We start from the raw sequence: 44,408 nt of genomic DNA on the forward strand, positions 1-44,408 counted from the left end.
CCATTTAGCACATTATTATCATAGGTATGGAGAATTTTAGGACGCCCAAAATAAGTCCAATATTTCGCCTGCCCTTGCTTTTTACCTTCAACATACGTCACTTCACTGAGCTTATTGGTGCTTTTCTCTTTTGTTTCATTGTCATGGTAATACTGAATCACGGTTCCTGAGTAAGGTTCTGAATGCCCTTTTTCATACGCTAGCCCTTCTTTGCCTTTAAATTCCAATAAAGTGCTTTGCGCGGTTAATGGCACCAAACACAAACCCAGTAACGCACCGGCCAGAAAACGAGGTAGCTTCTGAGCAGATACAAAAGAATAACCTTGCCTGATCATAATTAAATCCCCATCTCTTTTTCTGAATACAAAGTACCGTCGTCGAGCCATGTTCGGCGTATACCCACAGCCTGACCATCACGGTATGTCATTTCTATCATGATTTGCCCATTGCTGTACCACTGGGTTTCTTTGCCGTCTTTCACTGTGTTATAGTGATTGGGTATCGCAGAATAATGGATCTGACTTTTCAACTGACCATTCTTATACCAAGCTTGATGAAGGCCAATCTTACCTTTTTCGGTTAAATAACCTTCCGTTTTCAACTGCCCGTTTGCGTACCACTGACGCTCTAAATGTGCGTCGCTTTTGCCTTCATCACTGATCTCATGTTCTTTTCGGCCATTTTGATGCCACTCAGTCACAAGAGGGGTTATCTCCCCAAGGTGGTAAAACCTGACTTTTTTCGGGTTGCCTGAAGGGAACCAGTAAAATTGCCAAGCTTCTGAAATACCCCGAATCCGATTGATTTCAGACTCACGAATATTCGTATTTCTATAAAAACGAACCCGCTTTCCCGTTTCCTTAAGCAGATTCAACTCGGTCAACACCCCTTTACTGCTGTACTTGTGCTGTAAACCATAAGGTGAGTCATTACGATAACTGGTTTCTCGCCGCAGTACGCCATCACCATACTGTAACTCTAAGCCTTGTTGCTCATCATCTTGATAAAATTGAACATATTCAGGTTGTAAGCTTTGTGCTTCATCCAATTCAAACTCAAGCCATAATCCTTCTCTGTTGCCTACTGTATAGTAGCCTTCTTCTTTCGTTTGCTGATCAGAAAAAAACTCCCGCATGAGGCCCGTTTTTTTCGCGTTTAAATACGGCTCTTCTTGCCTAAGATAACTTTGTCCATTTTTGTCGGTTTCCCAACGTAGCTCACTGCCATTCAAACGGCCGTTGACAAAACTAGACTCAACATAACGTCGCCCGCGATTCCACATTTCCGATTCGCCATTAAGCTTACCAAACTGAAATTCTTGGCGCTTTTTAGGGTAATATACCGCGTTGCCATCAGCGTCTTTTTTATGTTTCTCCTGAGCCCACTCTTGATGAATCCCTTGCTTTTTCCCATTCAACCAATGCGCCTCACTTTTTAAGCGGCCATCTTCAAACCAACGAAAGCTAGGTCCGTGATTTTTACCATCAAGATAATAGGCTTCTGAACGTTTGTTACCATTATCATAATAAGAAACCGCCACCCCAGTATAAGGTTGTTTATCCTTTGCTAATAACGCAAGCCTTTCACGCCCTTTTTGAGCGAACATCAAATCCGAGAATTCAATCGCAGAAGACAAACTTGAATACAATAAGCACTGGCTTAATAGCGCAATATTCAAACCCATTGCTGCCTTTTTCTTACCACGCAGTGTGTGAACATATAAACGCATCAGCTCGCCTCCTCCTTTTCGCACAACTCTGGACTTCGTTTACAAATCGTCGCCTTCATATTTAAATCAAAATCATGATTTTTGATCATTAACTTCAACCAAGGGTACACCTCACTGTCCATCTCTTTAGGCTCTCCATAATAGGTTTGAAGTAAAATATTAAGGGCACTGGGCGACTCATGGGCAACACGCTTTAAATACTCTCGACCACGTTGCATGTCTTTCTCGACGACCATACCCATGATGTACATATAACCTAAATTAAAATATGCACATGAAGCGCCTTTAGCTTCTGCTTCTTCAAATAATTTCAGCCCTTTAGGCCCATAACTGTCGTCTTTATGTTTAAGTTGCACGTAATCCACTGCCGCAGCGCACATAGCATCGGTATTTCCTTGCTTGGCACCTAGTCGCCTTGTGTCACGTGCAAGCTCCAAGCGGTTGTCATTTTCAGTGTCTTCGAAGTAATAGCCCGCCAATAATAAGCTAGCTTCACCGTCTCCCAACTCCGAAGCTTCTTTTAATAATGGGAACGCTTCCTCATCACGCTTGATGTCCATTAACTGTTTCGCTTTTGTCACCAAACGTTGAGATGGGCTTAATTGACTCACATCTTCTTCAGGAGCAGTTTCAGGACAATGGTTCATCACACGTGTCAGCATTTCTGCAACGCCCCCTACAGACAGCGCCCCTGTGTGATTCTTTTCAGTGGTGCTTAACCGACCCGTCGCCTTAATTTCAACTTCAACAGTTTGAGTGTGTTTTAATGCATTAATGAATGCAGCACTCGGACGGAAAAATAATTTGTCTTTTCCTAACTCAGGAAAATAAAGCTTCTCATTTTCTGTAATGGTCGGCTCGTAGTAGAAACGCTGATCATTATCTAACGTAAATAAAAACTGGCTATAAGTGTCTCTAAAATTCACATAACCAGTGTTAACACCTAATTTAATTTGCTTGCCATCACAAAATGCATAAAAACCATCATTCACTTGCCAATCAAATTCAGGGTGGCCGTAATAATTAGCCCCTTCGACTTGTAACTCACCATCATCATCCATGAATACTGTCGATGCATAATACATTTCAACATCGGGATGGAAGCCATGGGTGATCACCCCTTTAAGATCCACTGACACACGGTTTTCTTTTACTTCGGTATAAGGCGATTGGGTGTCAGCATAACCATAAGGACTAACACTGGCGAGTAACCCCAATAAAGGCAGTAATTTAACGTTCAAACCTGACTCCGGAACTTATTGACAACAATGTAACTAAACTGTGATAAACCAATTGGTTACAACCTGATATTTCGCGATAATATATCACTTTATTATTTTTTATTAATACACTAAATTACAAAATTGCTACTTAGCAAACAGTATATTTTTGCGAAGATAGTCGTCACAATTTTCACTCAGCAGGCAAAATTAAAAAATGAATAAAAATTAGTTGATAATAGAAATTCTCATTAAAACCTGAATGAAATATCAATTAAAAAGAATAGATAAACAAAGCGTATACCAGTAGAGGAAACCTCATGTTTACAGAATCAGAATTAAAAGCTGCACGCCAAATAATAAAAACAACTAAAGATAGCGGCCGACTAAGCAGTAAATTAAGATCAGAATTTGATGATCGAGCGGGTAATATAATTTGGTTATTGAACCATGATCACACATTAGATTTATCCGAGCATCCACAATTATGGATATTAGCATCGGGGGCGACTTCCTCTTACAGCGCTCAAGACGTTATTAATATTTTAATTAAAACAAGTCAAAACCAAACCATACTGGAAGAATGTAAATCACGACGTCGCAATAAATTCTATTCTGGCAATTTTGTCGCTCAATTAAGCGATGGTCTTGAGCTTTTTGTTGATAATTTGCCTAAGTTTGACCCTACCATTGCATCAGAAATACGCTATGAATTAGCGGCCAAAGGGCTGCAAAGGGCAGAAGATTTAGATAAAGGGATACTCGGCATAAAAGTCCAAGACCTTTTATCTGATTACTACGATCACAAACTAGAAAAAATGCTCGCCATCTTGCCTGAAGAGAAGGTTGCGCGTGCTTTAAACATGGTCGCTAGCCGCCCTGGATATAAACTGAAAGAAGCTGACTTTGTAACAATGTCGGCAAAATACGCCACCCCAGAACAGATTGCTCATATGGCCTTCAACGCTGAACGCCGTTCTTCGGTTAGAACAATACTAGAAGTCATGGATCAATACCCGCAAGATCTGGCCATGCACATTCGTGATATTTATCCAACCAAAGCCAATCAATCACTGAACCGGGGCATAATTGCGGCTATCGGTTGGCTGATCCAGTATGAAGCGAAAAACAACGGTGACGTTGACCGTAAGATGGCTCAATTCTTTTTAAAGCACACCTCACCAGGGTACTTTTTAAGATACCCTGAAACCTTCGACTTATTACCTAAAGAGCTTTGTGAAGCCTACATATTAAACGATTTATCCTACTGCAGCGATTTATTGCATCATTTTTGTACCGAAAAGGTAGCAAAAGCCATGGTAGAGGAAGTGCTCAATCCAAGTCGTTACTATTCCTCATTTGACCCAATGGGCATGGCCGCCATTGGAAAAAAACACCCGGATTTTTTGATAGAGGCGTTAGAAGATAAAAAGAACCCACAACGTGAAGTTCTCGTCGAGGCGCTGTCCGCTTCTGACGATCCGCAAGCCATCCCAACACTGATTGAATTTATCGGTGACACGACCGAAGGCGTACGAGAAGCGGCACAAAAAGGGCTTAAAAAACAGGGTTCAGCGGCCATTAGCTCGTTACTGAATGCTCTCGATTCACGTAAGAAAAATGTTCGTATTATCGCGAGCCATGTACTGTCAAAACTGCCTGAAAAAGAGCGTTCTACCCCAGAAATTGCAGAAAAAGCCGCCGCCAGATTGAAAAAAGAAAAAGTCGACGAGGTGATCGAGTGTCTTGAATTATTAGCTGGCGATCAAGCGGAAGCCTCTGCCACATCGAAAAAAACAAAAAGTAAATCGGTAGAGCTCACCATTGTTGATACAACGGATGCAGAATACGACATATTCAGCCAACACTATGCAGTTTGGAATAATTCTCGCCGCCGAATATGGCACGAGTGGAAATCTGAAGAGGATATGGGGCCATACGAAGTGTTTGCTGACAATATGCAAAAATCCCTTGGCGATCGCGCCACGGTTGTCACATTCCAGCGTTTAGCTGAAAAAAACGACATGATTGATATGTATTATTATTTAGTAAATGCCATTGTTGCACGCTCTGAAAAAAATGCCGTTAATGCCCATCTTGCCCTTGTGGATTGGTGCCGCTGGTGGAAAGAAGAAGAAAATGAAAGGGATCAACCACGACTGGAGTCTTTATACGAATTCTTTGAAGAGCAAATTCAGCTCTACTTGGAAACCTATGGAGAATACTTCATACAGGCCATGGAAACCGCGCTATCGAATGGCAAACTGCCTTGCCTAGATAAGCTGTGGGCTCATTATGTATCCCTTGACAGTGCCAATAAAGAAGATGTTTTTGTTGCCTTTAGTCCTATTGCTTCCGCCGAATCTTTGCAACTGGCGTTCACCAACCTACCTGAGGTAACGCTGACGCAACTTATTTCCCTGCTGAGCTCAAAAAAGGTAGGAACAAGAGTTAATGCTGCCACTGTGCTCACACAGAACCCAAGTACTACCGCATTACCCGCATTAGAAGCCGCCTTCGATAAAGAAAAAAATGCCAAAGCAAAAGTGGCGCTGGCTAATGCTGTGTTTGCTGCTGCCAGCGAGCAACAACAATTGGCAGAACAACTTACACCACGCCGCCCCCTTACGGCTGCCGCACACAGCAAGCTTGACGCCTTACTCAGCCGTTATGCTGGCACTCTTCCTAAAAAAGTAACGTTAGAGACCCTTCCACGATTGCAGTGGTCATCAGGAAAAGCACTCTCTGATGGTGCCATGCAGTGGGTTATGGCCCGCCTTGAGCAACAAGGTCCTAAAAATCAAGACAGCTATTTAACCGCGCTGACTGCCCAATGGCAACCAGAGCAGTTCCAACCATTGTATGAAGCTCTCCGTGCCCTATATGGTACAGATAAAGTCACCCGCTTGGGCTGGGTATTGTTTGCCGCTGAAGTCTTTGCCAATGATGAGACTTTTAACGAGTTTGGCCGTAATCTCGACGATGAAGTGCGAAGTGGTGCCTCTACCGCTGCCTTTTACAAAGTCAATATGATGGCTCGCAAAGGCAATACCCTAACACTGACCTGGCTGGATCATTGGACGCGTAAAGCAAAAAGCCAAGCCTTAAAACAACGAGCAATAGACGCACTTGATGATGCCGCCGCACTTCGTAACATCAGCCGTGATGAAATTGTGGATATGCTCGTCGTCGATCTGGGTTTTGATGCCAAAGGCCAGCAAGACTTTGCTTTTGGCGATCGTACTCTAACCTTAACCTTACAGGCAGAAGGTATTCTGGCGTTAAGCCTTAACGGAAAAACACTGAAAAACGCACCAAGCACCCGTAAAGATGACGATGCTGATGAACTAAAAGCCCGTCGTGCTGAGCTCAGCGCTTATCGAAAACAGATCAAACAGATCTTTACCAATGCTCAAGATCGTCTAGAGCAAGCCATGGTGACTGGACGTACGTTCACTCAAGATCTCTTTAACAAAACATGGGGCGGTAATGCACTCCTTGCTTTCCTTGCGCGCCGTGTTGTGTGGTGTTTAACCACAGAAGATCAACCTACATACGTACGCTTAGATGAAACAAACCAATTTGTTGATATTGATGACGAACCTGTTGCTTGGCCTGAAGGAGCCTTACTCAGTGTGTTACACCCGCAAAAAAGTGGCCAGGACATTTGTGCTGAGTGGCAAGAAGTGTTCGATGACTACGAAATTGATATGCCATTTTTACAGCTATCACGCCCAGTATTTACACTACCAGCGGAAGAAGCGGAATTACGTTATATAACCCGCTATGAAAAAACAAGCTTTCCAACCCCACGCCTGCGAACACAAATGGAACGCCGTGGCTGGGCCAATGGGCAACCTCAAGATGGAGGTTATGTTCAATGGTTATACAAATACTTTGCGGGTGCCGATATCACGGTATCTGTACACGTGAGCAACGGTTTTGGTGTAGGTTTTTCCGACTATGAGGAAGACCAAGAGATCCACAGTATTCAATTTATTACCGGACGATTTGACCGCTATTTAGACTATTATGATACAGATTTGCTAAAGCTGTCTGAAGTTAACGCGATTGTGTACAGCGAAACCATCGCCGATCTGGAATCTGTTTTGCAACGCTAATTGTTATCCTGCGCAATTCAGGTTGAAAACGAGCCACTGATAAAAAGCAGTGGCTCTATTTAGGCGATGTCTCGTAATTACTCTTAAAGGCATAGCCTCATATCGTTTTGAATAAGCATAAGGACTCAATGCTATTTTATGACTCAGCTCAACGTTATAAAAACTGATTATTTTTAAAATACTCAAGTAATAAAAATATAACCATTCTATTTTATTACCCTGTTCAATAAATAGAACAAATAAACGAATAGTTATCTATAACAAACCGTGTTTAACATCGACAACTTACCAATTAAGGGATTATTTTGCGTTTTACATTAACAGCTATCACTGCGGCTTATTTATTTTCATTACCAGCCCATTCAAATACAGAACCAAAAGCGTTATTGGCCGAAGCCATACAGCTTAACTCCACCATCACGGAGAATATGACCACCAAACAAAAGTTAGACACTTATGAAACCATCGTGAATAACGTCAACATTATTACCAATGAACACGCTGGCTCTAACGAATCCATACAATTACTTAGCCAGCAAACCATCGGTAATTTTGATATAAAAAACATCAAGAAAGACTATATCCAAGAGCTGACTGGCTATCACGACAAAGTGTGTGAAGCCTCACCGAGTTTCACCTGCCTCGGTTTCGTGTCTTTAAAGTTTGGTAACGCACAATGTGAATCCGCCAGAAACCTAAATCAATTGGCCGAAGCGCATTCTTCTTTGAAAAACGCCATTAATGTTTTTATGGAAAATGATAAAAACGCAAGTCATGCGAACCTAGCCGTAGACAGCTACCAGAGCTGTGCCGATCGCTCTCGCGTTCGCCTAAGTCAGTGGGGGCAAGATTACTTCACATCGGAATTGTTGCCTTCATTGTTAGATCTCGACAAAGTCGACTTGGCCAAAGCGGCCATCGAGAATATGGAAACGCCCTACTTTAAGTTCGATGGCGTACTTAAGTTACAGAGTTATTCAAAAAAACCCGTCAACCGCGCCTATGTTGAACGTTTGTATAAATACATCGAAGAAAAATTACCAAAAAATTCCACCGATGCTTTTTACGCCAGTATTCGCCTAGGTAGCTTTGCCCTCGACCATGCAGATGAAATCAAAGACAATAATTACCTAAATTATTCATTTACAAGGCAATTCCAGTTTATTAGTAAACCTTGGCCGAGATACCAACCTTCCTGCGAAGATGGTTCTGCCGCCAAGCATTTATACGGCTTAATGACGGACTATCAGTTATCCTTATACCGCTACAACCAAACAGCAAAAAAACTGACGCCACCGCAGCTCAAAATAGTGATGAAAGACACCTCGGGAATGGAGCACACCATTTTTGAAAACGGCAAAGATAAAACGGTGAAACCAAGCAGCGTGGCCAATGGGTTAGATGCTTGTGAAACCAACGAAGGTTCCAATAAATATTCACTTATGACGTTAGTACACGGCTATTTACTGGCCGATAAAGGCGAAAAGGTCGCTGAAGATTTCTGGCAGTTAACCCAGAATAAAGATCTGACCCAAGAAGAAATCTATCAATTCTATGTGGATACTATTTCGGATTCAGAGCAAGCGCTAACCGATATTGTGAACCACCACGATGACTTCGACATTAACTTGTTATACCAATCCGACTCGACTTACCCGGTTTACAAAAAATACGTCGACTTCGGCAATGTGTGTATTGCATCGAATATGCTTTTCCAGCAATTAAAAGGCACAGAACAATACAACACCGCCATCAAATACATGCTCACTAGCCCAAGCATTAACCCAAATAACCAATACTCTTGTGGCGACGAAGATCTTGAGCTGCTATTAAACTAATTAGGTTACCGACATGAAACTAAACATCCGAAAATATTACCGCATAATAATATGCTTTCTCTTGCTGCTTCCTTTTGGTGCCCACAGTGCGCCCGATGCGAAAGCGCAATTTGAGCATGCGAAACAGGTTTTAAATTCCTTAGATTACCCAAGCTTGGCCTCAGGAGAGCACACGTTCGACGAACCTTGGCAGTTTTCTACTTATACTAAAGCCATTGAAACTTTGCATAAGTTAGAAGAAGGCAATAACCAAGCCAAACGCTACCTACAAAGCCGCCAGAAAGACATCAACATGAAGCAAAAGGCGGAGCAAGGTGATGCTGAAGCACAGTATGAGCTTGCCCAAAAATACCGCTCCAGAAGCCCGAAAAACCATAAATACTGGTTAATCAAATCTGAACGTTCGGGAAACTACAAAGCCTATTGTGTGCTGAGTACCATGAGTGATGCCAGCACCACCCAATCGACAAATAACTCGGCGTTTGCAACCGCAGAAGCAAGCGATGGGTTTGTTTGTAAAATCAATAATGTACTGCCTTGGTATAAAGACGCCAGAAATGACGCGACTTTCCACCAGCTAGATACGTTTACTCGTTTTTACACAAAAGCAAAAGAAAACAGAAAAGACCCACAGCCTGCTTTCATGATTGCCCGTATGTATTCACGAGGCGACACGGTTAAACAAGACTATGAAAAAGCAGCGAAATGGTACAAAAAAGCGGCGGACCTTGGTCATTATGAGGCCGACTCTTCCCTCGATATTCTGTATGCTGAAGGCTACGCGAAAGCACCGTATAACTATGTTCCCAACATACCGACTCGGGACTTACATAATGCCGCCGTCAACTTTTATCAAAATGGCGAAGACAAGAAGGCGATGAATTACATGGAAAAAGCCGCTAAACGTGGTTATGCCCTGTCACAATATTCATTAGGTTTAATGTACCTTCAAGGCCGTGGCAGTGCCAAAAACTACGAGCTCGGCAGAAAATGGCTTGATCTTGCTGCCGAACAAGGTAATGAAGACGCAAAATCGTTAATTATCGAAGTATTCGGCGAGTAATGATTACCTTCTGATTTAACGAACAGGCAGCTAAATAGAGTCACTTAGCTGCCTGAGTCATTCCTATGTTGTTTATTACGCTCTGCTACTTACTACGAGCTGCTTTCTATGGCATCACGCACTTTACGGGATGGATCATCCGCAAACAAAGACAACAACGCCTCGGCATCTGGCTGTCTTGCAAAAATCTCCACCAGCTGTGCTCGACGCTCCGCATAAAGAGTTGGAAGAACCTTAACCAATTCACCACTGCGGGCCTCTTCTAATAAATATTGCTGCAAAGGCGGTGTTAGTTTTTTCGCACAATAAAGCGCCAAATGATCTTTGCGAACGCCGAGTTTCGACAGCCATTCAATCACAAGAGCATGAACGTGCTCACTAATGTCCTCTTCTTTACAAGGATTATAAGATAAGCGCTTTTCCACTAACATGGTTCCATTTCGAACCTGAAGATCCAGATAGTGCTCTTCTGCACTGTTTTCAATCACTTTAAAGCCTCTGAAAGAGTGATTAAATAGCAAAAGCGCCAGCCGATCTCGTCGAGACTCATCAATCATCCAAAAGAAGTGTTCCAATTCATACATACCGTATTCATTCGGCCCCGCAGATAATTCCTCTTTATGGATATACAAATCAAAACACTCGGCAGCTGTCTGATACGGCAACTCACCCGCTAAGTATTGCAAGAGAGTATTAACCACATGATCCACTCGTTCCGATACGGAGGTCACCTCATTCACAGCTTGTTGGATCATTTCAACGGACACAGTCTTATCAAAAATCACCATATCACCAGAAGGGATTGCTTCTTGGTAACGCTCGACTGGGAAACCTTTATCGTGCATTAACAACGCATTATGATCTTCTCGATACTGCATCAAAGTGATTTCAGAATATTCACAGTGATCTTTATGGCATGTCCTATCAGAAATAACGCGTGCATCTGGCTTAATGGCTAAACGTAAATGCTCTGGGGTGTCTTTCCCCCAGCCAGCATACAAACACGCTTCTCCAAATTGACTTGCAATGGTTTCATGCCATGATTTTAAGTTTAGCTGCACAAAGATATTAAGACAGCGCTGAAAATCGGCTTCTTGATCAAACGTAAACCTCGGATGGCGCAGTGAAAGCTCTTGATAAAACTGAATACGGTACCTTTCAATAATATAATGTAGCCCTTCACGCATGGATTCCGCTTGTTTTTTTTCAATACGCCCAAACATAGAGTCATCAGAGCTATCAATATTGGCATAATGATCAAGCCAATGAACACGCTCTAGGCCACCAGAATAAGTCCTGAATGTTTGGCTAACCCGATAAGACGACAAAAGCCCAGATGAAATGCCTGCTTTTTCCAACGTTTCATAAAACTCTGCTTCAGCTAATGGGGCTTCTGGGCCAGAAAATGTACCTTCAACGGTACGATGTAAATAACGCACAACTCTTATAGGCGCTAATGCCAACAACAAAGACCAAATTCGCGTAGCCTGTACAGAGCAAGGCAATGGTAATTGTTTTAGCCAAAAACAAATCAACACGACACGTTGGTAATCATCGTCTCTGTCCTCCAAAAACTGATAACCAATTTGACGTTCACTGAACTGGTTAAACTTCAAAGGGCCACGGTGACACTCACTTCGCATTAAATGGCATTGAAGTAAATCTAAAATATCAGATTCTGTTGCTTTGGGCGCATGGGCCGTAAAGTATTCCTTAATCAAGGTGATCTGCTCTGGGGTTAACCCCGAAGTCCCCCCGATATTTTTTTCTCCTTCGATGTAGGCACCGCGTAATAACAAATCAGCCGCTTGCTTCCATACATCGTCGCTTTGAAAACACTCAGCCCAAACTTGAGCCAAATTGTCTTTTTCTTGGCTTTCGTATTCCTTATAAAGCAAGTACGCAAATAACGAATAAGTGCCTAAATTTCCGCAAAAATGCTGTGGATGGAGAATCTCGCGCCCTTCCGACAAAACTTGATCGGCTAAGGCTAAAGTTTCTTGTTCTATCTTCTCTTCACAGTCGTCAAAAGCCCAGCTTAACGCTTCGATTTTCTTTATTAAAAATGCCGAGAACTCGCTGCCTTCTGGCAGGTTACTGTAACGCTCGTAGTAGTCGCGCTCATTAATCACCGCGTCACTTTCTGGTTTAACCAATAAGTCAAACACAGCGTAAGAAAGATCTTCTTTGCCTAATAAACGGAAGAACACATCAAAAATGCGCAACAACTGCTCATTCCGTTGTGCTTTGAGCGTGCTATTACTCACAGCACCAATTGGCTGATGAGAAAATAAATCGTTAGCAATGATGCTTTCATGATATGGAGAGTCAGACCTTAGATCCTGAACAACATCTTCTAAAATATCGTCAAGGCCGTCGGTTAACGCCGACTCCTCATGGAAAAAACAGGCTTCTTTCATTTTCTCATGACACAGCGGCGCGTTGTCACGAGCGAGGGGCCATAACGCCGTTTGCTGGATATTGTCTAATATCTGTTTGGGTTCACCCGTTTCAATGTACTGCCATATTAAGCTGCCCTCTTCCAACGCCAAGATTAAGGGTTTAATGGCTGCTAAACCACTGCCAGGGAGATAAGGTTGCTCTCTCCTTTCTTGCTGAGCTTGTTCCGCGGCTTGCTCGGCCAACTGAGCTTCTGCGTAACACACTAAAGGACCGGTAACGTCTCGACTGATCTGTGCTTGTAAGTCCATGGCTTCATTTTCTAGCGTGTTGTCAATAAAGTCACTTTGCAAGGCCGCTTCTCGCTTTTCTGCGCTCTCCCATTCCGGTGGCAACGGAAATAATGTTTCGTACAGCTCCAGCACCGGATCACGTTCATTCAGGCTTTCTTCTTTGCTGTACATCAAAAAGGGAGCGGCATTAAGGCGTTCGATCACCATTTTCTTAAAAACCAAATATTCCTCTGGATTAGCTTTCAGGTAGTCACCCAGCGGTTGATAAAACGCCGCCTCCTTCCAACTGTCCCAATACATTTTCTGACGAAACTCACTGTGATCACACCAAATGTACCCTTTGATCACCTCGCGGTGCCAGCCATAACGCTTAACAAAATCACTGAAAAAAGCATCATAGCCACAAACATGTTCATCATCCCAGTAAGGAACATAAAATTGCGCCAGCAGAAATACATACTGTAAATCTTCGCAAGCCAGCATATATAAAGATTCAATCCCGAAGATACGAACATCATCAATCCACATGCTGTCGGTATCATTAGCACGTCGAGCATAAGACACGATGGCCTCCGCCGTTCTCACCACTTCTTCACGCAGCTCTGGGTACTGTAACGCAATGGCAAAAATCAATGGTTCAGAAATATAAAGTTCATCCTCATCGCCAATATTATCTGGATAAAGGTACTCTCCACCTTCTTGTCCTAGATTCAATGCCTGCTTTAACAAGCTAGGATCGTTAACATCACCGACTTGTAATCGACGGCTCCCTTGCTCTGTCGCTGCCATAAATTCCACATCCAAGTGCGACATCATCCCATCGCAGTTAAACGCGTCATTACTATTTAAGAGCTGTTGATACGAACGAAGCGCCGATGCAATGCTTGCCGTATCATCTAGCTCAACGACAAGATGCTTGGTTTTATCAAATTGATTCATGATTTATACGAACCCTTAATATTGTTATTTGATTCTTTATATGCGAAGAAATGGATCTAACGTCTTTGGTTGAGTTAGCGACCCTATAATGTATTTTATCTTTAATGTCTCTCACCGAGAAGATCTATATTTACATAAAAAGTGGCTTATATTTAGTTATCACCATTAGCACAAGTGTAATTACCAAAATGAGAGATTACTTCCAAAATATAAACACGCCATGAATCGTCTTTATTTTCCGACCTTCACTTATAAATATATTTATAGAGATAGTGAGCACCTTATTCCTTCTCTTTTTCTCTCTGATTATAAAATGCAGTTCAACACCACATTTCTTTTATGAGATAATGCCAAATAGAATATGAAGTCATACACTTTAATATTTGATAAATTCTGATTCATGTTTATGAATGCATTTTGACTTAAAAAGGAAATTTCGTGTCCAATACCACTGCCCAACGCCTTCCTGCCGAACAACGTTACCAAGACGAACTCCAACATTTAATCACACACGATCAAGGCCAAAAACCTAAAGGGTGGCAACTTAGCCCACGCATGGTGCGCACATTTATCTTAGGGAGTGAAGGTAAAGAAATCGAAGGTAAAGAAATCACCAGAAAAATCTACGGTAATGACGATGTTGTTGAGCGTGCGATTGTTACGTTAATTGGTGAGCGTGGCTTAATACTGGTGGGTGAGCCTGGTACAGCAAAATCCGTTCTATCCGAATTACTCAGCGCGGCCATCTCAGGCAATAGTACCCATACCATTCAAGGCAGCGCTGGTATTTTTGAAGAAAACATTCGATACAGTTGGAACTATGCCCTGCTATTAAAAGATGGCCCTAGCCTAGATGCTTTAGTACCCGGCCCGCTCTACGATGCCATGCACAAAGGTGAACTTATGCGCTTTGAAGAACTCACCCGCTGTCCAACTGAAGTGCAAGATAACTTAATTCCAATTATGTCAGATCGAATTCTGCACATTCCTGAAATTAAAGATAACCAAAATAGCTACCTACTCTCGACGCCGGGTTTTAATATTATTGCCACTGCGAACTTAAAAGATCGCGGGGTCAATGAAATGTCGTCGGCCTTGAAACGTCGTTTTAATTTCGAAACCATGAAACCCCTGTCTAACCAAAAAGATCAAACTCAGCTGATCTGTGATTCCGTCAATAAACAGTTACGCGATAGCCACATTCCTATTTCACTGGATCTGGATATTGCAGAAGTGCTGGCAACGGCTTTCCACGACATGCGTAATGGCAAAGTGGAAGGTGTCGCCATTGAAAGCCCAACCACGGTGCTCTCTACTGCTGAAGCCATCAGCATCGCGTTCAACGCCGCGGCTCAATGCCATTATTTTGGCGAATCAAAAGTTCAACCTAAGCACTTGTCTGAGCACTTTCTTGGTACCGTTATCAAAGACAATGATGACGACATCAAGCGCTTTAAAGACTACTTGCGTGTAGTGAAACGAAAGCGAAAAGAACACAGCTTATGGCAAAACTTTGTTGAAAATACCCAGCTCGAAGCCGAATAAGTAGGCCACTTCGCATGAACACTCACTTTTCTGTTGAAATTAATCAAGCGCTGTCCGACATTCAATCGGCACCGAATATCGTGTGGGCTCCAATACGGCATCATAGCCCACAGTGTAGCAGGCAGCTTCAACAACTTATCCAACAACATCAGCCAGACATCATTCTCGTCGAAGGGCCGAGTGAAGCTCAGCACTTATTGCCGTTTATGCTCGACAATGAGGCCAAGCCACCACTGGCCATTTATAACTATGTCATCGACAATGATGACCAAGAAAAAACCAATACAGAATCAAACAACGATGTCACTTCATTATCTGCGGCCGAGCACTACCGTTGTTATGTGCCTTTTAGCGAAATGTCGCCAGAATGGGTGGCGATTCAAGCGGCGAAAGAGCACGGTATCGAATGCGAATTTATTGATCTTCCTTACGTAAACCGCCTTTATTTAAGTGATAACAATCAAGATTATTGCGGTGACAATGAAGCTCAAATTTATCATGACAAGTTTCTAAGCCAAAACCACTACATTGACTCACTGCTTGAACAAAGTCAGAGCCCGGATTTTGATACGTGGTGGGAGCGTCATTTTGAATCTAACGTCAGTAAAAATACCAAAAGTGCCGACGAATTTTTTCAGCGCTTGCTTACCTTATGTTTGTTGATCAGAAACTCACAAGAAACCATTCAAGGGCTGGATAATGAAACTCTCGCCCGAGAGCAGTTTATGGCGCACAAACTTCGCCAACACATCGAAGCGGGAAAACGCTGCTTGGTGGTGTGTGGCGGCTTTCATTGCTTGGGTATCTTTCAATTTCTCAGCAGCCTACAGGATAAGAAAATACCACCAGCAAAGAGCGCCCCACACACCAAGAAAAAGGCGTCGATAAAAACGGGCACCCATCTCATCGCCTATTCTCTTGAAAGAATGAATAAAGCGGCTGATTACTCCGCAGGCATGCCAGATACTGGCTACTACCACGCGGTATGGCAAGATCTGCAAGGTGCTTCAAATGCGAACATAAACGCAGCCAATAGGGAGCAAACACCCCAACAACAAGCCCTTCATTCACGGCTTTGTGCGGCGCTTGTGGATCGCCTAAGAGAAGCTAACCAACTGGTCAGCCTACCCGATGCCATCGAAGCCAATGTAATGATGGAACGTTTAGCCCAATTGCGTGGTCATGCTGCTGGGCGAAAAGAGTTTAGAGAAGCCATTACTGCGTGCTTTTTAAAGCAGGCGCAAGATGGTTCGGAAAAATACTTTACTCAGCTGGTGGACCATTTTTTAGCGGGCGATCAATTTGGCCAATTGCCGGGAGGTTTGCCTTTATCTCCCTTAATCCAAGACTTCCATGCCCAATGCCATCAGTTTGATTTACCATTAATCGCTCAAAAAACGCTGCCTTATCGCCAAAATAAAGAGAGCATAAAAACGCTACAGATTTACCGTAAGCACAAACACCGCCAAATTTCTCAACTACTTCATCAACTGGCGTTTTTAAACTCAGGTTATGCTCATAAAAGAAAAGGGCCTGACTTTATTCAAGGCACCGATCTTAATCTAGTCAGAGAGATCTGGCAGGTTGAATGGCAGCCCGAAGTTGAAGCCCATATTCTGGAGTGCAGCCATTATGGTAATACACTTCGTGAAGCAGCATTAAACAAACTTTTACTCACGTTTAATATCCAAAATAGCACCAACCACCGCTGCGTGATCGCCTTACTCCACGCCTTGTGTATGGGGCTACACCAAATCATCAAGCCTATCGCCGACGAGATCGCAATCTGGCTGCAGCAAGAAAGTGATCCCTGTGAATTAGCCAATGCTTTTTATTATTTGAGCATGTGTTTCCAACATAAACACAGCTTAACAACGGGTAACATCGCCCTATTGCACCAATTATTATCCACTGGCTACCAACGTTTTTGTGTCCGTATGCCGTGGTTAGCCATCTCGGATCAGAAGCAATCGGATACCTTGGTTGATCAAATGAACATGATGGCAAATACCATAAACAGCCAACCCACATGGCATTGTGATCCTGTCCTGTTTTATGATGCGCTGCATGAGCTGGTCAACGTAAATCCGCACCCAACAATTAAAGGCGTCAGCTTAGGGATATTGTGTCGAGATCAACAAATCCCCACTCACAAAGTACACCAACATGTGGCCGATGCCTTTACACAAGCGGTATTAACGGTTGAGTATTGTGGTGACTTTTTACGGGGCTTTTTCTTAGCCGCACGTGCTATTTTCCTAGAATCTCCTGAGCTGATTGAAACAGTGAACAAGCACGTTTTAACTCTGGATGAACAAGCGTTTCTTGCCGCTTTGCCTTCTCTTCGCCTGGCTTTTACTTCCCTTTCACCTCGGGAGGTATTTCAGTTTAGCCAAGTGTTGAGTCACAAGATCGATACTAATAAGGCGTCTCCTATCACCGTTGGGGAAAGCTGTCCACAAAGCAGTCTTGATAACGCGTACACACTAAGACAACAGTTCGCACCGTTATATGCATTATGGGGAGGCAAACAATGACACAAAATGAAATGAACGAATATCAACGTCGTTGGCGTCTCATCCTTGGCAAAAACAGCATGGATGCATTACCGAATCCATTGGATAATGCGGATGCCTCTCGCGATTCAAGCCTTGATTACCTCTACCAACGAGAATATGAACAAAGAGGTGCAGGCTTAGGGGAAACTCAGCTAACGGCCATCGATTGGTTGCAGAAAGTGCGCCAAGTGTTTCCTAAAAGCACCGTAGAAATATTACAAAAACAAGCCATCGATCGCTATCAACTTACCGAGCTATTAACCGATGTCTCCGTGCTACAACAAGCCAAACCAAATTTAGCTTTGGTACAAACCCTGCTAAGTTTCAGAAACCATTTACCCCAAGAGGTCATGGACGAAGTACGCCGGATCATAAATCGAGTGTGTCAGGAGCTGGAGGCCGTGCTCGCACAAAAAGTACAATCTCAATTTTCTTTCACAAAACAGAGGCACTTACATGGGGGCAGAAAACAACTCAGCAATCTAGATTGGCATCGCAGTATTCGGAATAACCTAAAGCATTACAACCACGAAGCCGACTGTTTACTGCTCGAAAAAATGATGTTTTATAAAAGCCAGCAAGATCGCCTGCCTTGGGATTTGTATATTGTCATCGACCAAAGTGGTTCCATGCTGGATTCACTGATCCATTCAGCCGTATTGGCTGCGATTTTCTGTCGATTGTCCGCCTTAAAAACCCATCTGATCTTATTTGATACAAGCATTGTGGATCTAACCGATAAAGTTGACGATCCCGTTGAGAGTTTACTCTCTGTACAGCTCGGTGGCGGAACCAATATCGGCAAAGCCTTAAGTTATGTCAATGACAGTATCGTTCAGCCACAGCGTTCTATCGTAGTGTTGATCAGCGATTTTTACGAAGGGGCTGATGTCACAACGCTGCTCCAGCAAACAAAAAGTATGCATTCAGCTGGCGTAAAACTGCTTGGTTTGGCTGCCTTAAACGATGGCGGTAACCCGGAGTTTAATCGAGGTATTGCCAATCAACTGACCAATTTAGGCATGGATGTTTCCGCCATGACTCCCGATCATTTAGCGGCTTGGGTCGCCAACACCATGAAAAAGTAGAGCACTAGTACCATGATGATTAGCTGGATCCATGACATTAACGATGATTACCTTGTGCACTGGGCAAATAAAGGCTTATTACGACGAGGAAAAAAGCAACTTGATAAATGCCTCGCCGATGAGGCAACATTCAAAACCGACTGGAGCATAACCGACACTGGCGCAAAAGCGCAGATTGATGGCCATGAACAACATCTTACCGACGCAGGCTTTGAGCATCTATCTTGCAACTGTGCCGCCAATGGCCCTTGCTTTCACCTCGTTTGCTTTTTATTGGGCTTAAAACACCTAGCCAGCCAGCAAGTGACCGATAACAGCACTCACGACACGCAGCAACCCCAAGTATGCGATCAGCCAGAGCGAACAAGCAAGCAGCCAACACAAGCAAACAAGCTATTACACGATGAGAAGAGCTGCGCACCAATCACGTTACAGGAAGAACACACACACCCCAAAAAAATCGGCCCATTGCCTTGGCAGTTTGACAGCTACGAAGAGATAGAAAAGCACTTTACCAAAGCAGCCTTTAACAAAGCGCAACGCTACCTGCTTCAGTCTATGCCTGTAAGCTGGCAAGAAACAGAATCCGCATTAACTGGCCAAGTACAGCTAAAACAAGTTTACAACGTCCACATTCCTAAAAACGGTGGTTTGAAACTCTCTCTGTGCAGTTGTGAAAAGCCCCAATGTGAGCACCGAGCATTACTGGTGTTATCTTGGTGTATTGAACAACAACGCATCTTGCCACCAACCCGAAATGAAGCTCTGCTTCCTTGGCAAAGAACCGTATTACATGATCTTGGACGTTGGCTGAATCAAATCGTGCAATATGGCATTTCATCGGTAACCAAATTACAAATTGAACAAGGTGAGCGCCTTGCAATTGAATTAAAACAGGCAGATCTGCCAAGGCCCGCCTTTCTTCTCAGTCGGGTAACAACATTGCTCACTTTAGAGTGGCAGCACCAACTCATTAGCTCCCCAGACAGGCTCCGTGCTGCTCTGGCGCAACTCCATGCCTACAGAAAAGCGCTGCTCGTTTCACCGTTACCTCAGCCGCTTAATCAGCTAGCCGGAGAGCACAAACGGCGTTTTGTTGCAAACACGGGGCTCGATTTAATCGGCATTGCCGCTGAAGAGTTGCGCAGAGTGAAGAAAGACGATGAAGCGCTCATCAACACACAACCAAGCTTTAAAGTGCATTTCTTTTCTCCCACTCAGCAGCGTTTTTACTCTGTGATCTTTCAAGGGCTCAACGGAAATAGCTTTCGTAATGCCCTGCTTGGTAATGGTCAGGTACAACGCTTATTACACGCTTCTTTTATTCTTAATAAAGGGTGGTGCAGCGCCGACGGAGGGATTTCAACAAAAGAAGACACTCACATAAAACGGATCACTCCAACTCCTCTGGTCGACATGTTGGCACAGCTCCCATCGGTTAATACACAAATTACACAGATAGTGAACAAGATACGTGCAAACCCATACGATGATCATGCGCCACTCTTTGGCATCATTCGCAGTGACGCATTTAATGCATTGGAATTAAATGAAGTCCACCAGCAATGGCAGACACAATGCGAAGACAACGAAGGACGCAATATAAACATTGTTATTGATGCGATAGAGCAAAACACTTCAGCCTTTGATACATGGCAAACGCACAATAAAAATGCTGTCGCCATCTTTGGTCGCTGGCATTATGATATGCAACACTTGCAATTCACCCCTATTGCTATGTACGGGCAAGATTGGGCGGAGTACCTATACCTAAACTATTCATTTTCTGAAAACACGAAGGGACAACAGAATGGAATCCTATGATCCAATACTTGAAAAGTGGCTATCGCTGGGCGCTAAGTGGCTCAACAGCCTGCTTAGCCAAGGGGTCATTCACATCTCTAACAGCACCCAAGATGAGATAGAGCGATGGGCACAACACGCACATACACTGGGCTTTGCACAGCAAGCTGACCTAGCGAAGTCCATGCTTGATCCTGAGATCACTCCTAACAATAAATCAGAAGCATTTCACGAGCTGCTTTTTCAACAAGATTTATACCAAAAGCTGTATTACGCGGAGCAATTAGAAAAGTTATATGTATTACCTGATCAGCAAGAGTAGCTTTGCAAGCACTTAAGCGGGAATCAAGAATGAAAGTACTGGCGATAGGCTCCTATCGCCAGCATACATTTAAGAATTAATTGTTACTCAGAACCGATTCTAAATCAGCAATGGTTTCACTATACACAATCGCATCTACATCACGTAATGTGATTCTTTCCGCTTGATAAGGAATATCACGGCCGTATCGTTTCCCATGGAAATCAATCGCTGGGATTTTTTGCTCCGGCTCAAAATCATCATGACCCATACAGAACCCTTCGCTCATGTGGATCGCCACCGTAATGTTGGCACTAGCAAAATATTTGTATAACCAATTCACATTACCTGCATCTTGCGGCTCACCATTTGCCCAGCCTCGGCGCTCCATCTTAGTACGAAGACGAGAAGTAGAGAACGTCGTTTTCTTATAACGCTTAACCGAACGTAGGCTCTTTTCATCATCAGGGACAGTGAACACCAGCCTCGCTAACTGAGGGAAAGGAGGTTCGATTTCATAATCATCAAAGATCTCTTGCCACTGCTGACAAATTTCAGACGTCGAGTTCAGTGGATGCATTACCGTCAGCGTTGCTCCTTCCGGCCAAACCACCTCGTCATCATTAATGTCCACAAACTGATTACTTTCATCTAAGCGAACATAAATGTCTTCACTTTCTGTGCTAAAACACCAAACAACGCGGCGCGCAAGGTAAGCCAACAAGGCATTGCTTCCCCACGTTTGCGAAAAAATACGTTGGTTAAAAATACGGCCTGTGATCATGGCCTGCTCTAGTCGAGCTTGGGCGTTAGCAAAGGCTTGTTTGATCTGTTTTCGATAAGCAGACAGCTCAGAGCGACGCTGTTTTAACTCATCGGCGTCGTCGCTTTTTCGAGTCGCTGGCGCACTTTTTAGCGTTTTTCCATCAAGGCTTAACGTAATCGCGCCGTCATCTTGCAGAGTTAATAATAAAGTGCGCTCACCAAAAGCAAAATTTTGCTGGCCTTGATCATTAAAACCAAGATCAGACGCCACTGAGTCTGCAATTTCATCACGGCTAATGCCTTTTTCTGCCGCAATATCATCTAACGCATTAATCGTGCGGTGTTTTAGCCCCTGACTTTTTGCTTTTCTCGTCCAGTGATCTAACCAGCTCAGAGCAGATTGAGAACCATGTCGAGCCAAAATTTGAACCTTATAGAACGCGGCCGCCGAAGCCCCACTTCTGGCTTCATCATCCAGATTTTTACCCAGTTCAGACATCACCTCATCGTCACCAAGTAACGCGGCAGAAAAGAGCACCCAGCCTAATCGCGCTTCTTTTTCACCAGCGTAGATGGACAACAAGCTTTGCCATAAAGGCTTAAGCTCATCACGATGTAATTGAGCCACAAAGTTCACTAAGATAGGATCATGCTGTTTTGCGCTCTCTTCCGCCAATCGCGATATGAACCACTGCATGGCCCCATCAGATAGCTGCTTACCTGATGCCCACAGCAGACGTGGCAAGGCCGTTAACTCTACTTTTTTAGGAAGTGGGATAACAAAACGCTCTAAAAATGCATCCAACTCGGTATGCTCTGCAGCCGTCAATGCATGCTTAGACGCCAGCTTCTCCGATAGGCCAAACTCCAAATTTGCCACAGAAAAAGTAGCATAAGCCAATAAACCCTTAACTTTTGCGTTTTTCTCTTTCGATAATGCCGTTTCCAATGCGGGTAACGCATCTAAGGTCGGGCACTCCATAAACACCTGAGCCGCATTAGAACGACTCGCTACTTTTTTTGCTTTTAATAAATCAAGTAAGACAGGCAGTGCCGTAGCTGGAAACGCTTTCATTCCAGACAGTAATGATTCTGCTGAAGCCACTTTGCTAAATGAAAGAAAAACGTCTTCCACATCATCTCTATTTAGCTGCATATAACGTTCCCACACAGCATCAAGTACGGGATGCTTGGCTTCTATTAACATACTGCGCATGGCTTGGTGCAGGTTACTGCCATAAAACTCACACAAGTTAGCAAACAGATAGTTTACACTGCTTCGGATACTGTCCCCATACTCCCTATTACGTGGCGCGGATATCACTTTTAATTTCTCACACCAATAGATCAAGCAAGCGTGGGCATTAACTTCATTGTTGGCATTATCGCCGGCCAGCGTCGCTAGCATTTGACATTGAACAGAAGCAGTATAATTCGTTTCCCCCAAGCCTTTTGCCGCCACAATCACAGCGCGATCACCACATGTTTTAGACATCAACTGGCTAAAATCTTGATAAGCACGTTTATCGTTCTCATCATGAGAGTCATACCAATATTCTCGGTGCAGCTTCTGCCACTTTTTGGTCGCCTCCATCAAGCTTTTATGCTCTTGCTGAGAAACGGCCGCCAGAGCCACGTTTGCTTGACTATTGGCATCGGCACCAGCAGTGTCTTCAACACCTCCCAACTGAGTGAGTAAAAGACGAATCTCTTCTACTTTCTCTTTTTTGGCTTTTTCAGCGGCTTTTTCAACAATCCGTGGATCCGATTTTGTTGTTTCATCAAGCGTCATCAAAATTTCACAAACATGCAAACGAACCGTTTTCTTACGGGAATCTAATGCCGATAACAACGCATCAATGGCATTCATGCCGTGCTTTTTTAGCCCTTTTACGGCTTCAGTTCGTACCGTCTCTACGGTATCTTCTAGGTACGTGATTAACGTTGGAATCGCGATGGGATCGACCGAAGCGGCAAGACCTTCCACTAATAAAGCACGCTGAGGGATCTTTTTAGTCTCTAGCGCCGCTATCAATGTTTCTGGGTATTTTTTACCAATAGCCTCAATCGCTGAAACTTTAAAGTAATGCTCTCCACGCCCACAATCACACACGCGCTCCACCATGGCAACCGCTACTGGCTTATTACAGAAATAGCGGAGAAAACTCGAACGGAAGAGGTTGTCTAACACGAACTTTTCACTTAAATCTTCAGGAAGAATCGATAAAAGTTGAGGAAGCTTTTCGATATCACTGCATGAGGCACTCGCCATCATGTGATCCGCTAATGCATAATCAAGGGACTCCCCTTTTTCCCTAAGCTGTAAAGCCAACCAACCAAGGGTTGCGACCAAACCTGTTGACTCCGTACAATTAGGCGCTGTTTTTATAATAAGTTCAGCCAACCCTTCCGGTCGCTGATTCATGTATTTATGTATGTCTTTAATATCAGAAGAGTAATAAGTATTAAATGCAATGTTAACCAGCTGCTCTGGAGTAATAAAAGCCAGCGTTTTATCCAGAAAATCAAAGTCATTAAGTTTTGCCCCTAGCTTTGAAGCCACACGGTTAATGCTCTTACACACTTCTTCTTCAGACCAAACGGCCAACATATCATCTAGTACCGAATGATAATGATAACGTCGATTTTCTACGACTTCCTCGGCCTTTGACAGCAATAATGCTTCATCTAAATCTTTAACATCAATCGCCCCTCGTACCGCAAGTTGAAATTTCATCTCAGACTTAAAAGACTCATGCAGCTTAGGAAGTGCCTCTACCAAAGGTTGTAAATCACCAGACACGTTTTCCACAAAACAAGCGGGTTCAGGTTGTCGCCAACTTTCAAATAATTGATCGTTTTGACTGCTTTTCGTCAAAATTTGGACGACATCATTAGCATCATAATCAGACGATGCCTCTGCGGCGCTATGCCAAAAGTAAGGTATTTGAGACAAGTCGATAATATTCTCGCGATGCAAATACCAATAAAGGTGCTTTTTTCTACTTTCAAATTCATCATCAAATTCGTCATCCATCTCATAATGACTGTCATTTTCAAGAAGAATACTACGAACAATTTCCAATTCAGATTCGGTAAACATAGACTGTCTCTAAAATAATAATGATATTTTTCTTATCATACCGAAAATAACTTATTTTTAGTTTACTAATGTCACAGTTATTTAATTTTAAAGTCGATAAAAACAGGTGAGTCATAAACCCATAATCAAGAATAATGTATCCGTTTATTAAGGTAGTTTTAATCACTATAAATAATGCATTTTGACTGCCAAAATAAACATAATGACAAGTTAGTAATTAAAACAGCCATAATATGACTTCGGCTAGGCTGTATAACTCTATTTTTAGGGCGAGTTTCAGAAAAGGGAAAGCCTAAAAATCGCTATCATTACCTTTGCTCTTAAGATGCTTGCGATCCTAAAATAAACGCTGAGAGACGGTACGATGTGAGATAAAGGTAGCGTCAAAATTAACTATTGACGCCATAGTGGCTGGTTAGGTTTTTTTTACGTTAGTAATAAATTTATCTACTTCCGTATAAAACGTAGACGGACCATTTTGCACCCAGTGGTTGGCTCCTTCAAACGACACATTATTTAATGTCGAAATAAATTTTATTGCTCGCTCACAACCTCTTAGACTTTGTGTCCCCCAGAAGTAAACTTTAGGAATGGACAAGTTTTCATATATTTGTCCCCAGCTCACTACACCTCGACGATCTTGAGTGGCATGTTGAGCGTAGATTTCACGAGCAGTACTACCTAAAACGACGGGTTCACAACGCCGTACTGACGAAAGGTACTTAATACCAGCGCCGTGGTTCCAAGACATAGCAAAACGTTTTGAAAAGCCTTCTCCTTTCACCCATTTGGAGAACTCATCGCCGCCTAATTCAGAATATGTTTCAGCAATAATCTGAGATAAAATGATATTTTCTTCGTGCACCCCGCCTTCGGCATTAATAAAACCACGTACGATGCCTGTCTCGTCGTATTTGCAAACTAAGGTCGACGTATCGCCTCCCCAAGAGTGCCCAAGAAGAAAACAATCTTGAATATTCAGTTGCTCAAGAGCTTTTAATATGCGCTTTGCTTGAGTTTCTGTGGAGTGAGACACAACTGAAGCTGGAGAATAACCATAGCCACAAAGATCAAACATGATTAGGTTGTAGTTTTGCAGCCAATCAAATGCATCCGCAAAACAGAGGTGCGATTCACCTAGGCCATGAATTAACACTAACGTTTCTTGAAACTCTTTGAATTCAGTAGACAGGCAATAAAGCTGGTCTCCATCAATGTCTAACCACTTTTCGACTAACACATTACCCTCGCATTTCTAACAACTTAGTAAGGTTTATCATAACCAATTCAGCACGAGACGAAAGATAGCACTAATAAAAAAGGGAATGCCAGCTATAAACAGTGCACTTCCGAACCAACAAAGTGCAGCGAACCCCTACCCAAAACCGCCGAGATAGTAGGCGAAGATTAGCAAAGAAGGATCGCAAGCCTACTATTTTTCGTCTCTGTGTCATTAATTTGTTCGCTTTGAGTTTTAGGAACAATCCCAGTTATACCAAACCCTCGAAAAATCATTTCTTTTAAGAGCTTCTTTTTCAATAAAAAAGTTTGCTACTCCAACATCTCCCCATAAAATTTCATCGCCGCTATCAAAGAACTCTGAATCCATTTGAAACAAAAGAACCCAATCATCATGCTCTCCAGCTACACGCGGATCTTCTTGTGTGAAATTAGCATACCCACCAAGCTTACTGCCATCTGAAGAAAAATTATCATAAATATATTCAGCAAGCTCTTCTTCATAATTAAAAGGATCTTGAGCATACTTTTCAAAACGGTAATCTGTTGGTGAAGGGATTTCGCTGCTAAGTTTAGCTTCCAGTCGGAACTCTCTCGTAATCGGTAGATAGCTATCTTTATTTGCTTCAGGAAACTCAACCTCAAGAAGCTTAATGTTATTTTCTACAGTTTGATGATAAATAACCCTGTAACCACTAGGTGACTTAATAAGCTCTTCTAATGACTTATCAAAGTCCATTCCGTAAAGATCATCATCTTCTATAAAAAATTGTAAAATGCCTTCCCGAGGAAAGCCTGGAAGGTTAGGTAATTCTGTTAAGTTAAGTTGGGCAAGAAGAATTAATTTTGTACCAGTGTCAGATTCTGGATATTTCATTTCTTTAGGCCAGTATGGTTTACCACCGAATTTACTGCTCCAAGGTGTCTTTGCATCTTTTGGCTCAGGCTGTAGTTTTATTATCGGTAATGAAAACTTTTCCAACTCGGAACGCAGTTTCTGAGCTTCTAATTCAATACTCAATTTTTTCTCCAATTAAATAAAAGTTGGCTCGATATGTTGTTTGAAAGTTCATGATGCACTTTTATATTCCTATTGGGTAATTTGTTATAACGCAATTTCTAGTGAACTCATAGTTTCAATTGACCTCAACGAACCCTGAGAATAGTCCAAGATGCTCACCGCAGGTTGATCCATTGGCATGGAGAAAATACATCGACCATCGGTTCCAAATAACCGACTACCACCTAATCCCCGAATATCATGATCATTAAGTGCGTATTGCCAGTTGCACTGTATAACAAGTGCATCGAGTTCCTTAGCTATTTCAGAAGCCGATAAAAAATAACCCGTTAAGTCTTTGTCATTGCTACTTTGGTGAATATAACTAGGCCAAACTACGATTTCCGGAGAGTAAGAACGAACTTGAGCAAGAAACCAGTCAACATCTTCGACTTCTCTACAAATTAGTGTGGTGCAGCGAGTACCATCAAGATCTAATGCGCTTCTATTGCCACCTTTAGCAAAAAATTGAGATTCACTTGCAGTCAAGCCAGTCTTGTCCCATTGCGCTATAACCTGACCCGTTTTGCTAATGCACAAATAACTATTGAACACATTTAATCCTGCCACTTTAGGCGCACCTAAAAACAGAGTGGTTCTATGCTTTTTGGCCAAATTACATAGTTTTAGCAACGCATTTTGAATTAAGTGTTCTTTAGACTCGGCTTTTATATTTCTATGAAAGCCACTCAATGCGAGCTCGGGGAAGATGAGAATATCGAGAGTATCTAGCCTGTTAATATAGTGAGATATTGTCGTGAGGTTATCTTTAATCGTCCAACCCATCTCCATCTGAACAATACCTATTTTCACTCTGTTCTCCTATAGCATTTCGACGCACCAATATGTGGTGCGTAATAGTTGGCTAAAACTACTTAAGATCCGGCCAATCGCCTTCCCACTTAGAGAAAAACGAAAAGCCTGATTGTAAATATTCATTGGTATAAGGTTGGGCACCCTCAGCACAGTCTCCGCAAACACCTAACTTCAAAAGTTAGAAGCAGCTATCATTACCTGAATCAAAAAGGCACTGTAACTCTAAGTCTATACATAAAGATAGTGTATGTGGGATAAAAACAGCGCCAAAAATTAATTATTGACGCCATAGTCATTTGTTATGTATTTGGTTAACCGACGTATTCTTGCTCAAACACTATCCCATTATATGTATGAGTACAACACTTACAGAAGGGTCGAAATGTCGATTCGTTTACATCAGGATTAGTAACTTTCATTATACCTTGCTGATCGACGTATAAACCACTAAAATAACTACTTTCACCAAGGCGAACATAGTCTTGGGCACGATCAGGATCTAATGATACCAACCAATATATAGGTTCTTTTTTATCGAGTCTCGAAGCAGCCTCGCGGAACACCGAATCCCACTCATGTCCTACTTTAGAAAGCAGAAACTTAAATAATGGGGTGTAATCTAAACCTCGCTTAACCCCTTTTCTCATAACAAAAGCTGAATTTTTTCCCCGATTATCTCGATAGTCACCACCATGAACATGAGGGACTCTATGGGTTCTAGTATTGACCTTTCGATATAAAGGCTTCTTCTCGAATTTTTTCACCAAAATCTCTCAAATACATAACGCATCAATCATCATACATGCTAATTATTTTATTTCTTTCACAATATTGTATGACTTTCTATCATCTCTTACCTCAACAGTTTTATCTAAGTAATAATTTTTGTTGCTGATAAAATCCTTCCATTTTACTACTTGGATATATGACTGTTCACCTATATAGAAACTACGATAACAATACGAACATTGCTTCTTGCATTCATCTTTACCTTTTTTATTGAAGGTGTTATCTCTGATTATTTGAAATAATTTGTTCGTTTGAATTGGTCTGGATTTGCAATGTGAGCATGATTCATCGATCATATAGGAATATGAACCATAATAATCAGGCAAAACTACTGCAAGTATTCCATTTGTGTGGCTTGTCCTGTCATTTCGAGTAACTTCTTTTAATGAGTATGATATTTCCCAAGGTATCCATTGTTCTGATTCACTTTTCCAAAGCTCTTTCATGTTTGGTGAAATAAGCACAATCGTAATACTGCTATCATGAATTTTGTCCTTAAGGCGTGTTTTTATTGTGTCATCTTTAAACTTGCTAATATCCTCATCGCCTTCACCTTTGTAAATTTCATCACTGAGCCTGTGCTCAATTAAATTATCTACATAGGCTCGTGCAGTATTACCATACCCATCTAAAAATTTTACATCGCTATCTTTATGTTTATATGAGACAAATATTTTTCTACCCATAGTCATTCCATTATTTCTTGGTTATGTATATTTACTTGTTTGTTTTTTTTCAGCAAATTCATGACGGTATTGACATATTCACCTAAAGAGTTTTCTGTATCAGAAAGCCGCTCTAAAAACGATAAAATCTCATTCGGATTATTGTAATAACTGTAACACATGGCAAAATGCCACGCGTTGCGAATCCATCTTGTAGAGTTTGCTAAGTGAAAATTCCAATACAACGAATCAATTAACTAACCCAATCCGAAAAATTTTGGTAACCGTTATCATCAAGCCAATCGTATACATTATAAAAATGACTTAACTTGTAGCCATTACCTCTAAACTCTTTGGCGACTGGAGTTGTAAGTTGGTAGGAAGCAGAACCATCAATTTTCTCGTATTTTACCCACTCACCATCAACTTTTTCCCAAAGTGTAACCGTTTTCCCAGAATCAGAAAAAGTTACACCTACGTAAGAAAACGGATTTGGACCATTCTTTTTTGTCAATCCAGTTTTACACTTAATTGAGTTTATATGGACACCAAGCAAATGATTACCTTTTTTATAACTCTTGAGGATCTCATATCTAACCCAAGGCCTTAAATAAGTACCCGAACCAATCAAAACACAAGTATTTGATGTTTGTTTCAACCCGCCATTTATCAGTCTTTTTAGCGCTATGTCTCCTTGCTTTTTAGCTTCCTCCCAAATAGACGCGTCATAGTAACCACATATTTCTCTATTTGGCTTTGTCATCCAATGATTTCTAACAACATTTGCACGAAATTCAACAACATCTTTGTAGTGAAAACTAAAGAAAACTCGACGTGCCATTATTTACTCCTTTATAACAATATCTATTGTATCGATAATTTTAGAAATTAGTTGTTCAGGTTTTTCTACTGGCACACCTAATTCCTTAAGTGCATCAGTCAACTTTTCACTAGGGTCTTCATAGTAAGAAGAAACATCCTCAATCACCTTATTCCAAAGTTCCTGTGCCATAAACCCACTACAACCAATAGGAATAATTGATAACCCTAACTCGTGAGCAATCTGAAATTCCTCTAGCATTCCATCAGCTAAAACAACTTGCCCATCAACATGCTTATTTCCGATAAAAAATAATGCTATACCTGCTGTACCAATTATTTCATACCTGTACTTTTTCCATGTTTCTTTGCGCTTACCTAAGTCATCAATATGTTGTGGGAAAGGCCTCATAGTTAAGTACTCACTAACTTGAGCCTTATGAAGTCCGTACACGGCGTTGATTGCACCTGTTATGAATGCATTTCCAATGCCCAGCCCAATACCAGAAGAAATTTTATACCCTTTTTGTACCAACGTTTCACCAAGCTTACAGAGGAAGTTTTCTACATCTGATCTTTGCCAGTGACCGTAGTCATGAGCACTCCCTGATAAAAATATGGACTTTTGTCTATAATTCTTTTCTATTCTAGCTAGTATCTCTGTTATATCCGTATACTCGTCCACTAAAAGGGTCTTAATTTGGAATCGCTTTAAATCATTAATTACAAGACGCTGTTTAATCTGAGCATGCTGAAATGAGGCCAAATCTTCAAAGTCAGTTTTACTGCATTTTTTAAAAATGCAGTAATGCTGCCTCTGATGTTCTTTGAAATGAATCCTGACGCGACTCATGATGTAGTCTAAGTTTGGATCCGTAAAACTAAAACCTAAGAAAAGGAATGTCTTTGAAATTAAATCACCTGATAAGGCATTAACATAAGGACCATGGTCAATAACATATCGTTCATAATCATCTTTGGTCAAAACAGCCGAATCCGGATGATCAATATCGCCATGCATTTTATAAACAACAGCATCTCTTTTAGATTTTGTCGTTGCCAAGTGAATATTTGTATACTTTACATCAACTACTTTACCAAAATCTTCAAGAGATCTTTCTATTAGCTTATCGTAGTTTGTCGTCCAATATGTTGAGATTGGTAATCTCGATAGTATTGTGTGGTTTTCAGACGGTCCTCTATTAGTTGCGATTTCATTGATAAGCTGCTGATTAATTTTATGTCTCCCATTGTCATTTAAATGATATTGGGCAACACTCACCAAATCATGTTCGAGATCAATATCCAACTCTATTTCTTCAGCTAATGGCCTCAACAACTCTTTCCAATTAACATAGCCAACTGCTGCAGATAACCCAGCACCAGCAAATATAGCCGCATTATTCTCATTTATTTCATTTAAGTAATTTTTAATGAATAACTCTATATCTCTACTCATTTAGTAAACTTCCAATTTCTCATTTGCTAGGTAGCAATGCTTTTCACTTAACGCCTTGCTAACGGGCTATAACGCCCAACTTAAAACATAACACTGAAGTCGAATTGAATAATAGTGGCTAAGCCTTAGGAATCCCTGTTAAGAGACCTGTTATATGCCACTTCTCCGAAGCCTAGTTTTGTTCTAGTTCTAAAGCCGAACATGGTGTTTCTTAGTGGTATCTTAGTTGCCAAGAAACACCTGTAAAAACACAAGTAGTGCAACGTTTAACGTAGCAACTGACTTGGCCTACCTCATCGATAATGGCTGACTCAGACTTTAGCATTTGGACAGGTGGTTCAAGTCGAATGCACTCGTAGTCTTGTGAATGAACCCGAGTATTTGAAGGTTCTTCATTTTTCATCATTTCAACGATGGAAATCAAGTCATTGCTACTCCCTGATTTACCAACTTCTAAAAATTGTGGGGGAATCATGTTAGAACCAATCAGAAATGTAATATTTGAACCAATTAAAGTTGTCATCTTCAACTAATATCCATATACATTGAGCTCAGCTCAAGGCAACATATGCAGCTATCGATGTACCATCAATTGTACATACAAATAGGGGGGGATTTAAACGATACACATCAAAAATAGAACAAAACCCCGTAAAAAGCGCCATCTATTCTTGTCATAGCCTGCCAATACACTGCTACTTTCGCAGCTTCATCAACACCTTGTATTGGTATTTTAGTTCCCTTTCAACTCAGGAAAGAACGAAAGGTCTGGTTGTTGGTATTCATCGGTATAAGGTTGAACACCCTCTGCCCAACCTCCGAAAACACCTAATTTAATTATTAATGCCCTAGTCGTTTGTTATAAGCCTTCAACTTTATGTGCAATTTCTAGTGTTTGTTCATTTGAATTGGTTACGACTAGCCAATCAAACTGAACTTCACTGTAAGGGGCTAGCTTGCTAAAAACTTGATTACTCGTTTTAACTGATTCCCCAAAAAACTTATCTTTTTGAGCAGACTTAACGGAGTCAATAATTGTTTGTGCAAGAGATAATAATTCTTCTTCAGTCCCGACGAGGAACGCTTCATTCCAACCAGTTTGAGAAGTGATCACTACGCCTTTACCTACATTACTTTTCATCTCAATAATCCTAAAATTTCACGTGGCTTATAGCTCTTGCAATAAGGTGTGCCCCACCGAACCAATAAAGTACACTAAACTCCGAACCAAAGCCGCCAAATGTAATTGGTCACCTTGATTGCTTTGTTAAGCCTTATACATGTCTCTATATTTAGACTTATATAGAGATAATTCGCTATATATTTTAAAAACCCTATCTATAACATCTTTAAAAGATTTATTAACTTTGTCTTGTTGTGATTTTTCTAATGATGATGAATAGTCTGAGGCTTCAAAGTCATTGAGCATGTAATAAAAGAACTCACAATCTTTACGAGCATAATCACCATCTGTATAGTCTCCACATTCAAGAAGAAATTGAGCCCACGAAATATCATTTCTTTTATAAAGCAACCATAGAGAAGCAATATACTCATCATTACAAGACTCATAATCAAATTCTTCAAACGGTTCAGAATATACGTAGGTATTAATTACTCTAATTGCAGCTTCTAAATCCCTAGTTACAGCCAACTCAAGTAACCATAATTCAGGCTCATCCTCAATAGTTATTCTCTCATCCGCCCAAGCAATATAGTGCTCATAACATATGAGTTTAGACTCTAGCATTGTAGAAATAGTGATAGCATCTCTTTTCGAAGGTGATTTTTCCAGCATAACTCTCCTTATAAGGTTTAACACCTTAACCACTAAAACCAACGCATAGTAAAAATGCCACGCGTGCCGAATCCCTCTTGAACAGATTGTTAACTTTATCTCACGACACGTTCGAGAGTAAATGCCTCAAACCAAAAGCAATCATTTTCGTAATCTGGAATATTAGATTGCTCATCAAATGGGTCTAAAGATAAAAATATTTTTGATTCCAGATATAAGAGTTTTACTTGTGCTATGTATTCACAGGAAAAGTCTTCATATATTGAGTACCTCGTAACACCTAACAGCTTATAAAGGCGTTTTTGATTATCAAAAGTTAGCAACGCTAATTCTATAGAGTGCTCGCTATGCTCCCAATCGCTGCTTACTGTTAAGCCAATCAGCTTTGAATCACGTATCTCAGAAGCTTTAATCATCTTTTCTTACTTCCTCTTACAAACTAACGCCCTGCTAAGTGGCTGCCAACCAGACCACAAAATCTAAAAAACCACCGTAAACACCAAACCTTGTCAGAACCAAAAATGCCCCACGTTGGCAGTACGTCTTGAGCAGATTGTTAGGCATGCTCTTTTTCGATCGCATCTTTGTGGCTGAATAAAAGATCACTTACCTTTTGTATAGTGCACTCTTGAGGCTCCAACCCCATATGCTTTTCTAGGCTAATAAGTAGATTTATAAGTTTATCCAATCCACCATTTTCGAGAGCTTCTAAAACTTGAGGTACATAAGAACGGTATTCACCCCTAGCCGATACATAACTGTTAATGCCTATTGGATCCCAAATATAAAATAGGACTTCATCAACTCTTCTCTCAAGTTCATCTGGTTTAAATCTATCCATTTCTAGCTCTCATTCTGGTTGCCAAACATTATATATATTATTGAAATACTTACATATTTGTAATTTTAACCGTATATACCGAGTTCAGGCCAAGACAACATATGCGGCCATCGATATGCCCTAATTCTACATACAAATAGGAGGGATTTAAACGACACACACAAAAGCAGAATGAAGCCCAGTAAAAATCCTAGCTATTCTTGTCATAGCCTGCCAATACACTGCGCCTGCTACTTTCGCAGCTTCATCAACACCTTGTATTGGTATGTTGGTTCCCTTCCAACTCAGGAAAGAACGAAAGGTCTGGTTATTGGTATTCATCAGTCTTTGATTGGGCAAAAACCTTGTCCCAACTTTCAAAGTCCATCCAACGTGGGTTGTCATCAAGCTCACGCTTAACTTCAACGAGCGACAAATTTCATCACGGCCTAACTTAGCGCGGATTCGCTGCCATACATTATTAAATGTACGCTTGTGCATCACGTGGACTTGCCCCATTCCAGTGGCTAATGAAGCCGCCTTTCTTGTATGAGTTGTGATATTTAGTAGGCGTGGTTAACGTTGAGAGCAAGCCTTGTAAACCCAGTTCATTACCAATGTTTTCACAACCATGACAACGGGCCATCAACTCATGACGACGATTTGTTAGCTTTTAAACTCATTATCTTGTTCTCGAAACAATTCATTTAAGTAGCTCTTAAATGTTTTAACTACAGACACAACATAAGTATCTTTTATTGATATATGACCAGTTTCTGAAATTTCCAGTCCTGAGTTCGAATCGATATAGCTCTTTATGATTTCATAATTTGGATGTGTATTTTGAAGCATCACTCCATCGCTATGAACGAGGATATTTCGCAGTTTATTAATCTTTATTATTTCTTCCCATTCTTGACTTTCATCGTTAAATGATGAGCAAGATACTTTTTTTATGTAAACTTTAGCCCTCATAATCCCATCGTGTTTAAGGTCCTTAAGTGAAAGACTTAAGTTTTTCTTTTTTTGTGGATGACACACAATTTATTTACAATACTTTCAAATATGGAGTAAACATGTACAAGCACTGAATTTCTCAGAACTGAAGGTAAGTCCGTTTCTATTTCATCATAATCTGAGTAAATTTCGGCATGATAGTATCGCCAACTTTCAGGTTCTATATTTTTAATCACTTGACTCATTGCGGTATCAAGTTTTTCTTTATATAGCCCAAGTGAACTTTCCATTATCGTAATTGAGGTTTCTAATTTATCCATTCGTTCAATGGATTCTCTTTTGAGTTTAAAAAATTCTTCCATATTACTCTCCCATCATCTAAATATTAACTTCTACATATTGCCTTCTTATCTAATGGATTCACCACAAAAACAAAGAATGAAAGCAAAATGCGTAATATTCATATTCTACACAATTCGTTGAAAAATCATTGCCCTAACATTCATAAAAAGAGACCTAAATCACTGATTTATTTACACTAACTTTATTAGGCAACCATCACCAACATCATAAAAGGCTCGACATTTATCGTTGGTACTGCCATCAATTCTGTTCGATTAATCCACAGAGCTAGATATAGCTAGAACTATAAAAGTGGTTAAATTAACACCAAAGGTAGCCCTTTAAGACTCATTTGATTCGGGAAATAAATGGCTCCATCATGCTTTCGTGACAGAGCCAATTTATAAGTGTGATTAATATTCTGTCATGTCTATGTTGTGACCAAAGATGCTTTTTGCCTCTTGTTCTTGCTCTTGTAGCCACTCAGCTCTTTCCTCGTCATCTTGGATATATATACCTAAGTAACGCACCGCTTCAAACCAGAGGTGAGAGCAGAACCAAAAATGGTAGATAGATTGTACCGCAGTCGTTAAAAACAACGATTTTTGGTCAGGGTCATTTGAGAACAAATCAAGTAGTTGCGATTGGTATTGACCCACTTGTTCTTGACCATGTTGGCCACAAGCCCCTCCCACGCGATGCGCCATTAAGCGAAGAACATCGGATGAAAAGCCATATTTTTCAATAATATTGCCGATATGTTCATTTTGATAAACTTCATGATCCATATCATTTTGGAGCAACAATTCTATATAGAGTGGAATGTACTTCTCATCGTGCATACAAAGTGCATATGCTGCACACTCAGCTAGTGGGTTTTCATCATCTTGCCAAAGGTGCGAAGAGTTCGTTTTACACCAATTAATTACATTGAAAATAAAATTTACTGCTTTCGACGACAACATTGGATCATTGGCAAACTTAGTGAATATTACCTCTTCTTCAACGAGGCCTTCTGGTGTCACAACATCAACCCCATAGGTTAAGGAGCCATATTCATTATTCACTGAATATTCAGTCATGTTTTTATTGATTTGATATGAGATATTAACGTAAAAGTCTGCAAGTTCATTCAGAGTAGTAAAAGAGTCGATCTCCTCAACTTCAACCTTAAAATTAATTTCACCATGGGTGTGCGTAATCATTGTTTTCATTTTTATACCCTACTGCTTTAAAAGATGTTTTTCATTCTTTACGCATACAAAAAAGCTTTGTATATTTCAAACCCGAACGTTCTTTAAATAATCGGAGCCCCGACGGAAATAACAAAAACGTTAGCCAACGAGTAGATGCGCTTTCTAGCCTGCCTGATTAAATATCATTGTCAATTTCTACACTCCACCATCTGGGCTTTTTTGAGATATACGAATATTTCCACACAAACAGCCTCCCCTTTATGAGTGTTCAACAACTTCAACCTTGCAATGTCCACCGTATCACCTACCCCAGCAAACATGGCGTAAGATAAAACCTCATCTTATTTGCCATCACAACCCCAAATGACTTTAGATCGCCGTTAAACACTTTACTTTCAAGGAGAAACAGTGAATAACGCCTAAGTAACATGCCAAAATTTATTAGGCTACAATAGCGAACAAAATGAGAGGAACCAAGATTTTCTTGTGAGCCCCCTAAGCCACAAAGAAATATAATCTGCTCTAGAATGGTATTATAACTATCGACAATTACGGATATTACATAGGGTAGGTTACTAATGAACGCGCACTTAGGTAATATCATACGAAAATCAATTAACAGCCTGTTTTGCATATTTATTCTTCTCTTTATGAACCATAGCTATAGCCAAACCGTTATCAATGTCGCTTTAGACACCTTTCCACCAATGTATGAGCCCAATGGTAACGTTGGGTTAACGGCGGACTTACTTAAAGAGATAACCCATCAGTCTGGGATACAGTTTAATATCTCCTCTATGGAATGGAGCCGAGCTAAAACAGAACTTGAACAATCTCGCGTCGACTTAATAGGACATGCCGCACTCTTAAAAGAAGAATTAGATACTATAAAGGTAGATGTATTGGCTCTTAATATCTCTATACCCGTTTATAATGCTATTTTTTCGACGAACCCGACCCTAATTGATATAAATCCGACAACAGCCACACCTGAGAAGTTCTTGCAACTCAGCCAAATAGGTACCCCTTTTGGTGGTAAAGAGTTTCAATCAAAACTGCTTCTTGTGCCTCCCGAAAACTTTCATGAAGCACGTTTGGCGGGATTAGTAAAAATGCTCAGTGCTGAGCGAATAAATGGAGTTTCATTTGAATTCATCTCAGTTATAACTATGGTTCAAAAAATGAATCTACGTGGTATTTATTACCAACACTACCCAACCTCACCGATTCAGGTAGGTTATTTAGTAAGAGATAACAAAGAAGGCAGGGCATTGAAGAAAAAATTAGATGACGTTATTAACCAAATCAATTTGAAAAATTTGTTTGCAACATATTGGTATTATATTAACTTTCACTCTAATGGTAAGGTCCCACTATCTCATTAGAGACAGACTCTAACGAATGATATAAACTACCCCTAAGTTGCAGCGGGCCATAGCAAGTGCATACACGCTAAAAATTGGTGAGACTATATGTATGAGTAACGCTACCAACAAACCCTCCTTAAACACTAAAATCGAATCTAACTCTAAAAATGCCCAAAGTGTTAGGGATCACTCTTCAACAATTTGCTAATTTTCATCTTTTTGAAAAAGAATTCTAACTTTTTGCATAAATGATAAGCTAACCTTAGGTAAATTAAATAAGAAATCTCCTAACAACGTAACATTACGATTTGAAGCCATATTTAAGCATTCTTTTTGAAGATAATCATAATCCCGAGGTTTCATTTTCTTAGATAAGTTCTCTATTATAGGTTGTTGGGCCTCTTCAACTATACAATTATCTGTAGCAAACGAGACAAGTCCGTTAGGGTTACGATTTAGACAAAGCCACTCATTCGTTTCTAGCGCCGCTTTCCCATTATTTTTAGTCGAGATGAAGTCAGAAATCATAATAATATCATCGATATGCCAGTCTTTCTCAATGCATAAACTACCATATCTATTTTGAAAACAGGTAGACCACCCACTGACGATATCGACATCCATATCAAAGCTTTTAACATTGGCATCTTTTGCCGCCAAGTATAATAAAGGAAATAGTTTTGAGTTATCCTCTTCCCTTAATGCATAATCAGTTTGAGAGCTATCCACAGGGAACAGAGCTCTTTGAAGCGGTACATGATCATGAGCGTAATCCTCATTTAGGAATAACCTAATCTTTGTCTGAGCTTTTATTCTTTTTATTTCTTCGACCAAATTATCAAACACTTGCTCGTCATAATTATCAAGAAGCTCAGCTACTTCTTGCATTATTTTTTTGCTTATTGTCAGACTGCGGTCAGGAGCAGAAGGATACCTAACCACATTAAACGCTTTTGCACATAGATAAGAAAAAACAACAGCCTTACTCGTTAGCCTATCATGCCATATGCCAAACAAAAGGTTATTCATTTCTTTAGAGACTTCAATTTTATTCATTATTTTCACTATATTTAAAACTAACGCTCTGCTAAATCGCACTTCCGCTTAACTTTAAAAATCAACCACACTCACAACCAAAGTCGCCGAATATTCTTACTTCTGTTTAAGCTGTTTGTTATGTGCCAAAGCACGATTATCGGAGTAAAGAAAAATATTTATCCAAGGTGATCTCTGCTTCCCAACACTCAAGGACACCTTCACAGGATAAGCCTAATGGGTTCAAAGGAGTGCATGCGCTTTTGATAGGTACTAAGGAGTTTTCAATTTGATATTCAAAAGTGTAATATTCCGTTTTGTATGTGAATTTATCCCCCAATAAACGACCATTCTCATCGTCGTGCCTCATAAAATAACGCGTAATTACGTGGATTTCCTCATCGTTCTCTTCAACTAATTGAGAAACAACATTGGCCATTCCTTCGTAACATTCAAATATTAACTCGGAGAACTTATATTCATTAAAAGTATCAGTCATATTGATAGGACGAAAATATATGTGAGGCCTAAGAATAACACCTTCATTAGAACTAAAAGCCACACTTACTCCACTATGAGGTACTTGTTCATATAAGCTTTTTTTAAGAACCAAATGTTGGTCGAAATATATCACCTCATACAGATCATCATTCATTTATACTACCTCTCCTTCACTTGCTGGCAGATTCAAACTATACACATAACGCCCTACTCTTACGCCAAAAAAATACATTATTTTTCAATAATTAAATGAGCAGCCAACGGTTATGCGTCCGACTTGATTGGCTTGTTATGTGTTTGCCACGAGATAATATAAATTGCCATATTCTCTCGAATCCGATTTCTCTATTTCTTTAGCTTCAACAGCTTCTTGAAACCACAGGTTAATGTGACTTTCTTGAACATTGGGGTATTGACTTTTACGAGCATTAACAAAACCACATAGCCTCCATTCATCGAAACCATCAATACGCCCATTGGGGCCGTAATCAAAATCGACTACATCCTGTTTGCTAATTTCAACCTTACAACCCACGCCGTGGAAAAGGTATTTATACTTACCTCCAAGCATACCTACCTGCTCAATCGGCGGCCCCCAATTGTGAGGCTCGTCAGTATCAAGATACTTCTTTAGCAGTACATTCGCTTCTTCAACTTTATCTTGGAAGTCGGAAATTATTTTTCGCAGCTCAGTATTCATGATTTACTCATAACGCCCTTTGCTATGTGCACTACCCAAATAATGCGACATTGATACTCGGATTGACGTAAACCCTTACACCATATGGAATTGACTCTACGCCATCATACCGTCCACCAAAACACTTTGAAGGTACAAACTCCAAATACTCTCCTGTTTTGTCTTTCTTTCGTAAGACTCCGTCACAATCGATTAACTGCATAGAAAATAATGATGAGTCATTAACTGTATTAATGAGTTCAAATCCAACATCACCATCATATTGATAGATTGTAATGACAAGCTTAACTCCACATTTTTCTACATTATAAACATGAAAAATACCATCAGGCTCTTCTTCAGGAAGAACCTCTAGCACCGTCAATACATCCGTTTCATCCCAAACTAACAAATTAACTCCATGTGCACATAACGTCTACGATAAGGTTTGCCCCTCTGAACCAGCAAAGCGCATAGAAATCCGAACCAAGACCGCTGAGTGTAGCTCATCACCTTGATTGCGTTGTTATATTTTATACGGTTGCTGAGTCACACCAAAACTCCGAGTAACACTCATCCACCCAACATTCTATTCTTATCGTACCAAACTCTTTGCCAGTACCGACCTCTTCAGAGATAAGAACATGCTCAGCGGCCAACAAATAACTAACTGCTTCTGCCAATTCATCAAACCCTGCAAGTTCTACTGAATTATGCTCTTCATCAGTTTCTACTTGCATCCATACTTTCAATAAACCCTGATCTTTTAATCGACTTACTTGAAGATCAGTTAAAAACTCAGGTCGAGCAAATTCAAGAATCTTTCTATATTTGGACATAGATACTCCGAGAAAACATAGCGCCCGCTAAAGGGGGGAACACGCAATAACTAAGCCTCTGCATGGCACTTCAACACAGAAACCACCGCATACCAAAAATGCCACGTGTACTGGATCCCTCTTGAACTGCTTGTTATGTTTCTTTTTTACGATTTAGGTATTGGCTATTAACCTGAACGCCATTAGGTGAAATCCAACCCTCGTTCAGGTATGAGTGATAATATTCTAAAAATTCATCGTGCTCTTCAAATGAATACATTCGACAATTTATATTGTCGAGTAAATCGGTTGTGACTTCGATTACACCATTTTCACGGTAAGTAACTTGATTTACTGTCCAAGAGAAGTAATCGCCTACAACACGATTACTGAATTTAACAGATTCGCCAACTCTTGGAACAGCGGCAAGGCGAATGTTTTTTAGTAAGTGAGCCCACTCCTTTTTACTCGCCAAATAGATATTAAATTCGATGTCTATCAACTCTTTCTCCTGAGCTCATGAAAGTGCATAACGCCAAGCTAAGCCGCCTAAAACATATGGCTATACTTTTGCGAAGCAAAAATGCCACGTGTTGGAGGTCAGTTTGAGCACCTTGTTAAGTGTTTACCAATCGCGCCACTCTTCTGTAACATCCACATCTAACGCGATACCAGCAGAAATAAGAGTTTGAAAAATAAATTCACAGATATCTTCCCGCTGATCTGTCTCAATAATTGAATAGTCACATTTTTCATTAAGTTCATTGAGCGACAAAACTAATATTTTTACCTGCTCCATCGCATTGCTACAAGATATACCATCCTCGATATTAGATGAAAAAGTTAAAAGCAATTTTTCGCAAGTATCTACATCTTTAGGTGTATATTCAGCATCATCTTCGCCTTCAATAAAATCCAACATCCCATCTAGGATTCTTTTCCGTAATTCTTTCATAGTTAACTTTCCCGATTAACACATAACGCCAAATTAAGGTGAACAACGCTAACACCTTACCTAAAGCATTTTGCCATAAAAACTAAACTGGCTTGAAGTGAAAGCACCGAGCGTTGTGAATCACTCTTAAATTTATTGTTATATGTGAGCTTCAAGGTACTGCTTCAAAGACCCCAACAAGAAATCCCAGACCTGCGTTTCCATGAGATTATAGAGTTCCTCTGAACGAATGTTACTTTGCACTAACTTCAATTCTGTCCCAAATGGAGTTTCCGACAAAGAATAGCTAATTACTAAATGATTCTCTGGGGTTCGCTCTGTTCCATGATTATCACTCCAGTATCGATATGAGTAGAATCTAGGCTTTTCCAGAGTTTCAATTGTCCCATGGTCAGTAAACGGGGAACCATTTACTTCACCTTTGTATAAAACTTCAGAGCCAACTTCCCACGTGCTTACAACTTCTTTCAATGGGAAATACTTGGGGATCTCGCGACAACTCGTTAACGCCTCAAAAACCCTGTGTTTTGGAGCATTGATTTCGATTATCTTATCTATTTCAAGCACTTGCTAAAATCCTTTTATTTGCCAATAGCACATAATGCCGCGTTAAGTAGTGAGCAACGCCAACCACCTAACCTAAACTTTTGCACCGTAAAGACTAAAACCAACTTTGAATGCCAAGCGCCAAGCGTTGGTAGTCTGCCTTAAACGCTTATTAGGTGTTTAATCTCTGAAATTAAAGAGTTTTGCTTTCTTTATCCATGGTTCAAGCTTCTCCCTTGAGCCATTATTTATGTGCCAAAAAATAAACGTATAATCCCACTCTTCCGTCAGTACAGCATTCAATTCAGGAATTATAAATTGAGAAAAGTTGGCACTTCCTCTGTCCATTGCTTCTTCATAAGTTGGTAAAAAATCATCGATATTGTCGACTAATTTTGCCTCTCTGTTATCCCAATTGACAACATACATTTCATACTGGCAATGAAGCAATTTCAAAAGGTGATTAAAGCGAGACCACTCACTTTCGGTAACTTCATCTAACTTGTAATACTCACCTCCCCCAAGCCAACCTCCCCACAGAGAAATGAACTCTTTATTGAATTCTGATCTAATTTCATCTTCATTGTTATAGTACTCAGGAATCATGTTTTCCTCGATAAACACCTAACGCCGCCAGAAGCGGACGAAAATAGTTGGCTATAATCGTGTAGCGAAGCGAAACTCAGCCAAATATTTGAGTTCCGACTTAATGGCCTTGTTAAGTGTTTGACTCAGCAACTTTTTGCTTTAAAAACTCTATAAACAAGCCATCCTCGACGTTGAAAAAATCAAAACCAACAGACTCAAAACCATCCTCTGCTTTTTCAACAACCTTACCGAGATTGTTGTTCAAAAAGCTAAATTCCCTTTGCAAGTTATAAATGAGCTGATTGAATCGTAGATCTTCATCTTCTTTCCATAAGGTGCGAACCAAACCTAGTAATTCATCTAATCTTTCGGGATCTCGCAACTTCTCGCTCCTAAGACACTTAACGCCTGCATAACACGTTTGGTACGATGCAGACCTAGCTGAACTTTACTGCCTTAATCACTGAAACTAAAGGCAAACTGACAACGCCGAGTGTAGCAAATCGTGTTGATGCATTTGTTACACGATCTTTGTCAACGCTTCGCTTTAATTGGTAAAGAATTGATTTACCAAGATTTACTGTAAACTGAGTTTAATTAGACTGGCTCAATTAAGCGAGCAAAATATCACTTCAACAACAATAACTGTGAAACGAAATAATCCCTTTTTCTTACACCATTTGTACGATTTGGTTTCAGCCAGTTTGGGGCTGATAAACCAAATACCTTTACCACAATTGGGATTGAAAATGTGGCGAGCAAAACACTGATACAAACTAAAATGAGGCAAAACCATGAACAATTGAAGCCTAAATTGGCTTCTGAAACCCATGAACTTATGGCAATAATGGTCAATTGCCGAACCTGATGAAATGAAAACTAAAAAGGCAACAAAGAAAAAGGCCCCCCCTACTTTCACACCTAAAAAACTAATGGCTCAATCGCTGAACTGAGCCAAAAAACTGCGATCTTAGAGTTCATGTAACGCCCAATTAACGTGTGAGCAGCGCAGCCATTGAACTTAAACACTGCGTCGTAAACACTTAACTCAACCCCAAGTAAGAGCGCCAAGCGTTGCGAATCACTGTTGAATTGTTTGTATGGATAATAACTCACGAATTCGGGTAATGTGAGACCCAGGCTTTAGCTGCAACTAAAGCTTTCCATGTAGTAGTTCGATTGAACGCTGGATC

The 44,408-nt window shown here is 40.8% G+C and carries 39 protein-coding genes and 2 pseudogenes (1 of these 41 cut by a window edge); 10 read left to right on the forward strand and 31 right to left on the reverse strand.

Annotated elements, in window-relative coordinates; translation table 11 throughout:
* The 3 genes in view from MHO82_RS11380 to MHO82_RS11390 are tightly spaced (at most 2 nt apart) and all read right to left on the reverse strand, a layout consistent with a single transcriptional unit that may run on beyond the window.
* Positions 1 to 335, reverse strand: the start of a protein-coding gene (locus tag MHO82_RS11380) for a toxin-antitoxin system YwqK family antitoxin (RefSeq protein ID WP_239184069.1). 676 nt of this gene lie to the left of the window's left edge; only the first 335 of its 1,011 coding nucleotides appear in the window; the start codon lies at positions 333 to 335; its stop codon lies off the left edge, out of view.
* Positions 336 to 337: 2 nt separating this feature from the next.
* Positions 338 to 1,729, reverse strand: coding sequence for a hypothetical protein (locus MHO82_RS11385; RefSeq protein WP_239184070.1), 1,392 nt, complete (start codon positions 1,727 to 1,729; stop codon positions 338 to 340).
* The gene (locus tag MHO82_RS11390; protein ID WP_239184071.1) at positions 1,729 to 2,970 is read right to left on the reverse strand and encodes a tetratricopeptide repeat protein; all 1,242 of its coding nucleotides are present in this window, start codon (positions 2,968 to 2,970) and stop codon (positions 1,729 to 1,731) included. The genes MHO82_RS11385 and MHO82_RS11390 overlap by 1 nt, the downstream gene beginning before the upstream one ends.
* A 299-nt stretch (positions 2,971 to 3,269) precedes the next feature.
* On the opposite strand from MHO82_RS11390, the gene MHO82_RS11395 reads away from it, so the two are divergent.
* From MHO82_RS11395 to MHO82_RS11405, 3 genes are all read left to right on the forward strand, one after another.
* Positions 3,270 to 7,070, forward strand: coding sequence for a DUF4132 domain-containing protein (locus MHO82_RS11395; protein WP_239184072.1), 3,801 nt, complete (start codon positions 3,270 to 3,272; stop codon positions 7,068 to 7,070).
* A gap of 305 nt (positions 7,071 to 7,375) precedes the next feature.
* Positions 7,376 to 8,908, forward strand: coding sequence for a hypothetical protein (locus MHO82_RS11400; protein ID WP_239184073.1), 1,533 nt, complete (start codon positions 7,376 to 7,378; stop codon positions 8,906 to 8,908).
* A 13-nt stretch (positions 8,909 to 8,921) separates the two neighbouring features.
* Positions 8,922 to 9,971 carry a tetratricopeptide repeat protein gene (locus MHO82_RS11405; RefSeq protein ID WP_239184074.1) on the forward strand — a complete coding sequence of 350 codons (1,050 nt, stop codon included), beginning with the start codon at positions 8,922 to 8,924 and terminating at the stop codon, positions 9,969 to 9,971.
* A gap of 92 nt (positions 9,972 to 10,063) precedes the next feature.
* Here MHO82_RS11405 and MHO82_RS11410 read toward each other — a convergent pair whose 3' ends face one another.
* On the reverse strand, positions 10,064 to 13,603 hold the full coding sequence (locus MHO82_RS11410) for a hypothetical protein (RefSeq protein WP_239184075.1): 3,540 nt from the start codon (positions 13,601 to 13,603) through the stop codon (positions 10,064 to 10,066).
* Positions 13,604 to 14,041: 438 nt separating this feature from the next.
* On the opposite strand from MHO82_RS11410, the gene MHO82_RS11415 reads away from it, so the two are divergent.
* Genes MHO82_RS11415 through MHO82_RS11435 form a run of 5 tightly spaced genes read left to right on the forward strand, consistent with a single transcriptional unit; the run spans position 14,042 to position 20,919 of the window.
* Positions 14,042 to 15,148, forward strand: a complete 1,107-nt coding sequence (locus tag MHO82_RS11415; protein ID WP_239184076.1) for an AAA family ATPase — start codon at positions 14,042 to 14,044, stop codon at positions 15,146 to 15,148.
* 14 nt (positions 15,149 to 15,162) lie between these two features.
* A complete protein-coding gene (locus MHO82_RS11420; protein ID WP_239184077.1) occupies positions 15,163 to 17,685 on the forward strand; it encodes a DUF5682 family protein in 2,523 nt (840 codons plus the stop codon).
* Positions 17,682 to 18,794, forward strand: a complete 1,113-nt coding sequence (locus MHO82_RS11425; protein WP_239184078.1) for a VWA domain-containing protein — start codon at positions 17,682 to 17,684, stop codon at positions 18,792 to 18,794. Before MHO82_RS11420 ends, MHO82_RS11425 begins: the two co-directional genes overlap by 4 nt.
* A 12-nt stretch (positions 18,795 to 18,806) precedes the next feature.
* Positions 18,807 to 20,618 carry a hypothetical protein gene (locus tag MHO82_RS11430; protein ID WP_239184079.1) on the forward strand — a complete coding sequence of 604 codons (1,812 nt, stop codon included), beginning with the start codon at positions 18,807 to 18,809 and terminating at the stop codon, positions 20,616 to 20,618.
* Positions 20,605 to 20,919: a hypothetical protein gene (locus tag MHO82_RS11435; RefSeq protein ID WP_239184080.1), complete on the forward strand. Its 315-nt coding sequence runs from the start codon at positions 20,605 to 20,607 to the stop codon at positions 20,917 to 20,919. Before MHO82_RS11430 ends, MHO82_RS11435 begins: the two co-directional genes overlap by 14 nt.
* A 76-nt stretch (positions 20,920 to 20,995) precedes the next feature.
* Here the strand turns inward: MHO82_RS11435 and MHO82_RS11440 are convergent, their stop codons facing one another.
* The 15 genes and pseudogenes from MHO82_RS11440 to MHO82_RS11515 all read right to left on the reverse strand — a co-directional run bounded on the left by MHO82_RS11440 (position 20,996) and on the right by MHO82_RS11515 (position 35,550).
* The gene (locus MHO82_RS11440; protein WP_239184081.1) at positions 20,996 to 24,766 is read right to left on the reverse strand and encodes a DUF4132 domain-containing protein; all 3,771 of its coding nucleotides are present in this window, start codon (positions 24,764 to 24,766) and stop codon (positions 20,996 to 20,998) included.
* Between the two features lie 415 nt (positions 24,767 to 25,181).
* On the reverse strand, positions 25,182 to 26,006 hold the full coding sequence (locus MHO82_RS11445; protein ID WP_239184082.1) for an alpha/beta fold hydrolase: 825 nt from the start codon (positions 26,004 to 26,006) through the stop codon (positions 25,182 to 25,184).
* A 234-nt stretch (positions 26,007 to 26,240) separates the two neighbouring features.
* A complete protein-coding gene (locus tag MHO82_RS11450) occupies positions 26,241 to 27,026 on the reverse strand; it encodes a YwqG family protein (protein ID WP_239184083.1) in 786 nt (261 codons plus the stop codon).
* An 84-nt stretch (positions 27,027 to 27,110) separates the two neighbouring features.
* Complete coding sequence (locus MHO82_RS11455; protein ID WP_239184084.1) at positions 27,111 to 27,878, reverse strand: carbon-nitrogen hydrolase family protein; 768 nt, start codon at positions 27,876 to 27,878, stop codon at positions 27,111 to 27,113.
* A 314-nt stretch (positions 27,879 to 28,192) separates the two neighbouring features.
* Positions 28,193 to 28,645, reverse strand: a complete 453-nt coding sequence (locus tag MHO82_RS11460; protein WP_239184085.1) for a hypothetical protein — start codon at positions 28,643 to 28,645, stop codon at positions 28,193 to 28,195.
* 45 nt (positions 28,646 to 28,690) lie between these two features.
* Positions 28,691 to 29,356: a TIR domain-containing protein gene (locus MHO82_RS11465; RefSeq protein WP_239184086.1), complete on the reverse strand. Its 666-nt coding sequence runs from the start codon at positions 29,354 to 29,356 to the stop codon at positions 28,691 to 28,693.
* A 232-nt stretch (positions 29,357 to 29,588) separates the two neighbouring features.
* Positions 29,589 to 30,176, reverse strand: a complete 588-nt coding sequence (locus tag MHO82_RS11470) for a TIR domain-containing protein (protein ID WP_239184087.1) — start codon at positions 30,174 to 30,176, stop codon at positions 29,589 to 29,591.
* Between the two features lie 3 nt (positions 30,177 to 30,179).
* On the reverse strand, positions 30,180 to 31,613 hold the full coding sequence (locus tag MHO82_RS11475; protein ID WP_239184088.1) for an SIR2 family protein: 1,434 nt from the start codon (positions 31,611 to 31,613) through the stop codon (positions 30,180 to 30,182).
* 211 nt (positions 31,614 to 31,824) lie between these two features.
* Complete coding sequence (locus MHO82_RS11480) at positions 31,825 to 32,136, reverse strand: DUF4440 domain-containing protein (protein ID WP_239184089.1); 312 nt, start codon at positions 32,134 to 32,136, stop codon at positions 31,825 to 31,827.
* A 336-nt stretch (positions 32,137 to 32,472) separates the two neighbouring features.
* Positions 32,473 to 32,754 (reverse strand): hypothetical protein, encoded by a 282-nt coding sequence (locus MHO82_RS11485; RefSeq protein ID WP_239184090.1) that lies wholly within the window; start codon positions 32,752 to 32,754, stop codon positions 32,473 to 32,475.
* Between the two features lie 126 nt (positions 32,755 to 32,880).
* Positions 32,881 to 33,411 (reverse strand): hypothetical protein, encoded by a 531-nt coding sequence (locus MHO82_RS11490; protein ID WP_239184091.1) that lies wholly within the window; start codon positions 33,409 to 33,411, stop codon positions 32,881 to 32,883.
* A gap of 95 nt (positions 33,412 to 33,506) precedes the next feature.
* Positions 33,507 to 33,827 (reverse strand): hypothetical protein, encoded by a 321-nt coding sequence (locus MHO82_RS11500; RefSeq protein ID WP_239184092.1) that lies wholly within the window; start codon positions 33,825 to 33,827, stop codon positions 33,507 to 33,509.
* Between the two features lie 140 nt (positions 33,828 to 33,967).
* A complete protein-coding gene (locus MHO82_RS11505; RefSeq protein WP_239184093.1) occupies positions 33,968 to 34,252 on the reverse strand; it encodes a hypothetical protein in 285 nt (94 codons plus the stop codon).
* A 414-nt stretch (positions 34,253 to 34,666) separates the two neighbouring features.
* Positions 34,667 to 34,892 (reverse strand): annotated as a pseudogene (locus tag MHO82_RS11510) (replication endonuclease); the annotation flags it as partial.
* A 349-nt stretch (positions 34,893 to 35,241) separates the two neighbouring features.
* Entirely contained in the window at positions 35,242 to 35,550 is a 309-nt protein-coding gene (locus tag MHO82_RS11515) for a hypothetical protein (protein ID WP_239184094.1), read from the reverse strand.
* A gap of 87 nt (positions 35,551 to 35,637) precedes the next feature.
* Here MHO82_RS11515 and MHO82_RS11520 point away from each other — a divergent pair.
* Positions 35,638 to 35,786 (forward strand): annotated as a pseudogene (locus MHO82_RS11520) (IS4 family transposase); the annotation flags it as partial.
* Between the two features lie 157 nt (positions 35,787 to 35,943).
* Here MHO82_RS11520 and MHO82_RS11525 read toward each other — a convergent pair.
* Positions 35,944 to 36,744, reverse strand: coding sequence for a hypothetical protein (locus MHO82_RS11525; RefSeq protein WP_239184095.1), 801 nt, complete (start codon positions 36,742 to 36,744; stop codon positions 35,944 to 35,946).
* Positions 36,745 to 37,304: 560 nt separating this feature from the next.
* Between MHO82_RS11525 and MHO82_RS11530 the strand changes: the two genes are divergently transcribed.
* The gene (locus tag MHO82_RS11530) at positions 37,305 to 38,111 is read left to right on the forward strand and encodes a hypothetical protein (RefSeq protein WP_239184096.1); all 807 of its coding nucleotides are present in this window, start codon (positions 37,305 to 37,307) and stop codon (positions 38,109 to 38,111) included.
* A 186-nt stretch (positions 38,112 to 38,297) separates the two neighbouring features.
* Here the strand turns inward: MHO82_RS11530 and MHO82_RS11535 are convergent, their stop codons facing one another.
* The 11 genes from MHO82_RS11535 to MHO82_RS11585 all read right to left on the reverse strand — a co-directional run bounded on the left by MHO82_RS11535 (position 38,298) and on the right by MHO82_RS11585 (position 43,597).
* Positions 38,298 to 39,149 carry a hypothetical protein gene (locus MHO82_RS11535; RefSeq protein WP_239184097.1) on the reverse strand — a complete coding sequence of 284 codons (852 nt, stop codon included), beginning with the start codon at positions 39,147 to 39,149 and terminating at the stop codon, positions 38,298 to 38,300.
* A 136-nt stretch (positions 39,150 to 39,285) separates the two neighbouring features.
* A complete protein-coding gene (locus MHO82_RS11540) occupies positions 39,286 to 39,783 on the reverse strand; it encodes a hypothetical protein (RefSeq protein WP_239184098.1) in 498 nt (165 codons plus the stop codon).
* A gap of 135 nt (positions 39,784 to 39,918) precedes the next feature.
* Positions 39,919 to 40,329 carry a hypothetical protein gene (locus tag MHO82_RS11545; RefSeq protein WP_239184099.1) on the reverse strand — a complete coding sequence of 137 codons (411 nt, stop codon included), beginning with the start codon at positions 40,327 to 40,329 and terminating at the stop codon, positions 39,919 to 39,921.
* Between the two features lie 31 nt (positions 40,330 to 40,360).
* Entirely contained in the window at positions 40,361 to 40,720 is a 360-nt protein-coding gene (locus MHO82_RS11550) for a Ypar14, super integron cassette (RefSeq protein ID WP_239184100.1), read from the reverse strand.
* A gap of 121 nt (positions 40,721 to 40,841) precedes the next feature.
* Positions 40,842 to 41,147, reverse strand: a complete 306-nt coding sequence (locus tag MHO82_RS11555) for a hypothetical protein (protein WP_239184101.1) — start codon at positions 41,145 to 41,147, stop codon at positions 40,842 to 40,844.
* Positions 41,148 to 41,174: 27 nt separating this feature from the next.
* Positions 41,175 to 41,300, reverse strand: a complete 126-nt coding sequence (locus MHO82_RS25880) for a DUF3265 domain-containing protein (RefSeq protein ID WP_239184109.1) — start codon at positions 41,298 to 41,300, stop codon at positions 41,175 to 41,177.
* Complete coding sequence (locus MHO82_RS11565) at positions 41,281 to 41,628, reverse strand: hypothetical protein (RefSeq protein ID WP_239184102.1); 348 nt, start codon at positions 41,626 to 41,628, stop codon at positions 41,281 to 41,283. The genes MHO82_RS25880 and MHO82_RS11565 overlap by 20 nt, the downstream gene beginning before the upstream one ends.
* 123 nt (positions 41,629 to 41,751) lie before the next feature.
* The gene (locus MHO82_RS11570; RefSeq protein WP_239184103.1) at positions 41,752 to 42,081 is read right to left on the reverse strand and encodes a hypothetical protein; all 330 of its coding nucleotides are present in this window, start codon (positions 42,079 to 42,081) and stop codon (positions 41,752 to 41,754) included.
* A gap of 138 nt (positions 42,082 to 42,219) precedes the next feature.
* Positions 42,220 to 42,648: an SRPBCC family protein gene (locus tag MHO82_RS11575; protein WP_239184104.1), complete on the reverse strand. Its 429-nt coding sequence runs from the start codon at positions 42,646 to 42,648 to the stop codon at positions 42,220 to 42,222.
* Positions 42,649 to 42,807: 159 nt separating this feature from the next.
* Positions 42,808 to 43,233: a hypothetical protein gene (locus MHO82_RS11580; RefSeq protein WP_239184105.1), complete on the reverse strand. Its 426-nt coding sequence runs from the start codon at positions 43,231 to 43,233 to the stop codon at positions 42,808 to 42,810.
* Positions 43,234 to 43,345: 112 nt separating this feature from the next.
* The gene (locus MHO82_RS11585) at positions 43,346 to 43,597 is read right to left on the reverse strand and encodes a DUF1040 family protein (protein ID WP_239184106.1); all 252 of its coding nucleotides are present in this window, start codon (positions 43,595 to 43,597) and stop codon (positions 43,346 to 43,348) included.
* Positions 43,598 to 44,408 lie beyond the last annotated feature (811 nt).

Source organism: Vibrio sp. Of7-15, assembly GCF_022347565.1.
GTDB lineage: Bacteria > Pseudomonadota > Gammaproteobacteria > Enterobacterales > Vibrionaceae > NORP241.

Bases quoted from the DNA above. Each gene is read 5' to 3' on its own strand.
- MHO82_RS11385 (WP_239184070.1), bottom strand. From the start codon at position 1,729: ATGCGTTTATATGTTCACACACTGCGTGGTAAGAAAAAGGCAGCAATG.
- MHO82_RS11395 (WP_239184072.1), top strand. From the start codon at position 3,270: ATGTTTACAGAATCAGAATTAAAAGCTGCACGCCAAATAATAAAAACA.
- MHO82_RS11405 (WP_239184074.1), top strand. From the start codon at position 8,922: ATGAAACTAAACATCCGAAAATATTACCGCATAATAATATGCTTTCTC.
- MHO82_RS11410 (WP_239184075.1), bottom strand. From the start codon at position 13,603: ATGAATCAATTTGATAAAACCAAGCATCTTGTCGTTGAGCTAGATGAT.
- MHO82_RS11420 (WP_239184077.1), top strand. From the start codon at position 15,163: ATGAACACTCACTTTTCTGTTGAAATTAATCAAGCGCTGTCCGACATT.
- MHO82_RS11425 (WP_239184078.1), top strand. From the start codon at position 17,682: ATGACACAAAATGAAATGAACGAATATCAACGTCGTTGGCGTCTCATC.
- MHO82_RS11430 (WP_239184079.1), top strand. From the start codon at position 18,807: ATGATGATTAGCTGGATCCATGACATTAACGATGATTACCTTGTGCAC.
- MHO82_RS11435 (WP_239184080.1), top strand. From the start codon at position 20,605: ATGGAATCCTATGATCCAATACTTGAAAAGTGGCTATCGCTGGGCGCT.
- MHO82_RS11440 (WP_239184081.1), bottom strand. From the start codon at position 24,766: ATGTTTACCGAATCTGAATTGGAAATTGTTCGTAGTATTCTTCTTGAA.
- MHO82_RS11465 (WP_239184086.1), bottom strand. From the start codon at position 29,356: ATGGGTAGAAAAATATTTGTCTCATATAAACATAAAGATAGCGATGTA.
- MHO82_RS11470 (WP_239184087.1), bottom strand. From the start codon at position 30,176: ATGGCACGTCGAGTTTTCTTTAGTTTTCACTACAAAGATGTTGTTGAA.
- MHO82_RS11475 (WP_239184088.1), bottom strand. From the start codon at position 31,613: ATGAGTAGAGATATAGAGTTATTCATTAAAAATTACTTAAATGAAATA.
- MHO82_RS11480 (WP_239184089.1), bottom strand. From the start codon at position 32,136: ATGACAACTTTAATTGGTTCAAATATTACATTTCTGATTGGTTCTAAC.
- MHO82_RS11485 (WP_239184090.1), bottom strand. From the start codon at position 32,754: ATGAAAAGTAATGTAGGTAAAGGCGTAGTGATCACTTCTCAAACTGGT.
- MHO82_RS11490 (WP_239184091.1), bottom strand. From the start codon at position 33,411: ATGCTGGAAAAATCACCTTCGAAAAGAGATGCTATCACTATTTCTACA.
- MHO82_RS11500 (WP_239184092.1), bottom strand. From the start codon at position 33,827: ATGATTAAAGCTTCTGAGATACGTGATTCAAAGCTGATTGGCTTAACA.
- MHO82_RS11505 (WP_239184093.1), bottom strand. From the start codon at position 34,252: ATGGATAGATTTAAACCAGATGAACTTGAGAGAAGAGTTGATGAAGTC.
- MHO82_RS11515 (WP_239184094.1), bottom strand. From the start codon at position 35,550: ATGGAAGAATTTTTTAAACTCAAAAGAGAATCCATTGAACGAATGGAT.
- MHO82_RS11525 (WP_239184095.1), bottom strand. From the start codon at position 36,744: ATGAAAACAATGATTACGCACACCCATGGTGAAATTAATTTTAAGGTT.
- MHO82_RS11530 (WP_239184096.1), top strand. From the start codon at position 37,305: ATGAACGCGCACTTAGGTAATATCATACGAAAATCAATTAACAGCCTG.
- MHO82_RS11535 (WP_239184097.1), bottom strand. From the start codon at position 39,149: ATGAATAAAATTGAAGTCTCTAAAGAAATGAATAACCTTTTGTTTGGC.
- MHO82_RS11540 (WP_239184098.1), bottom strand. From the start codon at position 39,783: ATGAATGATGATCTGTATGAGGTGATATATTTCGACCAACATTTGGTT.
- MHO82_RS11545 (WP_239184099.1), bottom strand. From the start codon at position 40,329: ATGAATACTGAGCTGCGAAAAATAATTTCCGACTTCCAAGATAAAGTT.
- MHO82_RS11555 (WP_239184101.1), bottom strand. From the start codon at position 41,147: ATGTCCAAATATAGAAAGATTCTTGAATTTGCTCGACCTGAGTTTTTA.
- MHO82_RS11570 (WP_239184103.1), bottom strand. From the start codon at position 42,081: ATGAAAGAATTACGGAAAAGAATCCTAGATGGGATGTTGGATTTTATT.
- MHO82_RS11580 (WP_239184105.1), bottom strand. From the start codon at position 43,233: ATGATTCCTGAGTACTATAACAATGAAGATGAAATTAGATCAGAATTC.